The sequence below is a fragment of the Actinoplanes awajinensis subsp. mycoplanecinus genome, assembly GCF_001509495.1.
Classification (GTDB): Bacteria; Actinomycetota; Actinomycetes; order Mycobacteriales; family Micromonosporaceae; genus Actinoplanes; species Actinoplanes palleronii.
Genome location: NZ_LLZH01000325.1, coordinates 1 through 45,462 on the forward strand (window position 1 = coordinate 1; position 45,462 = coordinate 45,462).

Here is a 45,462-nt window from a genome sequence, read left to right on the forward strand (position 1 = left end):
GGGTGGGGGTTTGGGGGGCTGTGTACGGCGGCTGACTGTGGATGTGGTGACCGTCATCGGCGACGGCGCTGCCAGGGGTTTTTCCGCAACCACCCGCGGACGTCGCCCCGGAGGGTTTCGCGTTCGGGACGCGCCAGCGGCCTGCGAAACCCGCCGGGGTCCCGGCGGGAGCGACGATCCGGACCCCGGCGGACGCACGACAAAAATCTTTTGATCTTGATCTTCCGTGAGGAGACCCCGTGACCACCTTGATCGCTGTCGCGCACGGCACCCGTTCCGCGAACGGGTGCCGCCAGCTGCAGGAACTCGCCGCCGCGGTGGCCCGTCGGCGGCCGGGCCTCGACGTCCGCCTCTGCTACGTCGACGTGCAGGAACCCAAGGTCGCCGCGATCGTCCCCACCACGCCGGACGCCGTTGTCGTTCCGCTGCTGCTCTCCTGCGGTTATCACGTCCGGGTGGACATCGCCGAGGCCGTCGCGGGCACCGGCATCCCGGTGACCGCGCCGCTCGGCCCGGACCCGGTCCTGCTGGCGAGCCTGACCCGGAACCTGCCCGCCGCCGACGCGGTCGTGCTGGCCGCCGCCGGTTCCTCGGACGCGGGGTGGCGGGCCGATGTGGAGGGTGTCGCCGCGCGACTGGGTGGCCGGGTCGGCTACGTCTCGGGCAGCGGGCCGCGCGTCCCGGACGTGGTCGCCCAGCTGCGGGCGGACGGTGCCGAACGGATCGCGATCGCGGCGTATCTGCTGGCCGACGGCCTGTTCTACCGCTCGCTGGGCGATGCCGGCGCGGACTCGGTGACGCCGCCGCTGTGCCACGACCCCGCGGTCGCGGACCTGGTGCTGCAACGATTCGACGCCATGCGCCTCACAACGGCCGGTAGCCGGTTGTAGGGATTTGCGAACAGCAGTGTCACGGTAAGTGGTCGGATCGGGAAACGGCAGCCCGGCAAGGTTCCTCTCAACACAGGAGGGACCGAGCGCAGTGACTCAGAAACTTGTCGTGATCGGGAACGGCATGGCGGGAGCCCGCACGGTCGAGGAGATCCTCGCCCGCAACGGGGACTACGCCGTGACGATGTTCGGTGACGAGCCGTACGGCAACTACAACCGGATCATGCTCTCCAACCTGCTGGCCGGGGTGGAGACCGAGGACGGGATCTTCCTCAACGACCTGGCCTGGTACCGGGAGAACGGCATCACGCTGAACACCGGTACCCGGATCGAGCGGATCGACGCCGCGGCGCGGACCGTCTACGACGCCGAGGGCAACGGCACCCGCTACGACAAGCTGATCATCGCGACCGGCAGTCACGCCTGGGTCCCGCCGATCAAGGGCATCCACCGGCCGGGCCGGGGCTACCACCAGGGTGTCTTCGCCTTCCGGACGCTCGACGACACGCGCGGCATGATCCGGTACGCCCGCGACCACGAACGCGCGGTGGTGATCGGCGGCGGCCTGCTCGGCCTGGAGGCGGCCCGCGGCCTGCAGAGCCACGTCAGCCACGTGACCCTGCTGCACGCCATGGGCCACCTGATGAACACCCAGCTCGACGAGCGCGCCGGTGAGATGTTGAAGGGCAGCGTCGAGAACAAGCTCGGCATCGACGTGATCGTCAACGCGATGACCAGCGAGATCCTCGGCAAGGACCGGGTCACCGGGGTGAAGCTGGGCGACGGAACGGTCATCGAGTGTGACGTCGTGGTGGTCGCGGCCGGCATCCGGCCGAACACGGCGATGGCCGCCGACAGCGGACTGTCCGTCGAACGCGGCATCGTGGTCGACGACCAGATGCGGGTGGCCGGGCACGAGGACGTCTACGCGGTCGGGGAGTGCGCCCAGCACCGCGGCGACCTGTACGGCCTGGTCGCCCCGCTCTGGGACCAGGCCAAGGTGCTCGCCGACCACATCACCGGCACGACCGGCGTGGCCTACGAGGGCTCCCGGGTCTCGACGAAGCTCAAGGTGGCCGGGATCGACGTCGCCTCGATGGGTCTGCGCGAGCCGGAGACCGACGAGGACGAGGTGATCGTCTACAACGAGCCCCGCAAGGGCATCTACAAGCAACTGATCATCCGGGACAACGTGCTGGTCGGCGCGACCCTGGTCGGTGACAACCGGAAGGCCGCGGCGCTGATCCAGGCGTTCGACCGGGGCCTGCCGCTGCCCGACGAGCGCGCCGAGCTGATCTTCGACATCGGTGGTGCGGTCGAGGAGTCGCCCGCGGACATGCCGGACGACGTCCAGGTCTGCAACTGCAACGGGGTCAGCAAGGGCGCCATCTGCGGCGTCGTGACCGGCGGGTGCAGGACGGTCAGCGGTGTCATGGACGCGACCCGGGCCGGTAAGGGCTGCGGCACCTGCAAGCCGCTGGTGCAGCGGATCGTCGAGTGGGCGAACGGCGGCGAGGCCGAGGAGGACCCGGCCGCCTCGTGGTACGTCCCCGGCGTGCCGATGCCCAAGCCCGAGCTGATGGTGGCGATCCGCAAGTACCGGCTGACCAGCGTCTCCTCGGTGTTCGAGAAGCTCGTCCCGGGCGGCACCCACGACGCGAAGAGCAAGATGGGCCTCGCGTCGTTGCTCAAGATGATGTGGGCCGACGAGTACGTCGACGAGCGCGACGCCCGGTTCATCAACGACCGGGTGCACGCGAACATCCAGCGCGACGGCACGTTCTCGGTGGTGCCGCAGATGAAGGGCGGCGTCACCACCCCGGGCCAGCTCCGCAAGATCGCCGAGGTGGCCGAGAAGTACGACGTGCCGATGGTCAAGCTCACCGGCGGCCAGCGGATCGACCTGCTCGGGGTGCCGAAGGAGAAGCTCCCGGCGATGTGGGCCGACCTGGACATGCCGTCCGGGTACGCGTACGCGAAGAGCTTCCGCACCGTGAAGACCTGTGTCGGCTCGGACTTCTGCCGGTTCGGGGTGGGTGACTCCACCGCGCTGGGCATCGCGCTCGAGGAGCGGTACCAGGGGCTCGAGGGCCCCGGCAAGATGAAGCTCGCGGTCTCCGGGTGCCCGCGCAACTGCGCCGAGTCGTACGTCAAGGACGTGGGTGTCGTCGCCATCGACGGCGGCAAGTGGGAGATCTACGTCGGCGGCGCGGCCGGCGCGCACATCCGCAAGGGCGACCTGCTCACCACGGTCTCGTCGGCCGACGAAGTGATCACGCTGACCGGCCGGTTCCTGCAGTACTACCGGGAGAACGCCAACTGGCTGGAGCGGACGTACTCGTTCGTGCCGCGGATCGGCGTCGACCGGATCCGGGAGATCGTGGTGGACGACGCGGACGGCATCGCCCTGGCCCTGGACGCCGCGATCCAGCAGGCCGTGCAGGCGTACCGGGATCCGTGGAAGGAACGCAGTGACCCGGCGACACCGGGCCAGTTCCGCACCTCGCTGCCGCTGACCGTGCTGCCCCAGGTCCCGGTGCGCGGATGAGCGCCCTCGGCCCCGTCGACGACATTCCCCTCGGTGAGGGGCGCAGCTACACCGTGGACGGCGAGATGATCGCGGTCTTCCGGCTGCGGGACGGCTCCCTGCGCGCGGTCTCCGCGGTCTGCCCGCACCTGGGTGGCCCGCTCGCCGACGGCCAGATCGACAACCGGGTCGTCGTCTGCCCCCTGCACCTGAACGCCTGGGATCTCACCACCGGGTGCTCGAAGTCCGGACAACCCCCGATCAGCGTCTACCCGGTGCGGGAAGACCACGGTCGCATCCTTCTCGGAGAGTGACATGACCGCTGTTGCAGAACGCCCGGCAGCCGCCCGGTTGAAAGGCCATTGGATCGACGACTGGAAGCCCGAGGACCCCGCGTTCTGGGCGAACGGCGGGTCGGCGATCGCCAAACGCAACCTGATCTTCTCGATCTTCTCCGAGCACATCGGCTTCTCGGTGTGGTCGCTGTGGTCGGTGATGGTGCTCTTCCTCGGACCGCAGTACGGCTTCGACCCGGCGCAGAAGTTCCTGCTCACCGCGGTGCCGACCCTGGTCGGGGCCGGGCTGCGGATCCCGTACACGTTCGCGGTGGCCCGGTTCGGCGGCCGCAACTGGACCATCGTGAGCGCGTCGCTGCTGCTGATCCCGGCGGTCCTGGCCGCGGTCCTGATCGAGCCGGGAGTGTCCTACACGACGCTGCTGATCCTGGCCGCCACCGCCGGGGTGGGCGGTGGCAACTTCGCCTCGTCGATGGCGAACATCAACGCGTTCTACCCGAACCGGCTCAAGGGCTGGGCGCTCGGCATCAACGCCGGCGGCGGCAACCTCGGCGTCGCGGCGGTGCAGCTGATCGGCCTGTTCGTGCTCGCGGTGGCCGGCGCCGGGCACCCCGGGTACGTGGCCGGCGTCTACATCCCGCTGATCGTGCTGGCCGCCCTCGGCTCGGCGCTGCGGATGGACAACCTGTCCCAGGCCCGCAACGAGAAGCGCGGCATGCGGGACGCGGTCAAGGAGTCGCACACCTGGGTGATGTCGCTGCTCTACATCGGCACGTTCGGCTCGTTCATCGGGTTCGGGTTCGCGTTCGGCCAGGTGCTGCAGGTGCAGTTCGCCGACCAGTTCAACACCCCGATCAAGGCGGCGTACCTGACCTTCCTCGGCCCGCTGCTCGGCTCGCTGATCCGCCCGGTCGGCGGGGCGCTCGCCGACCGGCTGGGCGGGGCCCGGGTCACCTTCGTGAACTTCATCGCGATGGCGGTGGGTGCGTCGGTGGTGCTGGTCGCGGCGCAGCAACGGTCGCTGCCGCTCTACATCGCCGGGTTCATCAGCCTGTTCGTGCTCAGCGGGCTGGGCAACGGCTCGACGTACAAGATGATCCCGGCGATCTTCAAGGCCAAGTACGCCGGCGACGACCACCAGGCGCGGCGGATCTCGGGCGCGGTGATCGGCATCGCCGGTGCGGTCGGCGCGGTCGGCGGGGTGCTGGTCAACCTGGCCTTCCGGCAGTCCTTCCTGACCTACAAGGACGCGGACGCGGCGTACCTCGGGTTCATCGGGTTCTACGCGCTCTGCGTGCTGGTGACCTGGGTGGTCTACCTGCGGCCCGGCGCCCGCCGGACGCTCGCCGTCTGATCCGCGGGGGCGACCCCGATCCGCGTGGCCCGGTGCGTGTCAGCACCGGGCCACCCGCATGTCCAGGTCCGCGATGGTCGGCCCCCAAGCAGGATCGCGTTCCGGTCATTCTTTTCGCACTCAGTGTCCGCCGGATGGCTTGACGCTTGATAAATACGTAATGACCTGCAAGAACGCTTATTTGATCTAGCGCCATCAACACTCTCGCCACCTCTCGCCATCACTCGATCGTGCGTGAGTGTCGCCTAGCCGAAAGCGATATGACTCATATGATCAGTTTGTCCGAAATTATCTTTCTTACGGAAATGGTGATCCATGAACAAGGTGATGCGCGGGTTCACGATGTCCGGGCTGGCCATCGCGGCCGGCCTCGTCGTCAGTGCCGGCCCGGCCGCGGCGTCGTCCGCCGCGCCGCAGCCTGCCGCCAAGGCTCCGGCCGCGGCGCAGTCCGGTGCGAAGGCGAAGTTCCGGGACGGCCGGATCGTCGGCTACTACCGCGGCCCGATCTCCTGTGAGCGCGCCGGCCGCTCCGGCGAGTGGCGTGACCAGTGGGAGGACCACGACTGCTTCCCGATCCGCGGCGGCTTCCGCCGGGGCTCGTGGGCGCTGAAGGTCTACTACGGCTGGGCCGGCCCGCAGGGTGGCCACGGTGGCCCGCACGGCGGACCGCACGGTGGCCCGGGTGGTCACGGTCCTGGTGGGCACGGCCCGGGTCACGGCCCGTGGAAGAAGAACTGATCAAGGAAACGCTTCTCGGCCGAGGGCCGCATCCGTCACGGATGCGGCCCTCGGCCTTTCCCGTTCCTTTCCCGGTGACCTATTCGCTGCGAGGTTTCCGGCCGCTAAAAACGGGAATATCAGACTTTTTCTGTACGAAAGCAGCCAGATAGCCGATGGGGTATTCGCCCGTTCGGCCCAGGGGTGAAGAGAATTACGTCAAGGGTCGCCGGCCCCACAGCACCAGCCCGGTCAGCAGCATGGCGGCGCCCAGTCCCACCATGCCGAGCGCCACCCCGGTGCGGGCCCCGCCGGCCAGGTGGGACGCGACGATCCAGCCGCCGCGGATGTCCAGGACCAGCACCAGCAGTCCCTGCGGGAGCACCGGGATCCAGCCGGCTGTCAGCAGCACCAGCGCCCAGGCGGTGGAGCGGTTCTCCCGGTACCACCGGGGATCCCAGGTGAGCGGGACCGCGGGCGGCGGCGGAGCGCTGCGGTCGCCGGCCGCGGCCAGCACCTCGGTGCCGCGCCGGGCGAGCCGGTCGTCGGCCAGCCACAGTGCGCCCCGGCCGACGGCGAGCCCGGCGATCAGCCCGGCGACCGGGGCGAGCGGGCGCAGGCCGTCCGGACCCCAGACCACCAGGGCGAACGCGGGCGCGGCGGCCAGCAGCGGCCCGGCCAGGGCGAGCAGGACACTGACGATGTCGGTCGGGTTGTCGGCGGCGGTCGGGTGCCGGGCGTCGCGGACCGGGCGGACCCGGAGCAGCGCCACCCAGACCGGGGTGGTCGCACCGGCGGCCAGCACGGCGGGCAGCACGGCGAGCGCCGGCAGCGGGTCGACCCCCGGCGCGACCAGGATGCCGGCGACGGTCAGCAGCACGCCGATCGGCAGCGCGACGACCAGCCAGGCCAGGGCCCGGCCCCGGGTCTCGGCGATCTCGCCGCCGGGGGTGAGCAGCGGCATCCACAGCGCGGTGCCGTCCAGACCGACCAGGCTCGCGGCCATCGCCGACGCCCACAGCACGGCGAGCGGCCCGGCCCAGGGCGCGAGCAGGTCGACGTGCGCCAGCAGCGGCAGCATGCCGAGCAGCAGGCCGTAGACGACGGCGAAGGTGAGGTACTGCAGGCGCAGCGGGTGGCGTGCCCAGGAGCGCAGCTCGCGGTGCAGGACCGCGACCACCGCGCCGCGCTGCAGCCCGGCCGGGACGACCGGGACGGGCGCGGCGGCGGGCGGAGGAACCGGGGGCTCGGGGGTGGTGTCGTTCAACGGGGCCGGTGCGGGCGGGGTGACCAGGTCGATCTCGGCAGCGTCCTGGCGGTCCAGCTCCGCCCAGGCCGGTCCGCGGATGACCGCCGCGGCCTCGGCCGGGCGGGCGGCCGGCGAGATCGGCCGGCTGATCGGGGTGAGGTCGTCCTCGTCGACGACGGCCGGCTCGGTGACCGGCGCGGCGGCCACCGCGGCGGGCGCCGGGGTGCGGTCGGTGCGGCGCGGGAGGAACGGCGCGCCGGCGGAGAGGACCCGGCGGACCAGGGTCGTGTACGCGGCGACGCCCACACCGACCAGCAGCGTGAGCCCGAGCAGGAGAGCCGTGGCCGGCCCCGGTGCGGCGGTGGCCGCAGCGAGCGGCCAGTCGCTGGGCACCCGCCGCAGCACGGTGATCGCCGACGGCGGCGGGCCGGTCACCAGGACCTGGCCGATCCAGGGGGCGACCGCCCACACCGACCCGGAGATGCCCATCACCGTGCCGGTGAAGGTGCCGGTCAGCACGGCGCCGACCGGTCCGGCGGCCCGGCCGACGGCCTCCAGGGCCACCGCCGACCCGACCAGGCCGAGCAGCCAGAGCAGCAGCGCGCCGGCCCCGGCGATCACGGCCGGGCCGGCGCCGTTCCGGACGGCGGCGTGCACCGGGAGCGCGGACAGGGCGAGCAGCGAGACGACCGGGCCGATGCCGACCGCGGAGGCGGCCAGCAGACCCGTGGTCATCGGCCCGGTGGTGATCGGTTCCAGGCGCAGCTGGGCCGGGCGCAGGCGGCCACGCACCCCGCCGAGCAGCAGCGGGAGCACGATCCAGCCGAGCACCCAGGCCCCGGCCAGGACGGTGAGGGTGTGCCGGTCGCCGGTCACCGCGTACCGGATCAGCCACGCGGCCGCGAGCGCGCCGGCCAGCGCGGCCACCATCGGTGCGGGGTTCTCGCGCAGCGCGCGCCGCAGCATCGTCGCGCGCATCCGGACCAGCGTCGCGACGGCCGTGAACGGCGGTGTCGCCAGGCTCGGCGCGGTCATCCGGGGATCAGCCAGGACAGGTCGGCGGAGCCGGGGGCGTCCGCGCCGACGAGCTCGACGAAGCGTTCCTCGAGGCCGATCTCGCCGGCCACCTCGCTGACCGGCCCGGCGGCCACCACCCGGCCCTGGTGGATCACCGTGACGTCGTCGCACAACTGCTCGACCAGCAGCATCGAGTGGGTGGAGAGGACCGTGGTGCCACCGCCGGCCACGAACCGGCGCAGCACCCGGCGGATCGCCGCGGCCGACACCGGGTCGACCGCCTCGAACGGCTCGTCGAGCACCAGCAGCCGCGGCGCGTGCAGCAGCGCCTGGGCCAGGCCGACCTTCTTGCGGGTGCCGGTGGAGCAGTCGGCCAGCGGCGTGGCGGCGCCCTTGACCAGGCCGAGCACCTCGATCAGCTCGCCGATCCGGGCGGCGGCGTCGCGGATCCCCCGCAGGCCCGCGCAGTACCGCAGCAGCTCGGCGCCGGTCAGCCGTTCCGGGAAGTCGAGGCCGTCCGGCAGCACCCCGGTCAGTGCCCGGGCGCGCGGCCGGTCGGCGAGCGCGTCCGCGCCGAGCAGGTCGATCGTCCCGGCGTCCGGGCTGATCAGGCCGACGGTCATCCCGATCGTGGTCGATTTGCCGGCGCCGTTCGGGCCGACCATGCCGTGGAACGTGCCCGAGCGCACGGTGAGATCAACCTGATCCACCGCTCGATAGGTACCGAACGTCTTGGTCAGTCCACGGATCTTCAGAGCGGTTTCGTCCACAAAGCACACCCTAAGCAATGACTCCGGTGCGGTCTGCAGTGGACGGTGAACGGTGCCCGGCGTGCGCCGAACGGCAGGAAGGCCGCCACCGGAGCCCGGCGGCGGCCTTCCCGGAGAAGGATCAGAACTTCTTGAAGATGGTCTTCAGGTTGACCGTCGGGACCCAGTGGCTCGCGCCGTCCGACCAGTGGTAGCCGTACTTCGGGTAGTTGGCGCTCATCGAGAAGGTCGGCTTCACGCCCTGCTTGACCTTCTGCATGTAGGTGGTCTCCACGTGGGTGAAGCCGCCGATCTTCGGCATCTTCCAGTACCCCGCGGTGTTCGACGCGCGGACCTGGTCCATCTTGTAGCTGGAACAGGCCTGGATCGGCGTCGACGCCGAGAACGCGCCGATGCTCACCCCGACGTCGATCTGCCGGGAGCAGGAGGTCTTCGAGGTGTAGTCCTTGGTGCCGGCGAAGATGCCGCCCCGGGCGGTCTTGTTCGAGGAGATCTGGTGGTTGGCCAGGGCCGCGTAGGACGCCTTGCCCTTCTTGTCGGTGCGCACCCAGTACGTTTCGACGCTGGCGCCCCAGTAGTCGTAGTTCCGGTCCTGGTCACTGAACTTGTACTTCCAGAAACAGGCGAAAAGCTTGCCCTGCACGCGGGTCTTCACGTAGGCCGACTTCAGCGGGACCTGCAAGCCGGAACCGACCCACGAGATGGTCGGCTTGCCGGTGCTGCTCTTGCCGACACAGGCGCTCTTCACGATGTCGACCTTGACCCCGCTCGGGACCGCTGCGGCCGGTGAGGCGCCGATGGCGAGGGCCGGGCCGAGTAGTCCCAGGGTGATGACCCCCGCGGTCAGCACCCTCGCGCCACGCCCTTTGAGGCGTTCGATGATTCGCATGGCGGGAACCATTCACCAGGATGATCAGGACCACAAGGCCATTCCGTCCGGGCCGACTGTCGTTCATCCGTCAACATCTTTGCCTGATGGGTGTAACCCGGTAGAAACGTCCCGGTTCCCGAATGGCTCTTCCCATTGGTGATGGTGGATGGCAGCGGGTCCACATGAGATGGCGTACCCCTTTCCTCGCGACGCTCGTCGTAGCCCTGGTGGCGGCGTCGGCGGGACCCGCCGGCGCGGTCGGCGCGGCGCCGCGGCTCGGCTGCCTCGATCCCGGTGGACAGCCCCGACTGGCCGAGAAGGTGCCGGTCAACGTGGTCTTCCTCGGCTACACGCCCGCTCAGGCGGACAAGAACAAGTTTCTGGCCGGGCTGGCCGAGAAGTACGAGCCGGTGGTCCGGTCCCGGCTCAGCTACGGCGTGACCGAGAAGCTCGGCATCAGCTACACCTACGACTACCGCCTGACCTACACGAACAAGGCGTACCAGGACACCTTCTTCAAGCAACTCGGCAAGCTGGCCACGCCGGCCCCGCTGACCGCGTACCAGCAGGAGTGCAACGACCAGGCGAAGAACGTCCTGGACATCACCGGCAACAACACCATCGACGCGCCGGGCGGCACCACCGCCGACGACGAGGAGACCGGCCTGGGCGCGACCCGGCGGGTCTGGTTCCACGACCTGTCGGCCGGCCCGGAGTCCTGGACCTCGAACTACGACGTGGACAACGCGGACGGCGACGGCGTTCCCGGCTACCGGATGCCGCCGACCTGGGAGTACGTCAAGGGCGGCTTCCGCGACCCGGCCGCGCTGGCCGGCGACCTCAGCAAGCTCACCCGGTACGTCGCGCTGAACCTGCTGATGACCACGTCACCGCTCTACCCGGTCGAGCTGACCGGCGGCACGCTGCCGAAGAGCATCAACCTCGACAGCAACACGTACGAGGGCTGGCCCGGCGTCGACGCGTCCGCCCAGTACATCAAGCCGGACCTGGTCACCGAGGAGCTGTCCGAGCTGCGCTGGCGCAACCGGCTCTCCGAGGATCAGCAGGACCTGCCGTACACCGCGGAGAACCAGGCCTGTTACGTCGCCGAGCTGAACGACGAGTCGTGCTACCCGGAGCTGGGCCTGCCGGCGTTCGCCAACCTCTACCTCTACACGCGCGAGCACCTCGACGGCGTGCTGGACGGCAACGCCGACTACGAGGTGCCGGTCTTCAACTACGCGGTCGGCCCCGGCGTGGGGGTGCGGGCACCCGTGCGCCGTTCCCATCTGGCAAGATCCGCCGCATGCTCGAACCGGGGCGCCGATGGCGCTGATCATCCGGCGTGCGGCGGTGGCTCGGGGGCTGCTGGCCGCGGCGGCAGCGGTCATGCTGGCCGCGGTGCTGCTGCTCGCGGGACTGACCGCGTACGCCACCGCCTCGGCCGCCGAGGGCATCCGTGCCGCGGTCGCCGCCGCCGACCCCGACGAACGTGCGGTCCTGGTGCACGGGGCGCTGGACACCGACGCGCAGGCCCGGGACCGGGCGGTACGCGACGCGTACGCGCCGGCGCCGGTGAGCGCCGCGAAGTACGGCTCCGGCTGGGCCGTGCGGGGCGCCGGTGGCACCGCCGTACCGGACCAGTCGGGTGTCGTCTACGCCTCGCTGGTCCAGCTCGACGAGCTGCCCGAGCACGCCGAGCTGGTGTCCGGCGCCTGGCCGGCCGGGACCGGTGACGTCGCGCTGGCCCAACCGGCCGCCGCCGCGCTCGGCCTGACCAGCGGGAAGACGCTGCGACTCGAGGACCGCCGGACCGGCAAGGTGCTGGCCCGGAAGGTCAGCGGCGTCTGGCGGCCGAAGGACACCACCGACCCGTACTGGTTGCTCACCCCGGACGTGTTCAGCGGGCACGCGCCGCAGACCGCCACGTACGGCCCGATCGTCAGCGCCGACCCGGTCTTCTTCACCGGTGCGTCCGGCGGCTGGCTGGCCGAACCCGACCTGGTGAACCCGACGATCGGCGCGGTACGGCGTACCGCTGACGCCGCCACCGCGACCAAGACGGACCTGCCGCGGACCTCCGGTCTGGGCAACTCGGCGACCGTGAACACCGGCATTCCGGTGCTGGCCGACCGGCTGGAACGCGCCGACCTGGTCCGCCGGTCCACCCTGGTCACCCCGATGCTGCTGGTCGTGGTGCTCGGCGGCTACGCGCTGTCGCTGGTCGCGGCGCTGCTGGCCGAGGCCCGCCGGGGGGAGACCGCGCTGCTGCGGGCCCGTGGCGCGTCCCGCCGCCAGCTGGCCGGCCTGGCCGCGGCCGAGGGACTGGCCCTGGTGCTGCCCGCCGCGCTGCTCGGCCCGCCGCTCGCCGTCGCCCTGCTGCACCTGAAATATCCCGAGGTGACCCTCTACGGCGGGGTCTGGCTGGTCGCCGCGCTGCTCGCGACCGGTGGCGTGATCGCGCTGACCCTGCCGTCGCTGCGCCGCGGCGGCACCTACCTGGCCGAGACGTCCGGCCGCAAACGCCTGCCGATGCTCCGCAAGGCCGGGCTCGACCTGGTCGTGGTCGCCCTGGCCGTGCTGAGCTGGCTGCAGCTGCGCCAGTACGCGGCACCCACCGGCGCCGGCGGCCTCGGCATCGACCCGTTGCTCTCCGCCGCACCGACGCTGGGCGTGCTGACCGGCGCGGTGCTCGCCGTCCGGCTGCTGCCGCCGGTCGCCCGGTTCGCGGCCGGCCGGCTCAACCGCGGCCGGTCCCGGTCCGCGCTGCTCGGCACCTGGCAGGCCGGCCGGCGCGCGCACGCCGGCCCGATGGTGATGCTGGCCCTCGCGGTCGCCGCCGCCACCGTCTCCTGGTGCCTGGCCGCCACCGCACAGCAGTCCCGCGCCGACCAGGCCGTCCAGCAGGTCGGCACGGACGTCCGGATGGTCGAGACCGGTGGCACCGCCCCGGACGGCCGGGCCGGACAACTCGCCGCCCTGCCCGGTGTCCGCACCGTGGTCCCGGCGTTCCGCGACTGGGTGCCGACCACCGCCGGCAGCGAACCGGCCGAGCTGATCGCGCTCGACCCGGGCGCGGCCGCCGGCGTGGTCCAGGCCCGCGACGACACCACCGGCGGGCCGCCCGCGGCGCTGCTCGGCAAGCTCGCCGCGGCGGCCGGTCCGGACACCACCGGCGCGCTGCGGCCCGGCCGGATCACCAGCTCCGCCCCGGTGCACACCACCGCGGTCTTCGCCGGCGGCCGCCGCGTCGACCTGGGCACCAGCGACCGCGGCAAGCCGGTCACGTTCACCGCGACCGGCACCGGCCTGCTCGGCTTCAAGATCGATTCGGCGAGCCCGGAACCGGTGCGCTGGCGGATCACCGGCCAGGACCGCGGCTGGCGGGCGATGAGCTCGGACGGCAACGTGGTCCTGCCCGACGACAACGGCGTCTACGACGTCCACGGCCGGCTCACCCTGACCACCGAGGACGTGCCGGTCAGCGTCCCGATCGCGCTCACCACGGCGGCCCGGGACGCGTTCAGCAATCTCACGTCCCTCACTGTCGGCGGGGCGGAGGTCCGGGTCGACGTGGTCGCCACCATCGACCGGGTGCCCGGCAGCGTGGAGAAGGCCGCCGTCCTGGTCGACCGCCCGGCCCTGGAGGCCCGGCTGTTCTGGAGCTTCGGCATCGTCCGGGACACCGGCGAGTGGTGGATCGCCGGCGATCCGAGTGACCTCACCGGCCTGTCCGGGCTGCAGGTGCTCGACCGCCAGGAGCTGGCCAGTGGCAGTGACCCGTTCAGCACCGCCGCCCGGGTCGCGCTCTTCGGCGCGGCCCTGGGCGCCATGCTGCTCGCCGCGGCCGGTATCGCCGCGGACGCCCGGGCCACCGCCCAGCACCGCTCGGTCGAACTGGCCGTACTGCACACCCTCGGCGCCGGTCCGCGGCTGCTGGCCCGGTCGCTGGTGATCGAGCAGGCGTTGCTGGCCGGGCTCGGCGCCCTCACCGGCCTGGCCGTCGGGCTGGTGGTGGCGGCCGCGATGGCCCCGCTGCTGGTACTGACCCCGGCGGCCGGCCGGCCGGTGCCGGACGCGCTGCTCGAGGTGCTCTGGGGCCGGACCCTGGGCAGCGCCGCCCTGCTGGTCCTGGTCGCTCTCGCAGTCAGCTCGGTCACCGCGCTGACCGCCACCCGTCGCCTGCCGGCGACCCGTCTGCGCCTGGGGGCGGACCAATGAGCGTGCTGCGGCGGGTCCGCGCCTTCCTGGGTCAGCTCCTGTTGCTGGCCGTGCTCGGCGGGCTGACCGCGTTCCTGGTCTCCGGCCCGGCCCGGCTGGCCAACGGGCGCACCGACGACGGCCTGCGCGGCGACATCCGGGCGATGGCCGCGGTCAACCGGGACATCACGTTCACCGGCATGCTGCCCGACGGCGAGGTCAGCTCGGCCACCGAGGGCGGCCGGCTCGGCGAGATCCGGCAGGCCATGCCGGCGCCGCTGCCCGACCTGGTCGGCGGCGCCTGGTATCTCGCCGAGAGCGGAAAGGTGTCGGTCATCCGGACCGGCAACACCCCGGGCACCTGCCCCAACCTGGCCACGGTCCGCTACGAACCGGCCACCGACCGAGCCGTCACGATCGTGGACGGGCGGATGCCGGAGTCCGGCGAGATCGCCGACGTGATCGTCGGCGAGGACGCGGCGAAGACGTTCGGGCTCAAGGTCGGCGACAGCTTCAGACTGCTCGCCCGGTTCGGCAGTACCCGGGTCCGGGTCACCGGCGTGTTCAGCCCGCGCGACCCGGCCGACCCGATCTGGGCTGACCAGAAGCTCACCCGCAGCCAGTGCCCGTCCCCGCTGGACGGCCTGCGCGACGAGGCGGTGCTGCTCACCGATGAGCGCGGCGCCCGGATGGCGGGCACCGAGCTCGCCGACCTCACCGACCGGTGGCGGTACCGCCTGGACGAGAACCGGATCACCGCCGACCAGGTCGGCGCGCTGACCAAGGCGGTCGCGGTGGCCCGGCGAACCCCGCCGGAGCTGACCTCCTTCCAGAGCGGCGTGGACCTCACTCTGGCCGAGTTCGATCAGCAGGTCCGTGCGGTGCGGTCGCTGCTCGCCGTGGTGCAGGCCGGCATCCTGGCCACCGCGGCCGGGCTGATCCTGCTCGCCGCGCGGCTGATGACCGAACGGCGACGGGTCGAGTTCGCGCTGCTGCGGGCGCGTGGCGGCGCGGTCCGGTCGGTGGCCGGGCGCACCGTGGTGGAGACCCTGATCGTGGTCCCGGTCGCGGTCGCCCTCGGCTGGCTGGCCGGCACGCTGCTGCCCGGCCGCGCGGACGGCTTCGAACCACTGCTGGTCGGGATCGTCGCGCTGCTCGGGGTGCTGGCCGCCCCGATCCAGGCGGCGCTGCTGGCCCGGAACCCGGAGTTCTCCGGGCACCGCTCGGACGAGGCCGCGCTGCGCCCGTCACCGCGCCGGCTCACCGCCGAGGGGTTCGTGGTGCTGCTCGCGGCCGGCGGGATCTACCTGGTCCGGCGGCGCGGGCTGGACGCCGGTGCCGGAGTGGACCCGTACCTGATCGGCGCGCCGATCCTGCTCGCCCTGGCCGCCTCGGTCGTCGCGCTGCGGGTCGTACCGTTCCCACTGCGCTGGGCCGGCCGGCTCGCCGCCCGGGCGCGCGGCGCGATCGGCTTCCTCGGGCTCTCCGGCGCCGGCCGCGCCCCGATGCACTCCGGCCCGCTCGCGGTGCTCGTGGTGGCGATCGCGACCGGCCTGTTCACCGGCGCGGTGACCAGCACGGTGAGCGACGCCCGGGACCGGGCCGCGCACCTGGCGGTGCCGGCCGACGCGGTGGTCAGCGGCTACTTCTTCACCCCGGAGACCGCGCAGCGGATCGCCGAGCTGCCGCACGTCGACGCGGCCGTGCCGATGCTCATCGCGTCCGGCGCCACCATCCGCGGCGACGCCAGCGTGATGATCCTGCAGGCGCCGGCGATGCTGGTGAACGCGGACACCGCCGGGCTGGACCTGCCGGCCGTGCTCACCGGCGCGCGGAGGGGCGGCGACACGGTGCCCGCCGTGGTCTCACCGCACCTGGCCGCGCAGATCGGCACCGCGGGCACTGTCGAGGTGCAGGGCCGCGCGTACAAGTTCACCGTCGCGGAGACCGCGGAGACCGTACCGGGGCTGTTCGCCGGCATCCGGGACTTCCTGGTGCTGCCGCAGCAGGCCATGCCGGTCCCGGACTTCCAGCCGATCCAGCCGAACCGGATCCTGGTGAACGGCACCGGCTTCGACCCGGCCCAGGTCCGCAAGGCCGCCGATGCCGGGCAGCGCGAGCAGCTCAAGGAGTCGACCGGGCGGATCGTCGAGGACTTCCAGCTGGCCGTGCCGTCGAACGTGGTCACCTGGACCGGCTACCGCGCTTCGCTGGAGAACCGCGGGGTCGACGGCGCGCTGAGCTTCACGTTCACCGCCGGGATGGTCGCCGCCGCGGTGCTGTCGCTGACCGCGGTGGCGCTCGCGGTGCTGACCGGGGCGCCGGCTCGCGGCCGTACGCTGTCCCGGCTGCGCACCATGGGACTGTCGTCGCGGCAGGGCCGCCGCCTGCTGGTCTACGAGCTGATCCCGTTGATCGCGGTGGCCGTGCTGTCCGGCGGGCTGGCCGGGTTCGCGCTGCCCGCGCTGATCGGCCCGGCCCTGGACCTGAGCGGGTTCACCGCCGGGGTGAGCGCCGGGAGCAGCCTCGACCCGTGGTTCGCCGGCGGGGTCCTGGTGATCGCGGTGCTCGCCGTGGTCGCCGCGCTCGCCGTGGAGAACGTCGCCAACCGCCGCCTGCGCCTCGGCACGGTGCTGCGGCTCGGAGAGGAGCCGTCGTGACCGATACCGTGCTGCGGCTCGGAGAGGAGCAGTCGTGACCGATCTTGTCGATCTGGAGCGGCGGGCAGCCGAACAAGCGGCCGCTCGCGCGGGAGGACAGGACCGGCTCAGCGGGCACATCGTCTGCGACGGCCTGGTCCGGATCTTCCGGACCGAGGGTGTCGAGGTGATGGCCCTGCAGGGGCTGGACCTGGTGGTCGACCGGGGCGAGCTGCTGGCCGTGGTCGGCGCGTCCGGCTCCGGCAAGTCGACGATGCTCAACATCCTGTCCGGGCTCGACGAGCCGACCGCCGGCGTCGCCAAGGTGGCCGGTTACGACCTGCTCGGCATGACCGCGAAGCGGCGCCTGGAATACCGGCGCCGGATCGTCGGCTTCGTGTGGCAGCAGACCGCGCGAAACCTGCTGCCGTACCTGACCGCGCGGGAGAACGTCGAGCTGCCGATGCGGCTGGCCGGCGGCCGGGCGAAGAACCGTGCGCTGGAACTGCTCGAGATGGTCGGTGTCGCCGACAAGGCCGGCCGCCGCCCGGCCGAGATGAGCGGTGGCGAGCAGCAGCGGGCCGCGGTCGCGGTGGCCCTCGCGAACAACCCCGAGGTGCTGTTCGCCGACGAACCGACCGGTGAGCTGGACGAGGCGACCGCCGACGAGGTGTTCGGCGCGCTGCGCACGGTCAACGCCGAGCTCGGGGTGACCGTCGTGGTGGTCACCCACGACCGCAACGTCGCCGACCAGGTCCGCCGGGCGGTCGCGATCCGCGACGGCAAGACCGCCTCCGAGGTACGCCGGTCCGCCCGCCTGGCCGCCGACGGCACCGAGCACCACGTCTCCGAGGAGTACGCGGTGCTGGACCGCACCGGCCGGCTGCAGCTGCCCGCCGCGTTCGTCGAGGCGCTGAGCCTGGCCGACCGGGTCCGGCTCAACCTCGAACCCGACCACGTCGAAGTCCGCCCCGGGGAGTCCGCATGAGTGTCGTCGAGGTGTCCGGGCTGTCCCGGGACTACGGTGCCGGCGAGCGGGTCGTGCACGCGCTCTCCGCGGTCTCGTTCACCGCGGAGAAAGGCGAGCTGGTCGCCGTCCGGGGCCGCTCCGGCGCCGGCAAGACCACGCTGCTCAACCTGATCGGCGGGCTGGACCGGCCGACCGCGGGCAGTATCGCGGTGGCCGGCCGGGCGGTGACCGGCGCGGACGAGTCCGACCTGCTGGAGCTGCGCCGGGACACCATCGGCTTCGTCTTCCAGTCGTTCGGCCTGATCCCGATCCTGTCCGCGGCCGAGAACGTCAGCATCCCGATGCGGCTGGCCAAGCGTGAGCCGGCCGCCCGCGACGAGCGGGTCTCGGTGCTGCTCGAGCTGGTCGGGCTCGGCGGCCAGGCCAACCAGCGGCCCGGCGAGCTCTCCGGCGGGCAGCAGCAGCGGGTCGCGCTGGCCCGCGCCCTCGCGAACGACCCGGACCTGCTGATCGCCGACGAGCCGACCGGTCAGCTCGACTCGGACACCGGGCGCGCCATCATGGACCTGCTCCGCGCGGTGGTCGACGCCCGCGGGATGACCGCGCTGGTCGCCACGCACGACCCCAACATGATCGACCGTGCCGACCGGGTACTCACCCTCCGCGACGGCCGCCTGGTGGAGTCTCTTTAACCCCATGTGGTACGCGCGGTGCCCTGCGGTGCCGGGACCGTGCCGCGACTCGCCGCGCGAGGCCGTGGGCGGCCCGGACCGCAGCGCGGCCCGGGGTCCCGGCTGGCCCTCAGGGGTGTCTCCGGGGACCGGAGACACCCCTGAGAACCAGCCAATCCCCGCGAGGCGCGCTGCGGCCCTGTGCCGGGCGGGCGTCGCGCGAGACCACCACGGGACGCGGCTTGTAGCCTACGGACGGGCGCTCCGTATTTCGTACCATATGGGGTTGAATGGGGTTTTCTGGAGCACGGAAAGGGCCGCACCGGAGAATCGGTGCGGCCCCGGGAAGAACCGACGATCAGCCCTTGACGCTGCCGGCCAGCAGGCCGCGGACGAAGTAGCGCTGGAGCAGCAGGAACACCGTGACCGGCACGATGATCGAGACGAACGTGCCGGACGCCAGCAGGTGCCAGGCCGTGCCCCGGGTGCCGGTGAGGTTGGCCAGCTGCAGGGTGAGCGGGGCGACGTCGTCACCACCGCCCACGAAGACCAGGGCCACCAGCAGGTCGTTCCAGACCCAGAGGAACTGGAAGATGCCGAATGCCGCCAGTGCCGGGGTGAGCAGGGGCAGCATCACCCGGAAGAAGATCGCCACGTGCCCGGCGCCGTCCACCCGGGCGGCCTCGATGAGCGTGGCCGGGATCTCCCGCATGAAGTTGTGCAGCAGGTAGATGGCCAGCGGCAGGGCGAACGTGGAGTGCGCCAGCCACAGCGCCCAGTACGTCCCGCTGATGTCCACCTTCACGAAGAGCGTGAGCAGCGGGATCAGCGTGACCTGCAGCGGCACGATCTGCAACGCGAAGATCGCCAGGAACAGGAAGTTCTTGCCGCGGAAGTTGATCCAGGCGAACGCGTACGCGGCGAGCGAGGCGAGGGCCAGCGGGATCAGCACCGACGGGATGCAGATGACCAGCGAGTTGATGAAGAAGTTACCGAGGTTGACGCCGGTCTCGTCGTCGAAGACCGCCCGGTAGTTGTCCAGCGTCATCTGCGGGTCGGTGAAGAACGTCCACCAGCCGGTCCGCTTGATCGCGGCTTCCGGCCGGAACGACGAGAGGAACAGCCCGAACGTCGGGATGGTCCACAGCACCGCGATGATCAGGGCGGCCACCGAGGCCATCGGCGAGCTGAGTTTCTTCTTCGCGACCGCGGCGGTGCTCTCCGGGGGAGCCTCGAGATCCGGCTCGGTCACGATCGGTACGGCGGCCGTCATCATGCCTCCTGGCGTACGGAGCGGATGTTGTAGATGACGATCGGCGTCACCAGGACGAACAGGATCACCGCGAGCGCGGCCGCGAGACCCTGGTTGTCGGCCCGGATCAGCTGGCTGTAGAACTCGTTGGCGATGACGCTGGTGTTGAAGTTACCGCCGGTCATCGTGCGGACCACGTCGAACACCTTCAGCGTGCCGATGGCGATGGTGGTCAGGACCACCACGATCGTCGGCCGCACGCTCGGCAGCGTGATCTTGACGAACATGCTCCAGGCGTTGACCCCGTCCAAGCGGGCCGCCTCGATGATGTCGTCCGGGATCGCCTTGACCGCCGCGGAGAGCACGGTCATCGCGAAACCGGCCTGGATCCAGATGAACACCACGATCAGCAGCAGGGTGTTCAGGCCCCAGGTGTCGGTGATCAGCAGCTGCACCGGCTTGCCGCCCAGCCAGACGATGATCTGGTTGATCAGGCCGATCTGCTGCACCTTCGGCTGGTCGACGCGGTACTCGTACATGAACTTCCAGATGACGCCCGCGGCGACCATCGAGATCGCCATCGGCAGGAAGACCAGGGCCTTGGCGAACGACTCGAACCGCGACTTGTCCACCAGGATCGAGTAGACCAGGCCGATCGCGGTGGCCAGGAACGGCACCAGGACCACCCAGATCATCGTGTTGCCGAGGACCCGGCGCAGCTCACCGCTGGTGAAGATGAACTTGTAGTTGTCGACCCCGATGAACGCGCCGCCTTGCGCGTCGAAGAACGACTCGTAGATGGTGCGCAGGCCGGGATAGACCAGGCCGACGCTGAGCAGGAGAATGACCGGCAGCAGATAGAGGTAACCGACCCAGCGGTCGGAGCCCTTGCCCCGGATCCGGCTGGCGATGAAGAGGACGATGCCCAGCACCGCGGCGAACAACAGCAGCGCCGCGAACATCTGGAGAAGTTTTTCTGGGGTGGTGCTGACTGAACCGAACACGCGACCCGGACCTCCTTCGTGTTTCCGAGGGGAAAGAGGGTGATGCCGGCCGGGACAAGGCGTCCCGGCCGGCGTCGTGGTGGAACTCAGATCACTTGGGCCACGCGGTTTCGATGTTGTTCACCGTGGTGGTCGTGTCCTGGCCGCTGATCCACGCGGTGGCCTGCTTCCAGAACGCGTTCGAGCCGATCGCGGCGGGCATCATGTCCGAGCCGTCGAACCGGAACTGCGCGCTCGGGTCCTGCAGGATCTTGGCGGACAGCTGGTCGATCGGGTTCGTCAGGTTCTCGACCTTCAGACCCTTGTTGGCGCTGACCCAGCCGCTCGACGCCTTGGCCTTGAGGTTCGCCCAGGTGTCGGTGGACAGGAAGTACTGGAACGCCTTGACCTCGGGACGGTCGGCGAAGGCGAGAACGAACTCGCCACCACCCAGAACCGGCTTGCTGGTGGCGTCCTTGCCCGGCAGGTAGAACGCGTAGATCTCGCCGTCCTCGGCGATCTTGGTGTTCGCCGGGAAGTTGGCCGCGTAGAAGCTGGCCTGACGGTGCAGCGAGCAGGTGCCCTCGAGGATCTGCAGGCCGGCGTCCTGGAACGTGGTGCCCGCGATGCTCTTGACGTCGCCGAGACCGCCGTTGACGTACTTGTCGTTCTTCAGGTAGTCACCGACCGCGTTCCACGCGGCGGTCGACTCGGCACCGTTGAACGGGATCTCGTGGCTGACCCACTTGTCGTAGGCCTCGGGGCCGGACAGGCGGAGCATGAAGTCCTCGACCCAGTCGGTGACCGGCCAGCCGGTGGCGTCACCGGAGCCGATGCCCGCGCACCACGGCTTGCTGCCGGTCGCGGCGATCTTGTCGCTGAGCTCCTTGAGCTGGTCCAGCGTGGTCGGAACGGTGTAGCCCTTGTCCGCGAACTCCTTGGGGGAGTACCACACCAGGGACTTCACGTTGGCGCCCAGCGGGGCGGCGTAGAACTTGCCGGCGACCGTGCCGTACGCCTTCCAGTCCTTGCCGAACCACTTGTCGACGTTCGTGGCGACCTCGGCCGGGGCCTCGACGGCCTTGCCGGTCTCGACGAGCTGCTTCAGCAGACCCGGCTGCGGCACGTACGCGACGTCCGGCGGGTTGCCGGCGCGGGCGCGGACCAGGATCTGGGTCTCGAAGGACTTGTCGCCCTCGTACTTGACCGTGACGCCGGTGCACTGCTCGAACGGCTCGTACGACTTCTTCTGCGGCGCGTCCTCCGGGGTGACGATGCCGGTGTAGACCGAGACCGTCTTGCCCTTGAGGTCGCCGAACTGGCTGAACTGTGCGCAGTCGATGGACGACGTCGCTGTATCGGTGGAACCGCTCGAGTCGTCCTTCTTGTCGCCGCCGCAGGCGGTCAGGCTGAAGGCCAGACCGACGCTGAGGGCACCGGCGAGCGCGACTCGGGATCGCGAACTCCCACTGTGACCGAACATACCGCTCCCTATGTCTTGACGCGCCTCCGGCGTCTGGCGACGCCGCCGTCCGAAGCGCTTCTTGACCAACAGTCAAGAGGTAACCGGGAAGTTGCGCAATGATTTCCGCGTGATCGAGTCGGTAACGATATAGCGGCGACACCCCGGCACCTTAACCGGTTAAGAAGATTGCCGGAAGAGGCCCTTGATGAACGACTTTTCCCGGGTGCTTTTAGCGGGATTTAGCCGTGGTTAACGGTCATCATACGAGCGGTGAGTCGGTTTTGTTGGGCTTCGCGGGAACCCGCTTCAGTCGGTAAGCGGCTAGGCCCGGGCAGAATCGGCCCTACGCCACAAAAAGGAAACGCCGCGACGGCCTGTGAAGGCCGCCGCGGCGGATGAAGCGCGAGAGTCGGTCAGCCGGCTACGGCCACGTACTTGTAACCGAGCCGGCGCATCCGGTCGCCGTCCAGCACGTGCCGGCCGTCCAGTACGAGCGGATTGCGCATCAGGCCGACGAACTTGCTCCAGTCCAGTTCGAGGTACTGCGCCCACTCGGTGACCAGCACGACCGCGTCGCAGTCGGCGAACAGCTCGTCCAGGCTCCCGGTCAGGTACGGCGCGAGCTCCGGCTGCTCCTTGCGGAACCGCTCACCGGCGATCGGGTCGTGCAGCTTGACCCGGGCGCCCCGGCTCAGCAGCGAGTTCGCGATGTCCAGCGCCGGTGCGTCGCGAAGGTCGTCGGTGTTCGGCTTGAAGGCCAGGCCGAGCAGGCCGATCTTGCGGCCCTTGAGGATGCGCAGCTCGTTCTGCAGCTTCTCCACGGCGATGGCGCGCTGCCGCTGGTTGACGTCCCGGGCGGCGGTCACGATCGGCATGTCGAGGTTGTACTCGGCCGCGGTGGCGATCAGCGCCTTGGTGTCCTTGCCGAAGCAGGAGCCGCCCCAGCCGACGCCGGGCTGCAGGAAGCGCGAGCCGATCCGCTGGTCGAGGCCCATGCCCCGGGCCACCTCGGTGATGTCGGCGCCGACCTTGGAGGCCAGCTGGCCGATCTCGTTCGCGTAGCTGATCTTGAGGGCCAGGAACGCGTTGGCCGCGTACTTGATCAGCTCGGCCGAGGCCAGGTCGGTGGAGACCAGCGGCACCGCGGTGGTGTCCTCCGGGCGCGACAGGAAGGTCGGCGCGGTGAAGGTCTGGTTGATGATCGGCCGGTAGAGCCGGTTCAGCACCTCGAGGCTGCGCGGGTTGTCCGAGCCGATCACGATCCGGTCCGGGAACAGCGTGTCCGCGATGGCGTTGCCCTCGCGCAGGAACTCGGGGTTCGAGGCGACCGCGAACTCGACGCCGGCCGGGCGGTCCTCGCGGGTCGCGAACGAGTCGCGCAGGATCGCGTCCACCCAGTTGCCGCTGCCGATCGGCACCGTCGACTTGTTCACCACGACGGTGAAGTCGTGGTCCAGCGAGTGCGCCACGCTCTCCGCGGCGCTGCGCAGGTAGCGCAGGTCGGGGCTGCCGTCGGCGGCCGACGGGGTCTGCACCGCGACGAAGACGACGTCGGAGCCGGGGATCGCGTCCGCGTAGCTGGTGGTGAACGTCAGGTTCGGCGACGCCTCGGCGAGGAGGTCCTCCATCCCGGGCTCGTAGATCGGGCACTTACCGGCGCGCAACATGTCGACCTTGGCCTGGTCGAGGTCGACGCAGGTCACCTCGTGCCCGAGGAAGGCGAGGCTGACGCCGGTGGTCAGACCGACATAGCCGGTGCCGACAACACAAACCTTCATGCAATCTCCTCCACCACTACGCCGGGCGGTTGTCACGCCGTGTACCGGTGCATATACCCGCTGACTGTTCGCGGGCCGCACCGGTAGGCGCCGCCCGCGCATTCCGCCGAATGATACACAGCCGCCCCTCCCGTCACTTGGTGCTGCTCACGGCACTCGGCCCGGCGGCAACCGGCCTGACTAGGGCTTTTACCCGTACGTCGGTGGATCGAACCCGGTCGTTCACTGTCATGTTGCTCTCCGTAGTCAGATGGCAACGATTGTCGAATGTTTCCGGCTCTTGACATGAAGATGTCGGGAACGGACGCTTTGGGAGCGCTCCCAGGTTTACGTACGTCAATGGAAGGGCTTCATCCATGAGAAGGTCCCCCGGCGGTGCTCTCGCCGCCGCCTTGGTGGTCGCCGCCACCGCGGTCGCCGTCGTCTCCCAGCCGATCTCCGCCACGGCGGCCGGCAGCGACCCCTACGCCTGGAAGAACGTCCGGATCGACGGCGGTGGATTCATCCCCGGCATCGTCTTCAACCCGGGTGAGAAGAACCTGATCTACTCGCGCACCGACATCGGCGGCGCCTACCGCTGGAACCAGACCAGCCAGAGCTGGACCCCGCTGCTGGACTGGGTCGGCCAGGACGACTGGGGCCACAACGGCGTGCTCAGCCTGGCCGCCGACCCGGTGGACACCACCCGGGTCTACGCCGCGGTCGGCATGTACACCAACAGCTGGGACCCGAACAACGGCGCCATCCTGCGCTCCGCCGACAAGGGCGCCACCTGGCAGCAGACCAACCTGCCGTTCAAGGTCGGCGGCAACATGCCCGGCCGGGGCATGGGGGAGCGGCTCGCCGTCGACCCGGTCAACGACAAGAACGTGTACTTCGCCGCCGAGGGTGGCAACGGGCTCTGGCGCAGCACCGACTTCGGCGTCACCTGGGCCAAGGTCGCCAACTTCCCGAACGTCGGCAACTACGTCCAGGACCCGACCGACACCAACGGGTACCTGAACCAGAACCAGGGCCTGAGCTGGGTGACCTTCGGCGCGGCCGGCCGGATCTTCGTGGGCGTCGCGGACAAGGACAACCCGGTCTACACGTCCGCCGACAGCGGGGCGACCTGGTCCCGGATCGCCGGCCAGCCGACCGGCTACCTCGCGCACAAGGGCGTCGTGCAGGGCGACTACCTCTACATCGCCACCAGCGACACCGGCGGCCCGTACGACGGCGCGGCCGGCGAGGTCTGGAAGTACCAGATCAGCACCGGCGCCTGGACGAACATCTCGCCGACCCCGGTCGCCGACCGGTACTACGGCTACTCCGGCCTGACCGTCGACACCCTGCATCCGGGCACCCTGATGGTCGCCACCCAGATCTCCTGGTGGCCGGACGCGATCTTCTTCCGCAGCACCGACTACGGCGCCACCTGGACCCGGGTCTGGGACTGGACCAGTTACCCGAGCCGGAGCAAGCGCTACACCCTGGACATCTCGGCCAACCCGTGGCTGGACTTCAACAACACGTCCACGGCACCGGAGGAGAGCCCGAAGCTGGGCTGGATGAACGAGTCGCTGCAGATCGACCCGTTCGACTCGAACCGGCTGCTCTACGGCACCGGCGCCACCCTCTACGGCACCACCGACCTGACCAAGTGGGACTCCGGCGCCACCTTCACGATCAAGCCGATGGCCAAGGGGATCGAGGAGACCGCCGTCCTGGACCTGGCCAGCCCGCCGACCGGCGCCCCGCTGGTCAGCGCGCTCGGCGACGTCGGCGGTTTCTACCACGCCGATCTGGACACCGTGCCGGCGAATTTCCACGACACCCCGAGCCTGGGCAGCAACACCAGCCTGGACTTCGCCGAGCTGAGCCCGAGCTTCTTCGTCCGGGTCGGCAACAACGCCGCGGCGCCGCACATCGGCGTCTCCAGCGACGGCGGCAAGAACTGGTACCAGGGTCAGGAGCCGTCCGGGGTGACCGGCGGCGGCACGGTCGCGGTCGGCGCCGACGCCAACGCGGTGGTCTGGTCACCGGCCGGCACCGGGGTCTACTACTCCACCACGCGGGGCAGCAGCTGGACCGCCTCCACCGGACTGCCGGCCGGCGCGATCGTCGAATCCGACCGGGTCAACCCCAAGACCTTTTATGGGTACGCGAACGGAAGCTTCTACAGCAGCACCGACGGCGGGGCCACGTTCACCGCGTCGGCCGTCACACTGCCGACCACCGGGCGGATCCACCTGAAGGCCGTGCCGGGCATCGCCGGCGAGGTCTGGGTGGCGAGCAGCACCGGCCTGTTGCGCTCCACCGACGCCGGCAAGACGTTCACCAAGGTCACCACGGTGGCCGAGGGGATCAACGTGGCGTTCGGCAAGGCCGCACCCGGCGCCACCCACCCGGCGGTGTTCCTGGTCGGCACGGTGGACGGCGTCGACGGGGTGTTCCGCTCCGACGACACCGGCGCGAGCTGGCTCCGGATCAACGACGACAAGCACCAGTACGGGAACATGGGCGACGCCCTGACCGGCGACCCGCGCATCTGGGGCCGGGTCTACCTGGGCACCAACGGCCGGGGCATCCTCTACGCCGACCGCACCGGCCCGGCGCCGTCGCCCAGCTCCGCCTCGCCCAGCCCGTCCTCGCCCAGCCCGTCCACCTCGGTCTCGCCCTCCACGTCCGTCTCCCCGTCCCCGTCGACGTCCCCCTCGACGAGCGGCGGCTGCACGGCGGCGTACAAGGTGACCGGCTCGTGGAGCGGTGGCTTCCAGGGTGAGGTCACCGTGACCAACACCGGGACCACGGCCAGCACCGGCTGGACCGTCAAGTGGACCTGGACCGGCGGCCAGACCGTCACGCAGAGCTGGGGCGGCACCGCCGTCCAGTCCGGCACCGCGGTCACCGTCACCAACGCGTCCTACAACGGCGCACTCGCGTCCGGGGCCTCCACCACCTTCGGATTCCTCGGCGGCACCACCGGCACCACGAACCCTGTCCCGTCTCCCGTCTCCTGCTCCCGAACCCCCTAGGAGGAACACCCGTGAGACCGTTCGTTCATCGCCTGCGCCGCAGGCTGGCCGTCACCGGCGTCGCCGTCCTCGGCGCCGGCGCGGTCTTCGTGGCCGGCGGGCCACCCGCCTACGCCGCGGCCGGATGCGCTGTCGTCTACAAGGTGCAGAGCCAGTGGTCCGGAGGGTTCACCGGCGACATCGCCATCACCAACTCCGGTGACCCGCTGACCAGCTGGAAACTCGAGTACGACTTCCCGGACGCCGGCCAGAAGGTCGCGCAGGGCTGGAACGGCACCTACGCGCAGAGCGGCCAGCACGTCACCGTCACCAACGCGTCGTGGAACGGCACCCTGGGCACCGGCGCCACCGCCGGCACCGGGTTCAACGGCACGTTCACCTCGGCCAACCCGGTACCCACCGCGTTCACCCTGAACGGGGTGGCCTGCAACGGCTCGGCCGCCGCACCCACCGTGGCGATCAGCAGCCCGGCCGCGAACACCCGGTACACCGCGCCGGCGTCCATCCCGATCAGCGCGACCGCGACCCCGACCAGCGGGCAGACGATCGCGAAGGTCGAGTTCTACCACGACGGGTTGCTGCTGGGCACCGACACCAGCGCGCCGTACGCGTACACCTGGACCGGGGTGCCCGCACAGACCGCGGCGTACCACCTGCAGGCCATCGCGTACGACGGCGCCGGCACCCGGAGCAGCACCGCCGACGTCCCGGTCTTCGTCGACGCGTCGACGAGCCCGGCCATCCTCGCCGACGCCACCTCGGTGACGCTGGAGCCGGGCAAGAGCGGCACGTACAAGGTCGCGTTGAGCGCGGCGCCGAGCGCGAACGTCAGCGTCGCGGTGGCGCGCAGCACCGGGTCCACCGCGGTCACCGTCACGCCGGCCACCCTCACCTTCACCCCGTCGAACTGGAGCACCGGGCAGACCGTGACGGTCGCGGCGTCCACCGCGGCGACGGCCGGCTCGACCGCCACCATCGCGGCCACCGCCACCGGCTACACCGCCGCGAACGTCGCCGTGACGGTTGTCGCGGTGGGCGCGGTCGACGCCCGGTTCACCCAGCTCTACACGGACATCAAGAACCCGTCGAACGGCTACTTCAGCCCGGAGGGGGTGCCCTACCACTCGGTCGAGACGCTGATCGACGAGGCGCCGGACCAGGGGCACGAGACGACCAGCGAGGCGTTCAGCTACTGGCTGTGGCTGGAGGCCGAGCACGGTCAGGTCAGCGGGGACTGGGCGCCGTTCAACAGCGCCTGGGCGACGATGGAGAAGTACATCATCCCGTCGCACGCCGACCAGCCGACGAACGCCAACTACAACGCGTCCAAGCCGGCCACCTACGCGGCCGAGTACCCGCTGCCCTCGCAGTACCCGTCGCAGCTCGACACGTCGGTGTCGGTCGGCACGGACCCCCTCGCGGCGGAGCTGAAGAGCGCGTACGGCACCGACGACATCTACGGCATGCACTGGCTGCTGGACGTCGACAACGTGTACGGCTTCGGGCACTGCGGTGACAAGACCACCCGGGTCTCGTACATCAACACGTTCCAGCGCGGCCCGCAGGAGTCGACCTGGGAGACCGTCCCGCAGCCGTCCTGCGACACGTTCACCTCGGGCGGCCCGAACGGCTACCTCGACCTGTTCACCAAGGACGCGTCGTACGCCAAGCAGTGGAAGTACACGAACGCGCCGGACGCCGACGCCCGCGCGGTCCAGGTCGCCTACTGGGCACTGCAGTGGGCCACCGCACAGGGCAAGCAGTCGCAGATCTCGGCGACCGTGGCCAACGCCGCCAAGATGGGCGACTACCTCCGGTACTCGTTCTACGACAAGTACTTCAAGCAGCCCGGCTGCACCTCCACCGGGTGTGCCGCCGGCACCGGCAAGAACGCCTCCAACAACCTGATGTCCTGGTACTACGCCTGGGGCGGCGCCTACGACACCAGCGCCGGCTGGGCGTGGCGGATCGGCTCCAGCACCAGTCACTTCGGCTACCAGAACCCGATGGCCGCGTACGTGCTGTCCAACGTCAGCGCGCTCACCCCGAAGTCGCCGACCGCCAAGGCCGACTGGCAGGCCAGCCTGAACCGGCAGCTCGAGTTCTACCAGTGGCTGCAGTCGTCCGAGGGCGCCATCGCCGGCGGCGCGACGAACAGCTGGAACGGCAACTACTCGGCGCCGCCGTCCGGCACGCCGACCTTCTACGGCCTGTCGTACGTCGAAGCCCCGGTCTACGAGGACCCGCCGTCGAACCGCTGGTTCGGCATGCAGACCTGGTCGCTGGAGCGGCTCGCCGAGTACTACTACACGACCGGTGACGCCAAGGCGAAGTCGGTGCTGGACAAGTGGGTGACCTGGGCGCTGGCCAACAGCACCATCTCGGCGACCAGCTTCCAGATCCCGTCCGACCTGGCCTGGTCCGGCAAGCCGGCCACCTGGACCCCGTCCAGCCCGGCCACCAACACCGGCCTGCACGTGACGGTCACCAGCAAGGGCAACGACCTCGGTGTGGCCGGCTCGTTCGCCAAGCTGCTCACCTACTACGCGGCGAAGTCCGGCAACGCGCAGGCGAAGACGGCGGCCAAGGGGCTGCTCGACGCGATCTGGGCGTACAAGGACGGCAAGGGCGTGTCGGTCACCGAGACCCGCGCCGACTACAACCGGTTCGACGACGTCTACAACGCCTCCACCGGCCAGGGCCTCTACATCCCCAACGGCTGGACCGGGACGATGCCCAACGGCGACGTCATCAAGCCCGGGGTGTCGTTCCTCGACATCCGCTCCTTCTACAAGAACGACCCGGACTTCCCCAAGGTCCAGGCGTACTTGAACGGCGGAGCCGCACCGACCTTCAACTACCACCGGTTCTGGGCCCAGGTCGACGTCGCCACCGGCTACGCCGACTACGCCCGGCTCTTCCCCCAGGGGTGAGAAGGACATGAAACTTCTTCGTTGGGTCGCGGCGGCCGTGCTCGCCGCCGCGGCCGGGATCCTGGCACTGCCCGCCGCGGCCGAGGCGCACGGCGCTCTGCAGATCCCCGGCAGCCGGACCTGGCTCTGCTACCAGGACGGGCGCAATCCGACCACCGGCGCGATCGAGCCGAAGAACCCGGCCTGCGCCGCCGCGGTCGCTCAGAGCGGCACCAACTCGCTCTACAACTGGTTCGCCGTGCTCCGCTCGGACGGCGCCGGCCGGGTGAACGGTTTCCTCCCGGACGGGCAGCTGTGCAGCGGCGGCACCGGGGGGCCGTACAACTTCACCGGCTTCAACCTGGCCCGCACCGACTGGCCGACCACCCACCTGACCGCCGGCGCCTCGGTCGAGTTCCACTACAACGACTGGGCCAAGCACCCCGGCACGTTCTACCTCTACATCACCAAGGACGGGTACGACCCGACCAAGCCGCTCGCCTGGAGCGACCTCGAGCCGACCCCGTTCGACCAGGTGACCAACCCGCCCGCGAACGGCGGGCCGGGCACCGACGACGGCCACTACTACTGGACCGGCAACCTGCCGTCCGGCAAGAGCGGCAAGCACCTGATCTACTCGGTCTGGTCCCGCTCGGACAGCCAGGAGACGTTCTACGGCTGCTCGGACGTGGCCTTCGACGGCGGCCACGGTGAGGTCACCGGGGTCGGCACCCAGCCGACCACGTCACCGACACCGGCGCCGTCCAGCCCGTCCCCGTCCACCTCCACGCCCGGTGGCGGGACCGGGACCGGCTGCACCGCGATGTACAGCATCACCTCCGCCTGGTCCGGCGGGTTCCAGGCCGAGGTGATGGTGCACGCCGGCACCGCCGCGATCAGCCGCTGGAACGTGTCCTGGACCTGGCCCGGCAGCCAGACCCTGGCCACCGTGTGGAGCGGTAAGTCGACGAGCAGCGGGTCATTGGTGTCGGTCGGCAACGAAACCTGGAACGGGACCGTGGCGGCCGGGGCGTACACCACGTTCGGCCTGCTCGGCTCCGGTACCGCACCGGCGACTGTGCAGAATCTCACCTGCTCGACCGGGTGAAATGTACGATCCGGGGGTGTGACATACCGTCACATCCCCGGATCGGAAACACGACCGGTGACTTGACGCCACTTGCGCCGATTTCCTACTTTGCCGGTATCTTGCGAAACGTATTCTCCGAACAGTTCCGCCGGGCGGCCTCGCGTCGCGCGCTCCTCCTCGGGGGCGCCGGCGCCGCCGTGCTGGCCGCCACGCCGGGCGCCGCCGGGTCCCGCAACCCGGCCCGGTCCCGGCCGGCCTGGACCGGCAGCTGGACCGCGGCCTCCACGGCCACCGGCGCCCGCGAGCCGGCCCTGCCGGCCGACGTCACGCTGCGCCAGGTGGTCCGGCTCAGCCTCGGTGGCGCCGAGCCGCGGATCCGGCTGACCAACGAGTACGGCCCGTCCCCGGTGCGCCTCAGCGAGGTCTGGACCGGCCTGCGCGCCGGCGGCTGGGACAGCACCGCGATGCGGCCGGGCACCATCCGCCGGGTCACCTTCGGCGGTCTCGCCGACGTGCTGCTCCCGGCCGGTGGCACGCTGGTCAGCGACCCGGTGCCGGACCTGCTGCTGGAGCCGGGCGCCGACCTGGTGATCACCTGCCACCTGCCGGAGCGGACCAGGCTCGGCACGGTCAACCCGACCGCGTGGCAGAAGAACCGGGTCGTGCCCGGCAACGTGGCCGACCGCCCGGACCCGTCCGGCGGCATCGTCACCACCCGGTACGCCCTGCTCGGCGGGGTGAGCGTGCGGACCGCGGCCCGGTCCTCGGCGATCGTCGCGTTCGGCGACTCGATCACCTGCGGGGCCCGCACCACGATGGGCGGCAACCACCGCTGGCCCGACCTGCTGGCCCGCCGGCTGCGCGAGACCGGCCGGCCGCTCGGCGTGCTGAACACCGGGATCAGCGGCAACCGGCTGCTCACCGGCCCGGACCTGCCCGCACCGGTCACCGGCGGAGGCTCGGGTGGCGGCTCCGGGACCGGGCAGGGCAAGCTCGCCGTCTCGATGGGCCCGGCCGGCCTGCGGCGCTTCGACCGGGACGTGCTCTCCCAGCCCGGCGCCGGCTACCTGATCACGATGATCGGGGTGAACGACATCGCGTACGGGGTGCCCGGCGCCGGCGCGCTGATCGCCGGCCACCGGGAGCTGATCGCGCGGGGCCGGGCGGCCGGGCTGGCCGTGTACGGCGGCACCGTGCTGCCGTTCGCCGGCACCCGGCGCGACACCCCGGCCAACCGGACCACCCGGGCCGGCCTCAACGACTGGATCCGGCGCAGCGGCGAGTTCGACGCGGTGATCGACTTCGACGCGGCGGTCCGGGACGGCGCGTCGCCGGAGCGGCTCTACCCGGCCTACGACAGCGGCGACCACCTGCATCCGAGCGACGCCGGCATGCTGGCCCTGGCCTCCGCGATCCCGCTGGCCCTGTTCGACTGAGCTTTGTCGTCGTCGCGGCTCAGTCGCTGAAGCGTTCCGGATCCCCGGCGCCGACCCGGAGCACCTCGGGCACCCCGTCGGACAGGTCGATCACCGTGGTCGGCACGGTGCCGCACTCGCCGGAGTCGACCACCGCGTCCACCACGTGGTCCAGGGCTTCCTTGATCTCCCAGCCCTGCGTCATCGGCTCCAGCTCGCCGGGCAGCAGCAGCGTGCTGGAGACCAGCGGCTCGCCCAGCTCGGCGAGGATCGCCTGCGCGGTGCTGTGCGCGGTGATCCGCACCCCGACGGTCTTCTTCTTCGGGTGCAGCAGCCGCCGCGGCACCTCTTTGGTGGCCGGCAGGATGAACGTGAACGGCCCCGGCGTGCTCGCCTTGATCGCGCGGAACAGCGAGTTGTTGATCTGCACGAACTGCCCGAGCTGCGCGAAGTCGTGGCACATCAGCGTGAAGTGGTGCTTGTCGTCCAGATGCCGGATCGAGCGGATCCGGTCCAGGCCGTCCTTGTTGCCCATCCGGCAACCCAGCGCGAAGCAGGAGTCCGTCGGGTACGCGATCAGCCCGTCCCCCCGGATCACCTCGACCACCTGGTGAATGCTGCGGGGCTGCGGATTGTCCGGGTGCACGTCGAAGTACTTCGCCACTTGAGGCAGCTTAGGCTTCCGGTCATGGAGCCCGCCCACCGCCCGGCAGTCCGGGTGATCTGCTACGACGCCGACGGCCGTATCCTCCTGCTGAACTGGCTCGACCCGCACGACGGCAGCCGCCTCTGGGAACCGCCGGGCGGCGGCATCGACCCGGGCGAGACCCCGCTGCAGGCCGCCCGCCGCGAGCTGACCGAGGAGACCGGCCTGGACCCGGCCCTGATCCGCCCGGACTTCCTGCTGGTCGAGCGGGACACGGTGTGGAAGGGCCGCCGCTGGCGAGGCCCGGAGCAGTTCTTCGCCGCCAGCTATCCGACCGCGCAGCCGGAGGTCCGCCGCGACGGCCTGCTCCCCTACGAACAGACCGACCTCCAGGCCCACCGCTGGATCCACCCCGCGGATTTCCCCACCCTCCCGGACCGCCTCGAACCCCCGACCCTCGCCGACATCTGCGCAACCCTGCTCGCTATCTGACCGCAGCGCGCCCGCGGGTTGTTGGCTGGCTCTCAGGGGTGCCTCCGGCACCCCGAGACGCCCCTCAGAACCAGCCAACCCCCGGGAGGCGCGCTGTGGTCCGGACTGAAAGCGGTGTCGCGTGGCCTCACGGGCGGGACGTGGCTCGTAGCCTACGGACGGGCGCTGGATTATTCGTACCGTAAAAGGGTGAAGCGGGAGAAAAACGCCTGCCTAGAGATGAGGAGACCTCATCTCGAGGGCCTGGATGACCGCGGCCATGTCGTCGGATGCGTGGCCGGCCGAGGACGTCTCCGCGTAGAGCTCGAGGCACGCGTCGAGCAGCGGGGACGGGATGCCGGCCGTCTCGGCGGCCTCGACGATCAGGTGGTTGTTGTAGAGCACGTCGCGGATCGAGGCCTGCGCGGTGAAGTCGCGGTCGAGCAGTTTGCGGCCCTTGAGCCGGGAGACCGGGCTGGCCATCGGACCGGCGTCCAGGGCGGCGAGCAGGGTGGCGAGGTCCAGGCGGTGGCGTTCGGCGAAGTGGAACGCCTCGGCCAGCCCGGTGACCATGCTGATCAGGAACGTGTTGACGGCCAGTTTCATCAGCAGGCCGTTCGGGACCGGGCCGCAGCGGACGATCTCGCGGCACAGCGGGCGCAGCAGCGGGGTGACCACGTCCAGGTCGGTGTCCGCGCCGGCCAGCATCGCGACCAGCTGGGCGGTCTCGGCCGGGACGCGGGAGCCGGAGACCGGCGCCTCGACGTAGTGGCCGCCGGCGTCGGCGACCTGCTCGGCCAGGCCCCGGGACCAGGCCGGCGCGGTGGTGCCCATCTGGACCAGGGTGCGCCCGGTGACCAGATCGGCGAACGCCGCGGAGTCGCGGTCCAGCACCTGGTCGGTGACCCGGTCGTCGGCCAGCATCATCAGCACGACCTCGGACCGGGCGAACACGTCGGGCACCGCCGGTGCGACGGCGGCGCCCTCGGCCCGCAGCGCCTCGGCGGCCGCGGGGGAGCGGTTCCAGACGATCAGGTCGGTCCCGGCTCGGGCCAGGTTGAGCGCCATCGGCCGGCCCATCGTGCCCAACCCGAGAAATCCCACGGTCACCCAGCTCACGCTAGCCGTCGGCGAGGTGCCCGTGGGGGTATGCCCGGATCAGGGGCGGCGCCGGTTCTGGAACTTGGTGACCAGGCCACGGAGGCGCTGCTGGTTCTCCGGCTTGGCGAGCTGCTGCCGGCCCTGCTGGACCAGCTTGCGTCCGCGCGGGCTCTGCAGGAAGGACTGAATGCGCTGCGTCAAGGTGGGCATGTGCTCTTACATGCCCAGAACGGCGCCCGGCCAATCGGTGGCGACGGCACGTGCCGCGGACCATGCTGGTGGCGTCAAGCGAACGTGAGGAGCTGTGGTGGAGACCGAACTGTTCATCGGTGGCAAGTGGGTGCCGGCGTCCTCGGCGCGCCGTTTCGACGTGCTCGACCCGGCGACCGGCGACGTGCTCGCCTCGGTGGCCGACGGTGGCGAGGCGGACGCGATCGCCGCGGTGGACGCGGCCGCGGCGGCGGGCCCGGGTTGGGCGTCGACACCCCCGAGGGTACGAGGTGAGGTGCTCCGCAAGGCGTTCGAGCTGATGACCGAGCGCGCCGCCGAGCTGGCCCGGCTGATCAGTTTGGAGAACGGCAAGGCGCTCGTCGACGCGAAGGGTGAGGTGACCTACGCGGCCGAGTTCTTCCGCTGGTTCGCCGAGGAGGCGGTCCGGATCGACGGGAACGTGGCCACCGCGCCGTCCGGTGCCAACCGGATCCTGGTCACCCGTCAGCCGGTCGGCGTGTGCGTGCTGGTCACGCCGTGGAACTTCCCGGCCGCGATGGCCACCCGCAAGATCGGCCCGGCGCTCGCCGCGGGCTGCACGGTGGTCCTCAAGCCGGCCAGCGACACCCCGCTCACCGCGCTCGCGATGGCCGCGATCCTCACCGAGGCCGGCGTGCCCGAGGGCGTGGTGAACGTGCTGCCGTCGCGCAGCTCCGGGAAGGTCGTGTCGGCGATGCTGCGCGACGCCCGGGTGCGCAAGGTGTCGTTCACCGGTTCCACCGAGGTCGGCCGGATCCTGCTCGCGCAGGCCGCGGAAAATGTCGTGAACACCTCGATGGAGCTCGGCGGCAACGCGCCGTTCGTGGTCTTCGCGGACGCCGACCTGGACGCCGCGATCGAGGGCGCGATGATCGCCAAGATGCGCAACGGCGGCGAGGCGTGCACCGCCGCGAACCGGTTCTTCGTCGAGGCCGGTGTCGCCGACGAGTTCTCCCGGCGGCTGGCCCAGCGGATGTCGGCGCTGGTGGTGGGCCCCGGCACCGACGAGAAGACGCAGGTCGGCCCGCTGGTCAACGAGGACACCGTGGCGAAGGTGGACGCGCTGGTGCAGGGCGCGCTGGCGGCCGGCGCGTCGGCGGTCACCGGCGGCACCCGCCCGGACGGGCCGGGCTTCTACTACCCGCCGACCGTGCTGACCGGGGTGGCCCCGGACGCGGCGATCCTGCGCGAGGAGATCTTCGGCCCGGTCGCGCCGATCGTCACGTTCACCGGCGACGACGAGGCCGTCCGGCTGGCCAACGACACCGAGTTCGGCCTGGTGGCGTACGTCTACACCAAGGATCTGGCGCGCGGCCTGCGGGTCAGCGAGGCGATCGAGGCCGGCATGGTCGGCCTGAACCGGGGCCTGGTCAGCGACCCGGCCGCCCCGTTCGGCGGGGTGAAGCAGAGCGGCATCGGCCGCGAGGGCGGCCACGAGGGCCTGTTGGAATACCTGGAGTCCAAATACATCGCCGTGAACTGGTAGTTCGCGCCATCTGCGAAAGGCGGCCCTTCCGGCCGCCTTTTTGCTGGCCCTAATCTACTAGGCAACTAGTGGAATGGGGAAGCGAGATGATCGAGTTCCATCTGGATTCGCGGTCCGGGGTCGCGCCGTACATGCAGCTCATCCAGCAGGTCCGGCACGCGCTGCGGCTCGGCGTGCTGACCGAGGGCGACAAGCTGCCCACCGTCAAGGAGGTGGTGGCCCGGGTCGCGATCAACCCGAACACCGTGTCGAAGGCGTACCGCGAGCTGGAGTACGAAGGCCTGGTCACCGCCCGTCCCGGCCTCGGCACGTTCGTCACCCGCACGCTCGGCGCCGATTCGCTGAGCCGGCACGAGCCGCTGCGGCGCGACCTGGAGCGCTGGCTCGCCGAGGCCCGGGAGGCCGGCCTCGACGACGAGAGCGTCGAAGCGCTCTTCCTCAGCGCCTTCCGGACGTTTTCGGAGGCCCGAGCATGACTAGCGCGCTCATTGCCACGGGCCTCACCAAGAAGTACGGGCGGCGCACCGCCCTGGCCGACTGCACCCTCGACATCCCGGCCGGCCACGTCGTCGGCCTGGTCGGCCCGAACGGCGCCGGCAAGTCCACGCTGCTGCTGCTCGCCTGCGGGCTCCTCGATCCGACCGCGGGGCGGATCGACGTGCTCGGCGAGCGGCCGGTCAGCGGCTCGCCGCGGGTCGGGTTCGTCGCGCAGGACACCCCGGTCTACGCCGGGCTGACCGTCGCCGAGCACCTGCGGATGGGCGCGCACCTCAACCCGTCCTGGGACGCCGCGCTCGCCGAGCAGCGGATCGCCCAGGTCGGGCTGGACCCGGCGCAGAAGGCGGGCAAGCTCTCCGGCGGCCAGCGCGCCCAGCTGGCCCTGACCATCGCCGCCGCGAAACGGCCCGAGCTGCTGCTGCTCGACGAGCCGGTGGCGGCGCTCGACCCGCTGGCCCGGCGGACGTTCCTGCAGGGCCTGATGGAGCTGGCCGCCACCGGGATGAGCATCGTGATGTCCTCGCACCTGGTGGCCGACCTGGAACGGGTCTGCGACCACCTGATCGTGCTGGTCGCCTCGAAAGTCCGGGTGGCCGGCGACGTGGACGACCTGCTCGCCAGCCATCACCGGCTGGCCGGGCCGCGGCGCGATCCGGCCGGCCTGGGCGCCGGCCGGACGGTGGTCGAGGAGAGCCACACCGCCAAGCAGTCGACCCTGGTGGTGCGCAGCACCGCGCCGATCGACGACCCGTCCTGGCAGGTCGACCGGCTGGACCTGGAGGACATCGTGCTGGCGTACATGAGCGGGGCGGCCGGCTCCGGACGCGTGCTGGAGGGACAGCGATGATCTGGTTGACCTGGCGGCAGTTCCGGACCCCGGTGCTGGCCACCGGCGGTCTGCTGCTGGTGCTCCTGGCCGGGATGGCGCTGACCTGGACCCAGGTGACCGACGCCGCCCTGGACGCCGGGTTCACCGGCTGTCAGGGCGCCGACGCCTGCGCCCAGGCTGCCGACACGTTCCTCTCCGCGCTGCGGTACGGCCAGGCCAAACCGGTCTACTACGGCGGCCTGGCGACCCTGGTCGTGCTGCCGGCCGTGGTGGGCATCTTCTGGGGCGCGCCGCTGGTGGCCCGTGAGCTGGAGACCGGCACGTACCGGATGGTCTTCAGCCAGTCGATCGGCCGGGGCCGCTGGCTGCTGGTCAAGCTGCTCGGCGGCGGGCTGGCCGCGGCGCTCGGGGCCGGCCTGGTCAGTCTGGCGCTGGGCCGGTGGGCGCACCTGATCGACGCCGCCAACGGCGAACGGATCCTGCCGACCACCTTCCCGGCCCGCGGGGTGGTGCCGATCGGGTACGCGGCACTGGCCTTCGTGCTGGGTGTCACCGCCGGTCTGCTGCTGCGCCGCACCCTGACGGCCATGGCGGTCACCCTCGTGGTGATCGCCGGGCTGCAACTGGCCGTTCCGCTGCTGGTCCGCCCGCTGCTGGTGACACCGACCACCACGCTCACCGCGCTGGACCCGACGGCGCGGATGGGGATGTCGTACAGCATGGAGACCAAAGAGTTACGTCTGGAACCGATGCCCGAGGAGCGCGACGGCTGGGTCCTGTCGACCACCGTGGTGACGCCGTCCGGCACCGAGTTCGTCGGCCCGTCGGACTCCACCAAGTGCGGCCCGGAAGCGCCCAACGAGCGGCTGACCTGCCCGGACTGGATCGCCGCGCAGCACCTCAGCACGAAGTTGGTCTATATTCCGGACGCGAAGTTCTGGACCCTGCAGTGGCGGGAGTTCGGCCTGCTGATCGTGCTCACCATGACCCTGTCGGCCTTCTCGGTCTGGTGGATCCGGCGCCGGCTGGCCTGAGAACGGCCCGTTCGGCCGAAGATCGTTGTCGCGGCGGTCCGCAGAAGCGGGCCGCCGTGGCACGTTAAGCACCGGTTACGTGGTTCCGGAAAAAGGAAGTTGTCAATACCGTCCGTGATGCCTTGCCGGTGACGCCGGGCGAAGTGAATAATCTTCCCCTCAGGCCTGCACCCGATGTTGCGGCCGAGGCGCTCAGGTTGATACTGGGCCGACCGTCCGGCGACCCCCCCGCTGGTCGGGATACACCCCTGAGAGGACTTCAACTGCCATGCGCAAGGCACTGTTCGCACTTGTCGCTGCCGGCCTGATGACGTCGGTCACGCTTACGGCCTGTGATGACGGCTCGGGCAGCGGTGACTCCAGCGACGACACCAGCACCTCCAACGTGTCGGTGTCGATCACGGGCAAGGGCCGGAACGGCGTCGGAGTCATCCTGCCGGACCTCAAGACCTCCGCCCGGTGGGGCAAGGACGACCCGAACTACCTGAAGGCCGCGTTCGAGAAGGCCAACGTCCCCTACGAGATCAAGAACGCTGAGGGTGACAAGGAGGCGTTCAAGGCGATCGCCGACAAGATGCTCGACGGCGGCGTCAAGGTGCTGGTGATCGCGAACCTCGACTCGGCCAGTGGCAAGGCCGTGATCGATAACGCCCACGCCCGCAAGATCCCGGTGATCGACTACGACCGGCTCACCCTCAACGGCAACGCCGACTACTACGTCAGCTTCAACAACGAGCAGGTCGGCATCCAGCAGGCACAGGGCCTGATGAGCTGCATGCAGGCGAAGGCGGCGAGCGGCAAGCCGGTGGTCGCCGAGCTGAACGGGTCGCCCACCGACAACAACGCCACGTTGTTCAAGGACGGGTACGACTCGATCCTGCAGACCAAGTACGACAACGGCGAGTTCACCAAGGGCCCCGACCAGTTCGTCCCGGAGTGGGACAACGACGAGGGCAAGGCGATCTTCACGCAGATGCTGAAGCAGTGGCCGAACATCGACGGCGTGCTCGCCGCCAACGACGGCCTCGGCAACGCCGCCATCGAGGTGCTCCGCACCAAGCGCCTGAACGGCAAGGTCCCGGTCACCGGCCAGGACGCCACCGTGCAGGGCCTGCAGAACATCCTCGTCGGCGACCAGTGCATGACGGTGTACAAGGCCACCAAGAAGGAGGCCGAAGCGGCCGCCGACCTGGCGATCGGCATCGTCAAGGGCCAGAAGAAGACGGCCAACGACAAGGTGAAGGACCCGGAGACGGGCGCCTACGTGCCGTCCGTCCTGCTGATCCCGACCCCGATCACGGCCGGCAAGGTCAAGTCGCTGGTGACCGAGGGCTACGTCACCACCAAGGAACTGTGCACTCCGAAGTTCGTCGCCAAGTGCGAGCAGTACGGCGTGCTCAAGTAGGTGTGAGGGGTGTGAGGGCCGGCCCGGCCGGCCCTCACGACTCAGCAGGCCGGTCAGCCGGCCAGGATCTCCCGCACCCGGGGGATGACCTGCGAGCCGTAGAGTTCGACAGCGGTCATCAGGTGCTCGTGCGGCAGGCTGCCGTGGGCGTACTTCAGATCGAACCGCTGAATCCCCAGCGCCTGGATGGTGGCGGCGACCTTGCGGGCCACCGTCTCCGGTGAGCCGACGTGCCAGGCGCCCTCGGTCACGTCGTCCTCGAACCGGTCCCGGGTGATCGGCGGCCAGCCGCGTTCCCGGCCGATCCGGTCCAGCATCGTGCGGGCGTGCGGCCAGAGCAGATCGACCGCCTCGTCGTCGGTGGCCGCCACGAAGCCGGGGCAGTGCACCGCGATCGGCTGCTCGGGCTGGCCGAGTTCCTTGAGCGCGCGGTGGTAGAGGTCGACGTACGGCGCGAACCGGGCCGGCTCGCCACCGATGATCGCCAAGCAGAGCGGCAGGCCGTAGCCGGCGGCGCGGATCACCGACTCGGGGCTCCCGCCGACGCCGATCCAGGTGTTGATCCGTCCGGACTCGGTCTTCGGGAACACGCTCTGGCCGGTCAACGGCGGGCGGACCGTGCCGGACCAGGTGACCGGCTTCTCGGCGAGCAGTTCCGCCATCAGCTCGGTCTTCTCCTCGAAGAGCCGCTCGTAGTCGCCGAGGTCGTACCCGAACAGCGGGAACGACTCGGTGAACGAGCCACGCCCGAGGATGATCTCCGCGCGGCCGTTCGACACCGCGTCCAGGGTGGCGAAGCGCTCGAACACGCGTACCGGATCGTCGGAGCTCAGGACCGTGACCGCGGTGCCCACCGTGATCCGCTCGGTCCGGGCGGCGATCGCGGCCAGCACGATCTCCGGGGACGAGATGGCGAAATCGTCGCGGTGGTGCTCGCCGACGCCGAAGGCGTCGACACCCAGGCGGTCGGCCAGGACCGCCTGTTCGACCACGTTGCGGATGACTTGAGCGTACGACGTATCGGCGGTGACGTCGCCGAACGTGTCGAGACCGAACTTCATGATCAAGAGTTTATCGGCGGGCGCCTTTGAGACGTCGGCCCATCTCCTTGGCGATCTCCTTCTGGGCGTCGCGCTGGGCCAGCACCTGCCGCTTGTCCCAGGACTTGAGGCCGCGGGCGATGCCCAGCTCGACCTTCACCCAGCCGTCCTTGAAATACATCGAGAGCGGCACCAGGGTGAGCCCGGTGCCGTCCCGCAGGGTGTTCAGGATCTTGATGATCTCGACCTTGTGCAGCAGCAGTTTCCGGGTGCGGCGCGGGGCGTGGTTGGTCCAGCTGCCGAAGCCGTACTCGGCCACGTGCAGGCCGTACAGCATCAGCTCGCCCTCGTGCTCCTGGGCGAACGCGTCGACCAGCGACGCGCGGCCCAGGCGCAGCGATTTCACCTCGGTGCCGGCCAGCACCAGGCCCGCCTCGTACGTCTTGAGGATCGCGTAGTCGTGACGCGCCTTCTTGTTCGAGGCGATCAGCTTGGTCCCGGTCTCCTTGGCCACCCCCGAAGGGTAACTAGGGGATGTCGGTCGGGACCGGGCGGCGCATCGAATACGTCACGCTGCTCAGTCGATGGGGTTCGTCCTTCACGTGGATCACCGCGCGGTCGTAGGCCTGCCACCCGGCCGCACCCGCCCGATTCATATGGCGCAAATCGTCGAAGCGTTCGTCGGTGCCCCAGCGCAGCACCCCACCCGGGTGATGGAACGTCGCGGTCCAGTCCATGAACCGGTCGGTGCCCAGCGTGCCCGCCGCGCGGTACTCCAGCCGCGCATACTCCCAATTGGTCACCGGACGATTATGCCGGTATCCCACGTACGCCGCCGTCCGTACCGGACCCGCGTGATCATAAGCCGAACGGAGTACCCGCCCCTGAGGAATCCCTGATCTGACTCGTCTCGGGGTTCAGATCGATCTTCTTCCCTGCATACGCTCCGCGGGTTCACGCGTTTTGGGGGAGAGCGATGACAACCGGAACCTTCGCCCGGCTGGTCAGCGGCCGGCGCAGCAAATGGATCGTGCTGGCACTGTGGATCGTGGTCCTGGTCTTCGCCGGGGGGCTGGCCGGCAAACTGGGCAGCGTCGAGAAGAACGACAACGCGTCCTGGCTGCCCGGCGGCGCAGAAGCCACCCAGGTCGCCGACCTGCAGAAACAGTTCTCGCCGGACGACATCGTGCCGGCCATCCTGGTCTACGAGCGCCTCGGCGGGATCACCCCGGCCGACCAGCAGAAAGCCGCCGCCGACGCCAAGGCGATCGCCGCGGTGCCCGGCGTGACCGGCGAGGTGGTCGGCCCGATCCCGTCGCAGGACAAGGAGGCGCTCCAGGTCATCGCGCCGATCAAGGTCGACGCCGACGGCTGGGACAAGATCGCCGGCGTCGTCGATCAGATCAAGACCATTTCCGGTACGGGGGAGAACGGCCTGACCGTGCACCTGACCGGGCCGGCCGGTGTGGCCGCCGACTCGGCGAGCGCGTTCGAGGGCATCGACGGCACCCTGCTCTACACCACCCTGATCGTGGTCGCCGTGATCCTGCTGGTGACGTACCGGAGCCCGGTCCTGTGGCTGCTTCCGATCATCACGGCCGGCGTCGCGCTGACCACCGCCCAAGCGGTGATCTACCTGCTCGCCAAGAACGCCGGCCTGGTGGTCAACGCGCAGAGCGCCGGCATTCTCACCGTCCTGGTCTTCGGCGCCGGCACCGACTACGCCCTGCTGCTCGTCGCCCGCTACCGCGAGGAGTTGCGCCGGCACGCCGACCGGCACGAGGCGATGATGTTCGCCCTGCACCGGGCCGGCCCGGCGATCATCGCCAGCGCCGCGACCGTGGCGATCGGGATGTCCTGCCTGATGCTCGCCGAGGTGAACTCCACGAGCGGTCTCGGGCCGGTCGCCGCGCTCGGCATCGTGGTCGGCCTGCTCGCGATGATGTCGCTGCTGCCGGCCCTGCTGGTGATCTGCGGCCGGTGGCTGTTCTGGCCGGTGCGCCCGCGCTTCGGCACGCCCGAGCCGAGCGCGACCGGCTTCTGGTCCCGGGTGGGCACCCGGATCGCCCGGCGCCCGCGCACGGTCTGGGTGACCACCTCGGTGGTGCTCGGCGCGATGGCGCTCGGCCTGCTGCAGCTCAACGCGAACGGCCTGAGCCAGGAGGACTCGTTCACCAGCGAACAACCGTCGGTGGCCGGCCTCGAGGTGCTCGCCCGGCACTTCCCGGCCGGGCAGGGACAGCCGGTCGTGGTGATCGCGAACGAGGCTCAGCAGAGCGCGGTCCGCACCGCGTTCGCCGGGGTGCCCGGGATCAGCGAGGTCAGCGACCCGGTGACCAAGAACGGTCTGGTGCAGTTCGAGGGCACCCTGCAATCCGCTCCGGACAGTCCGGCCGCGGAGGACACCGTGCTCGCGGTCCGGGACGCCGTGCATCCGATCCCGGGCGCCGACGCCAAGGTCGGCGGGATGACCGCGATGATGTACGACATCAACGAGGCCAACAAACACGACAACCGGCTGATCATCCCGTTGGTGCTGCTGGTCGTGCTGGTCATCCTCGGCATCCTGCTGCGGTCCCTGGTCGCCCCGCTGATCCTGATCGCCACCGTGGTGCTGTCGTTCGCGGCCGCCCTCGGGGTCAGCGCGCTGATCTTCCGGCACGTGTTCGGCTTCGCCGGGGAGGACACCTCGTTCCCGCTGTTCGTCTTCGTCTTCCTGGTCGCGCTCGGCATCGACTACAACATCTTCCTGATGACCCGGGTCCGCGAGGAGGCCCGCGAACACGGCACCCGCCGTGGCGCCCTGATCGGCCTGGCCGCCACCGGCGGAGTGATCACCTCGGCCGGCATCGTGCTGGCCGGCACGTTCGCGGCGCTCGGCAGCCTCCCGCTGGTGGCCTTCGCCGAGATCGGCTTCGCGGTCGCGTTCGGCGTCCTGCTGGACACCCTGGTCGTCCGGTCGGTGCTGGTCACCGCACTGAACCTGGACATCGGCCGCTGGATGTGGTGGCCCAGCCGCCTCACCCACCAGGACCCGTCAGTCAACGCGCCGATCTCCCCGGCCCCAGCCACCCTCACCCACCAACACGACTGACCCCTCCCCGCCCAGTCCACCCACGCCCGCACGGCGCGGGCGTGCTGGGCCGGTCGGCCCCCTGCCCGGCCGCCAGGCCGCACCTGTGGCATCAGGCCAGCCGGGGGACCGCACCTGTGGCCGGGGTCGGTGGGTCGGGGCCAGCCAGGGGACCGTGCCTGTGGTCGGCCCGCCGACCAGGCCGGTCAGGTGCACGGCGGGCCGTGTCTGTGGCCGAGCTGCCTGCCGTGCATATGGCCGGGCCTGTGGCGGGTCGGCGGGCCAGCTCTGTGGTCGGCTCGCTGCTGGCCCGCCCGTCGTGGCGGGCCGGCGCCGGTCAGCCCGCCACGGCGATCATCCAGCAGATCAGGAAACCGGCGATGCTGACGGCGTAGCCGACCGCGATACCGAGCCCGCGCGCCCCGGGCTTGGCCAGGCTCGACGCCAGCGCGATCACCACACCGGCGACACCGGCCCAGAACGGCCCGGCCGCGACGAAGTTCAGCCCGAACGTCGTACAGATGAAGCGAGTGTCGTGGTCGGCACAGCCATCACCGGCGAAGACGAACGCCGCCGCACCGAGAAAACTGAACACACCGGAGAGCGCCATCAGCCCAACCACCGCAATCGCGGCATAGATGGAGGCTGCTCTGCTCTGCGCGGCCGAATCGTCCGGTGTCATGAGACCCGACCGTAGGCGCTCTCAGCCACCCCCCATCCGCCAACCACCCGCCACAGCCCACCGCACGCCCCTCCCGAGCCTCCGCAGCCCACCGCGCGCCTCTCCCGAGCCTGCGTAGCCCGCGGCGCGCCTCACGACTCCGGCTGGCGCTCACGGTCCCCTCACGCCCGTCCAGGCAGCCGCCAGCACCAGCCGAGCCGCCGCCGACGCCACTCAGCTTTAGTCGATCTTGGAGGGTGCTCGCGGAGCGCTTGCTCCTGTGCTTGCGGCCGCGGGCACGGGCAGGCCTGCGCTGCTCGCGGCCGGGGCGCCCGGCGTCGACACCCGCGAACCATCGTCAGGTTTGGCGGATGGCTGGGGCGGCGGCCAGGCGGACCCGGCGGCTGGTTGCGGTTGGCCACGTCATGCACTGCCCGCGGCCGGGCACGACCGCACCGGAATGCGGTCGTCCGGTCCCGGCAGCCGGTCCGTTCCGGTTTGCCGGCGGAGGTGCCCATCCCCGGTACGCCACCAGCCACGCGATACCCCACGTTCCCGGGGCGCTAGCAGCACACGCCTGGCCCCGGCTGGTGCCCACGGTGGTATCAAGGCCGCCGACACGACCACCAGCAACAGCCGGGCACGACGGGCTGGGTCTGGTGGCCGTTATGAGGCGGTTTTAGGGGCCGTCAGCGCTAGCCGGGCACGGCGCAATGGCGCCGGGCCTGTTTTGGTCTCGGTGGGGCCCTGCGGCATTGGAGTGGTGTCCGATGTGTTCGGGTGCAGGTGGGGGTGCGGCCCGGGATGTTCGGTCGCTCAGTGGTCCTTCGACGGGTCGGCGTGGGTGATCGATGCCGGTGGGGCGGTGGAAGTCCGCGCTCGGCAC

Annotated in this window: 35 protein-coding genes; 21 read left to right on the forward strand and 14 right to left on the reverse strand. The window is 70.7% G+C overall.

The features are described from left to right. The first annotated feature begins 239 nt into the window (after window positions 1–239). The 5 genes from ADL15_RS44450 to ADL15_RS44470 all read left to right on the forward strand — a co-directional run bounded on the left by ADL15_RS44450 (window position 240) and on the right by ADL15_RS44470 (window position 5,805). Window positions 240–890, forward strand: a complete 651-nt coding sequence (locus tag ADL15_RS44450) for a sirohydrochlorin chelatase (protein ID WP_067705576.1) — start codon at window positions 240–242, stop codon at window positions 888–890. A 91-nt stretch (window positions 891–981) separates the two neighbouring features. Then, the gene (gene nirB, locus ADL15_RS44455; RefSeq protein WP_067705578.1) at window positions 982–3,438 is read left to right on the forward strand and encodes a nitrite reductase large subunit NirB; all 2,457 of its coding nucleotides are present in this window, start codon (window positions 982–984) and stop codon (window positions 3,436–3,438) included. Next, window positions 3,435–3,731, forward strand: coding sequence for a Rieske (2Fe-2S) protein (locus tag ADL15_RS44460; RefSeq protein ID WP_067705580.1), 297 nt, complete (start codon window positions 3,435–3,437; stop codon window positions 3,729–3,731). The genes nirB and ADL15_RS44460 overlap by 4 nt, the downstream gene beginning before the upstream one ends. Before the next feature lies 1 nt (window position 3,732). Then, a complete protein-coding gene (locus tag ADL15_RS44465; protein ID WP_067705582.1) occupies window positions 3,733–5,067 on the forward strand; it encodes an MFS transporter in 1,335 nt (444 codons plus the stop codon). A gap of 315 nt (window positions 5,068–5,382) precedes the next feature. Next, on the forward strand, window positions 5,383–5,805 hold the full coding sequence (locus ADL15_RS44470; protein WP_067705584.1) for a hypothetical protein: 423 nt from the start codon (window positions 5,383–5,385) through the stop codon (window positions 5,803–5,805). 193 nt (window positions 5,806–5,998) lie between these two features. Here ADL15_RS44470 and ADL15_RS44475 read toward each other — a convergent pair whose 3' ends face one another. From ADL15_RS44475 to ADL15_RS44485, 3 genes are all read right to left on the reverse strand, one after another. Continuing rightward, window positions 5,999–8,068 (reverse strand): hypothetical protein, encoded by a 2,070-nt coding sequence (locus ADL15_RS44475; protein WP_067705586.1) that lies wholly within the window; start codon window positions 8,066–8,068, stop codon window positions 5,999–6,001. Continuing rightward, window positions 8,065–8,820 carry an ABC transporter ATP-binding protein gene (locus tag ADL15_RS44480; RefSeq protein WP_067705589.1) on the reverse strand — a complete coding sequence of 252 codons (756 nt, stop codon included), beginning with the start codon at window positions 8,818–8,820 and terminating at the stop codon, window positions 8,065–8,067. The genes ADL15_RS44475 and ADL15_RS44480 overlap by 4 nt, the downstream gene beginning before the upstream one ends. 121 nt (window positions 8,821–8,941) lie before the next feature. Beyond that, a complete protein-coding gene (locus tag ADL15_RS44485; protein WP_157441978.1) occupies window positions 8,942–9,709 on the reverse strand; it encodes a hypothetical protein in 768 nt (255 codons plus the stop codon). A gap of 164 nt (window positions 9,710–9,873) precedes the next feature. On the opposite strand from ADL15_RS44485, the gene ADL15_RS56925 reads away from it, so the two are divergent. From ADL15_RS56925 to ADL15_RS44505, 5 genes are all read left to right on the forward strand, one after another. Continuing rightward, complete coding sequence (locus tag ADL15_RS56925) at window positions 9,874–11,427, forward strand: hypothetical protein (protein ID WP_338025616.1); 1,554 nt, start codon at window positions 9,874–9,876, stop codon at window positions 11,425–11,427. A gap of 445 nt (window positions 11,428–11,872) precedes the next feature. After that, window positions 11,873–13,912, forward strand: coding sequence for an FtsX-like permease family protein (locus ADL15_RS44490; RefSeq protein WP_338025617.1), 2,040 nt, complete (start codon window positions 11,873–11,875; stop codon window positions 13,910–13,912). Next, window positions 13,909–16,551 (forward strand): FtsX-like permease family protein, encoded by a 2,643-nt coding sequence (locus ADL15_RS44495; RefSeq protein ID WP_067705597.1) that lies wholly within the window; start codon window positions 13,909–13,911, stop codon window positions 16,549–16,551. The genes ADL15_RS44490 and ADL15_RS44495 overlap by 4 nt, the downstream gene beginning before the upstream one ends. 34 nt (window positions 16,552–16,585) lie before the next feature. Beyond that, the gene (locus ADL15_RS44500) at window positions 16,586–17,518 is read left to right on the forward strand and encodes an ABC transporter ATP-binding protein (protein WP_067705600.1); all 933 of its coding nucleotides are present in this window, start codon (window positions 16,586–16,588) and stop codon (window positions 17,516–17,518) included. After that, window positions 17,515–18,192, forward strand: coding sequence for an ABC transporter ATP-binding protein (locus ADL15_RS44505; protein WP_067705605.1), 678 nt, complete (start codon window positions 17,515–17,517; stop codon window positions 18,190–18,192). The genes ADL15_RS44500 and ADL15_RS44505 overlap by 4 nt, the downstream gene beginning before the upstream one ends. A 337-nt stretch (window positions 18,193–18,529) precedes the next feature. Here the strand turns inward: ADL15_RS44505 and ADL15_RS44510 are convergent, their stop codons facing one another. The 4 genes from ADL15_RS44510 to ADL15_RS44525 form a co-directional block, all read right to left on the reverse strand. Next, window positions 18,530–19,444: a carbohydrate ABC transporter permease gene (locus ADL15_RS44510; protein WP_067705607.1), complete on the reverse strand. Its 915-nt coding sequence runs from the start codon at window positions 19,442–19,444 to the stop codon at window positions 18,530–18,532. Next, window positions 19,444–20,427, reverse strand: a complete 984-nt coding sequence (locus tag ADL15_RS44515; RefSeq protein WP_083972507.1) for a carbohydrate ABC transporter permease — start codon at window positions 20,425–20,427, stop codon at window positions 19,444–19,446. The genes ADL15_RS44510 and ADL15_RS44515 overlap by 1 nt, the downstream gene beginning before the upstream one ends. A gap of 91 nt (window positions 20,428–20,518) precedes the next feature. Further along, on the reverse strand, window positions 20,519–21,889 hold the full coding sequence (locus ADL15_RS44520) for an ABC transporter substrate-binding protein (RefSeq protein ID WP_067705611.1): 1,371 nt from the start codon (window positions 21,887–21,889) through the stop codon (window positions 20,519–20,521). 395 nt (window positions 21,890–22,284) lie between these two features. Continuing rightward, window positions 22,285–23,649 carry a UDP-glucose dehydrogenase family protein gene (locus ADL15_RS44525; RefSeq protein ID WP_067705613.1) on the reverse strand — a complete coding sequence of 455 codons (1,365 nt, stop codon included), beginning with the start codon at window positions 23,647–23,649 and terminating at the stop codon, window positions 22,285–22,287. A 356-nt stretch (window positions 23,650–24,005) separates the two neighbouring features. Here ADL15_RS44525 and ADL15_RS44530 point away from each other — a divergent pair, with 356 nt between their 5' ends. The 4 genes from ADL15_RS44530 to ADL15_RS44545 all read left to right on the forward strand — a co-directional run bounded on the left by ADL15_RS44530 (window position 24,006) and on the right by ADL15_RS44545 (window position 32,104). Further along, window positions 24,006–26,666: a cellulose binding domain-containing protein gene (locus ADL15_RS44530; protein ID WP_067705615.1), complete on the forward strand. Its 2,661-nt coding sequence runs from the start codon at window positions 24,006–24,008 to the stop codon at window positions 26,664–26,666. Between the two features lie 11 nt (window positions 26,667–26,677). Beyond that, window positions 26,678–29,599 carry a glycoside hydrolase family 48 protein gene (locus ADL15_RS44535; protein WP_067705617.1) on the forward strand — a complete coding sequence of 974 codons (2,922 nt, stop codon included), beginning with the start codon at window positions 26,678–26,680 and terminating at the stop codon, window positions 29,597–29,599. 7 nt (window positions 29,600–29,606) lie between these two features. Then, a complete protein-coding gene (locus ADL15_RS44540) occupies window positions 29,607–30,686 on the forward strand; it encodes a lytic polysaccharide monooxygenase auxiliary activity family 9 protein (RefSeq protein ID WP_067705619.1) in 1,080 nt (359 codons plus the stop codon). Between the two features lie 101 nt (window positions 30,687–30,787). Next, window positions 30,788–32,104, forward strand: a complete 1,317-nt coding sequence (locus tag ADL15_RS44545; RefSeq protein WP_067705620.1) for an SGNH/GDSL hydrolase family protein — start codon at window positions 30,788–30,790, stop codon at window positions 32,102–32,104. Between the two features lie 19 nt (window positions 32,105–32,123). Here the strand turns inward: ADL15_RS44545 and ADL15_RS44550 are convergent, their stop codons facing one another. Next, window positions 32,124–32,747 (reverse strand): L-threonylcarbamoyladenylate synthase, encoded by a 624-nt coding sequence (locus tag ADL15_RS44550; RefSeq protein WP_067705623.1) that lies wholly within the window; start codon window positions 32,745–32,747, stop codon window positions 32,124–32,126. 24 nt (window positions 32,748–32,771) lie between these two features. Here ADL15_RS44550 and ADL15_RS44555 point away from each other — a divergent pair, with 24 nt between their 5' ends. Next, on the forward strand, window positions 32,772–33,221 hold the full coding sequence (locus ADL15_RS44555; RefSeq protein WP_067705625.1) for an NUDIX hydrolase: 450 nt from the start codon (window positions 32,772–32,774) through the stop codon (window positions 33,219–33,221). 213 nt (window positions 33,222–33,434) lie between these two features. Here ADL15_RS44555 and ADL15_RS44560 read toward each other — a convergent pair whose 3' ends face one another. Further along, on the reverse strand, window positions 33,435–34,319 hold the full coding sequence (locus tag ADL15_RS44560) for an NAD(P)-dependent oxidoreductase (protein ID WP_083972508.1): 885 nt from the start codon (window positions 34,317–34,319) through the stop codon (window positions 33,435–33,437). A gap of 39 nt (window positions 34,320–34,358) precedes the next feature. Then, the gene (locus tag ADL15_RS54745) at window positions 34,359–34,511 is read right to left on the reverse strand and encodes a hypothetical protein (protein ID WP_198171279.1); all 153 of its coding nucleotides are present in this window, start codon (window positions 34,509–34,511) and stop codon (window positions 34,359–34,361) included. 97 nt (window positions 34,512–34,608) lie between these two features. Here ADL15_RS54745 and ADL15_RS44565 point away from each other — a divergent pair, with 97 nt between their 5' ends. The 5 genes from ADL15_RS44565 to ADL15_RS44585 all read left to right on the forward strand — a co-directional run bounded on the left by ADL15_RS44565 (window position 34,609) and on the right by ADL15_RS44585 (window position 39,802). Continuing rightward, window positions 34,609–36,036 (forward strand): NAD-dependent succinate-semialdehyde dehydrogenase, encoded by a 1,428-nt coding sequence (locus ADL15_RS44565; RefSeq protein ID WP_067705628.1) that lies wholly within the window; start codon window positions 34,609–34,611, stop codon window positions 36,034–36,036. 86 nt (window positions 36,037–36,122) lie between these two features. After that, complete coding sequence (locus tag ADL15_RS44570; RefSeq protein ID WP_067705630.1) at window positions 36,123–36,512, forward strand: GntR family transcriptional regulator; 390 nt, start codon at window positions 36,123–36,125, stop codon at window positions 36,510–36,512. After that, window positions 36,509–37,381 (forward strand): ABC transporter ATP-binding protein, encoded by an 873-nt coding sequence (locus ADL15_RS44575; RefSeq protein WP_067705632.1) that lies wholly within the window; start codon window positions 36,509–36,511, stop codon window positions 37,379–37,381. The genes ADL15_RS44570 and ADL15_RS44575 overlap by 4 nt, the downstream gene beginning before the upstream one ends. Beyond that, window positions 37,378–38,397, forward strand: coding sequence for an ABC transporter permease subunit (locus tag ADL15_RS44580; protein ID WP_067705634.1), 1,020 nt, complete (start codon window positions 37,378–37,380; stop codon window positions 38,395–38,397). Before ADL15_RS44575 ends, ADL15_RS44580 begins: the two co-directional genes overlap by 4 nt. 268 nt (window positions 38,398–38,665) lie before the next feature. After that, on the forward strand, window positions 38,666–39,802 hold the full coding sequence (locus tag ADL15_RS44585; protein ID WP_067705636.1) for a sugar ABC transporter substrate-binding protein: 1,137 nt from the start codon (window positions 38,666–38,668) through the stop codon (window positions 39,800–39,802). Between the two features lie 53 nt (window positions 39,803–39,855). Here ADL15_RS44585 and ADL15_RS44590 read toward each other — a convergent pair whose 3' ends face one another. Genes ADL15_RS44590 through ADL15_RS44600 form a run of 3 tightly spaced genes read right to left on the reverse strand, consistent with a single transcriptional unit; the run spans window position 39,856 to window position 41,645 of the window. Next, on the reverse strand, window positions 39,856–40,863 hold the full coding sequence (locus ADL15_RS44590) for an LLM class flavin-dependent oxidoreductase (RefSeq protein WP_067705638.1): 1,008 nt from the start codon (window positions 40,861–40,863) through the stop codon (window positions 39,856–39,858). 10 nt (window positions 40,864–40,873) lie between these two features. After that, window positions 40,874–41,356, reverse strand: a complete 483-nt coding sequence (smpB, locus tag ADL15_RS44595) for an SsrA-binding protein SmpB (protein ID WP_067705640.1) — start codon at window positions 41,354–41,356, stop codon at window positions 40,874–40,876. A 13-nt stretch (window positions 41,357–41,369) separates the two neighbouring features. Continuing rightward, a complete protein-coding gene (locus tag ADL15_RS44600; protein ID WP_067705641.1) occupies window positions 41,370–41,645 on the reverse strand; it encodes a hypothetical protein in 276 nt (91 codons plus the stop codon). Between the two features lie 173 nt (window positions 41,646–41,818). Between ADL15_RS44600 and ADL15_RS44605 the strand changes: the two genes are divergently transcribed. Next, entirely contained in the window at window positions 41,819–43,936 is a 2,118-nt protein-coding gene (locus ADL15_RS44605; protein WP_067705643.1) for an MMPL family transporter, read from the forward strand. 316 nt (window positions 43,937–44,252) lie between these two features. Here ADL15_RS44605 and ADL15_RS53680 read toward each other — a convergent pair whose 3' ends face one another. Next, complete coding sequence (locus tag ADL15_RS53680; RefSeq protein ID WP_157441979.1) at window positions 44,253–44,597, reverse strand: hypothetical protein; 345 nt, start codon at window positions 44,595–44,597, stop codon at window positions 44,253–44,255. Window positions 44,598–45,462: the final 865 nt, after the last annotated feature.

Coding starts and splice junctions, on each gene's coding strand:
- ADL15_RS44505 (WP_067705605.1), top strand. CDS start 17,515: ATGAGTGTCGTCGAGGTGTCCGGGCTGTCCCGGGACTACGGTGCCGGC.
- ADL15_RS44605 (WP_067705643.1), top strand. CDS start 41,819: ATGACAACCGGAACCTTCGCCCGGCTGGTCAGCGGCCGGCGCAGCAAA.
- ADL15_RS44485 (WP_157441978.1), bottom strand. CDS start 9,709: ATGCGAATCATCGAACGCCTCAAAGGGCGTGGCGCGAGGGTGCTGACC.
- ADL15_RS44490 (WP_338025617.1), top strand. CDS start 11,873: ATGCTGCTGGTCGTGGTGCTCGGCGGCTACGCGCTGTCGCTGGTCGCG.
- ADL15_RS44465 (WP_067705582.1), top strand. CDS start 3,733: ATGACCGCTGTTGCAGAACGCCCGGCAGCCGCCCGGTTGAAAGGCCAT.
- ADL15_RS44540 (WP_067705619.1), top strand. CDS start 29,607: ATGAAACTTCTTCGTTGGGTCGCGGCGGCCGTGCTCGCCGCCGCGGCC.
- ADL15_RS44525 (WP_067705613.1), bottom strand. CDS start 23,649: ATGAAGGTTTGTGTTGTCGGCACCGGCTATGTCGGTCTGACCACCGGC.
- ADL15_RS44510 (WP_067705607.1), bottom strand. CDS start 19,444: ATGACGGCCGCCGTACCGATCGTGACCGAGCCGGATCTCGAGGCTCCC.
- ADL15_RS44580 (WP_067705634.1), top strand. CDS start 37,378: ATGATCTGGTTGACCTGGCGGCAGTTCCGGACCCCGGTGCTGGCCACC.
- ADL15_RS44530 (WP_067705615.1), top strand. CDS start 24,006: ATGAGAAGGTCCCCCGGCGGTGCTCTCGCCGCCGCCTTGGTGGTCGCC.
- ADL15_RS44575 (WP_067705632.1), top strand. CDS start 36,509: ATGACTAGCGCGCTCATTGCCACGGGCCTCACCAAGAAGTACGGGCGG.
- ADL15_RS44460 (WP_067705580.1), top strand. CDS start 3,435: ATGAGCGCCCTCGGCCCCGTCGACGACATTCCCCTCGGTGAGGGGCGC.
- ADL15_RS44475 (WP_067705586.1), bottom strand. CDS start 8,068: ATGACCGCGCCGAGCCTGGCGACACCGCCGTTCACGGCCGTCGCGACG.
- ADL15_RS44520 (WP_067705611.1), bottom strand. CDS start 21,889: ATGTTCGGTCACAGTGGGAGTTCGCGATCCCGAGTCGCGCTCGCCGGT.
- ADL15_RS44470 (WP_067705584.1), top strand. CDS start 5,383: ATGAACAAGGTGATGCGCGGGTTCACGATGTCCGGGCTGGCCATCGCG.
- ADL15_RS44590 (WP_067705638.1), bottom strand. CDS start 40,863: ATGAAGTTCGGTCTCGACACGTTCGGCGACGTCACCGCCGATACGTCG.
- ADL15_RS53680 (WP_157441979.1), bottom strand. CDS start 44,597: ATGACACCGGACGATTCGGCCGCGCAGAGCAGAGCAGCCTCCATCTAT.
- ADL15_RS56925 (WP_338025616.1), top strand. CDS start 9,874: ATGAGATGGCGTACCCCTTTCCTCGCGACGCTCGTCGTAGCCCTGGTG.
- ADL15_RS44570 (WP_067705630.1), top strand. CDS start 36,123: ATGATCGAGTTCCATCTGGATTCGCGGTCCGGGGTCGCGCCGTACATG.
- ADL15_RS44555 (WP_067705625.1), top strand. CDS start 32,772: ATGGAGCCCGCCCACCGCCCGGCAGTCCGGGTGATCTGCTACGACGCC.
- ADL15_RS44585 (WP_067705636.1), top strand. CDS start 38,666: ATGCGCAAGGCACTGTTCGCACTTGTCGCTGCCGGCCTGATGACGTCG.
- ADL15_RS54745 (WP_198171279.1), bottom strand. CDS start 34,511: ATGCCCACCTTGACGCAGCGCATTCAGTCCTTCCTGCAGAGCCCGCGC.
- ADL15_RS44495 (WP_067705597.1), top strand. CDS start 13,909: ATGAGCGTGCTGCGGCGGGTCCGCGCCTTCCTGGGTCAGCTCCTGTTG.